At 62.4% G+C, this 57,671-nt stretch carries 51 protein-coding genes (2 of these 51 only partly in view); 20 read left to right on the top strand and 31 right to left on the bottom strand.

Annotation, left to right across the window (positions count from 1 at the left end):
• The 7 genes from PH256_RS06435 to PH256_RS06405 form a co-directional block, all read right to left on the bottom strand.
• Positions 1-480, bottom strand: the 5' portion of a protein-coding gene (locus tag PH256_RS06435) for a nucleotide exchange factor GrpE (protein ID WP_270913461.1). The gene continues 129 nt to the left of window position 1, outside the view; 480 of the gene's 609 nt are visible here — the first part of the coding sequence; its start codon is at positions 478-480; its stop codon lies off the left edge, out of view.
• Positions 477-1,505, bottom strand: a complete 1,029-nt coding sequence (gene hrcA / locus PH256_RS06430; RefSeq protein ID WP_270913459.1) for a heat-inducible transcriptional repressor HrcA — start codon at positions 1,503-1,505, stop codon at positions 477-479. Before hrcA ends, PH256_RS06435 begins: the two co-directional genes overlap by 4 nt.
• Before the next feature lie 207 nt (positions 1,506-1,712).
• Complete coding sequence (locus PH256_RS06425) at positions 1,713-2,255, bottom strand: stage V sporulation T C-terminal domain-containing protein (protein WP_270913458.1); 543 nt, start codon at positions 2,253-2,255, stop codon at positions 1,713-1,715.
• Positions 2,256-2,383: 128 nt separating this feature from the next.
• Entirely contained in the window at positions 2,384-4,141 is a 1,758-nt protein-coding gene (locus PH256_RS06420) for an ABC transporter ATP-binding protein (protein WP_242956092.1), read from the bottom strand.
• A gap of 89 nt (positions 4,142-4,230) precedes the next feature.
• The gene (locus PH256_RS06415) at positions 4,231-5,772 is read right to left on the bottom strand and encodes an SGNH/GDSL hydrolase family protein (RefSeq protein WP_270913457.1); all 1,542 of its coding nucleotides are present in this window, start codon (positions 5,770-5,772) and stop codon (positions 4,231-4,233) included.
• A 204-nt stretch (positions 5,773-5,976) separates the two neighbouring features.
• Entirely contained in the window at positions 5,977-6,867 is an 891-nt protein-coding gene (locus PH256_RS06410; protein WP_270913456.1) for a diacylglycerol/lipid kinase family protein, read from the bottom strand.
• A gap of 341 nt (positions 6,868-7,208) precedes the next feature.
• Positions 7,209-7,781: an ECF transporter S component gene (locus PH256_RS06405; protein WP_087183207.1), complete on the bottom strand. Its 573-nt coding sequence runs from the start codon at positions 7,779-7,781 to the stop codon at positions 7,209-7,211.
• Positions 7,782-7,994: 213 nt separating this feature from the next.
• On the opposite strand from PH256_RS06405, the gene pdxR reads away from it, so the two are divergent.
• Positions 7,995-9,380, top strand: coding sequence for a MocR-like pyridoxine biosynthesis transcription factor PdxR (gene pdxR, locus PH256_RS06400; protein ID WP_270913455.1), 1,386 nt, complete (start codon positions 7,995-7,997; stop codon positions 9,378-9,380).
• A gap of 12 nt (positions 9,381-9,392) precedes the next feature.
• Here the strand turns inward: pdxR and PH256_RS06395 are convergent, their stop codons facing one another.
• Positions 9,393-10,454: a hypothetical protein gene (locus PH256_RS06395; protein ID WP_270913454.1), complete on the bottom strand. Its 1,062-nt coding sequence runs from the start codon at positions 10,452-10,454 to the stop codon at positions 9,393-9,395.
• A gap of 78 nt (positions 10,455-10,532) precedes the next feature.
• Here PH256_RS06395 and PH256_RS06390 point away from each other — a divergent pair, with 78 nt between their 5' ends.
• A complete protein-coding gene (locus tag PH256_RS06390) occupies positions 10,533-10,682 on the top strand; it encodes a hypothetical protein (RefSeq protein ID WP_158096338.1) in 150 nt (49 codons plus the stop codon).
• A 62-nt stretch (positions 10,683-10,744) separates the two neighbouring features.
• On the opposite strand, the gene PH256_RS06385 is transcribed toward PH256_RS06390, so the two are convergent.
• The 11 genes from PH256_RS06385 to PH256_RS06335 all read right to left on the bottom strand — a co-directional run bounded on the left by PH256_RS06385 (position 10,745) and on the right by PH256_RS06335 (position 22,927).
• Complete coding sequence (locus PH256_RS06385; protein ID WP_087183204.1) at positions 10,745-11,941, bottom strand: FprA family A-type flavoprotein; 1,197 nt, start codon at positions 11,939-11,941, stop codon at positions 10,745-10,747.
• Between the two features lie 342 nt (positions 11,942-12,283).
• Positions 12,284-13,117, bottom strand: a complete 834-nt coding sequence (locus tag PH256_RS06380) for a putative RNA methyltransferase (protein ID WP_270913453.1) — start codon at positions 13,115-13,117, stop codon at positions 12,284-12,286.
• The gene (locus tag PH256_RS06375; protein ID WP_270913451.1) at positions 13,114-14,850 is read right to left on the bottom strand and encodes a DEAD/DEAH box helicase; all 1,737 of its coding nucleotides are present in this window, start codon (positions 14,848-14,850) and stop codon (positions 13,114-13,116) included. The genes PH256_RS06380 and PH256_RS06375 overlap by 4 nt, the downstream gene beginning before the upstream one ends.
• A gap of 90 nt (positions 14,851-14,940) precedes the next feature.
• Positions 14,941-16,182, bottom strand: a complete 1,242-nt coding sequence (locus PH256_RS06370; protein ID WP_270913449.1) for a DUF1015 family protein — start codon at positions 16,180-16,182, stop codon at positions 14,941-14,943.
• Entirely contained in the window at positions 16,179-17,282 is a 1,104-nt protein-coding gene (locus PH256_RS06365; protein ID WP_270913447.1) for a putative glycoside hydrolase, read from the bottom strand. The genes PH256_RS06370 and PH256_RS06365 overlap by 4 nt, the downstream gene beginning before the upstream one ends.
• A gap of 52 nt (positions 17,283-17,334) precedes the next feature.
• Positions 17,335-17,946 carry an Rnf-Nqr domain containing protein gene (locus PH256_RS06360; protein ID WP_087183199.1) on the bottom strand — a complete coding sequence of 204 codons (612 nt, stop codon included), beginning with the start codon at positions 17,944-17,946 and terminating at the stop codon, positions 17,335-17,337.
• Complete coding sequence (locus PH256_RS06355) at positions 17,943-18,599, bottom strand: Rnf-Nqr domain containing protein (RefSeq protein ID WP_242956091.1); 657 nt, start codon at positions 18,597-18,599, stop codon at positions 17,943-17,945. Before PH256_RS06355 ends, PH256_RS06360 begins: the two co-directional genes overlap by 4 nt.
• Positions 18,589-19,590: an RnfABCDGE type electron transport complex subunit D gene (locus PH256_RS06350; protein WP_270913445.1), complete on the bottom strand. Its 1,002-nt coding sequence runs from the start codon at positions 19,588-19,590 to the stop codon at positions 18,589-18,591. The genes PH256_RS06355 and PH256_RS06350 overlap by 11 nt, the downstream gene beginning before the upstream one ends.
• A 35-nt stretch (positions 19,591-19,625) precedes the next feature.
• On the bottom strand, positions 19,626-20,276 hold the full coding sequence (gene rpe, locus PH256_RS06345) for a ribulose-phosphate 3-epimerase (RefSeq protein WP_270913443.1): 651 nt from the start codon (positions 20,274-20,276) through the stop codon (positions 19,626-19,628).
• A 488-nt stretch (positions 20,277-20,764) separates the two neighbouring features.
• Positions 20,765-22,231, bottom strand: a complete 1,467-nt coding sequence (locus PH256_RS06340; protein ID WP_270913442.1) for a sensor histidine kinase — start codon at positions 22,229-22,231, stop codon at positions 20,765-20,767.
• A gap of 6 nt (positions 22,232-22,237) precedes the next feature.
• Entirely contained in the window at positions 22,238-22,927 is a 690-nt protein-coding gene (locus PH256_RS06335) for a response regulator transcription factor (RefSeq protein ID WP_087183195.1), read from the bottom strand.
• A gap of 225 nt (positions 22,928-23,152) precedes the next feature.
• Between PH256_RS06335 and PH256_RS06330 the strand changes: the two genes are divergently transcribed.
• The 5 genes from PH256_RS06330 (at position 23,153) to PH256_RS06310 (ending at position 27,101) form a co-directional block, all read left to right on the top strand.
• Positions 23,153-23,575: a hypothetical protein gene (locus tag PH256_RS06330; protein WP_270913441.1), complete on the top strand. Its 423-nt coding sequence runs from the start codon at positions 23,153-23,155 to the stop codon at positions 23,573-23,575.
• Between the two features lie 5 nt (positions 23,576-23,580).
• Positions 23,581-24,291 (top strand): hypothetical protein, encoded by a 711-nt coding sequence (locus PH256_RS06325; RefSeq protein ID WP_270913440.1) that lies wholly within the window; start codon positions 23,581-23,583, stop codon positions 24,289-24,291.
• 354 nt (positions 24,292-24,645) lie between these two features.
• A complete protein-coding gene (gene ychF / locus PH256_RS06320) occupies positions 24,646-25,758 on the top strand; it encodes a redox-regulated ATPase YchF (RefSeq protein ID WP_087183190.1) in 1,113 nt (370 codons plus the stop codon).
• A 16-nt stretch (positions 25,759-25,774) separates the two neighbouring features.
• Positions 25,775-26,464, top strand: a complete 690-nt coding sequence (locus PH256_RS06315; protein ID WP_087183189.1) for a 5'-methylthioadenosine/adenosylhomocysteine nucleosidase — start codon at positions 25,775-25,777, stop codon at positions 26,462-26,464.
• Positions 26,465-26,879: 415 nt separating this feature from the next.
• Complete coding sequence (locus PH256_RS06310; protein ID WP_087183188.1) at positions 26,880-27,101, top strand: hypothetical protein; 222 nt, start codon at positions 26,880-26,882, stop codon at positions 27,099-27,101.
• Between the two features lie 70 nt (positions 27,102-27,171).
• Here PH256_RS06310 and PH256_RS06305 read toward each other — a convergent pair whose 3' ends face one another.
• The 4 genes from PH256_RS06305 to malQ form a co-directional block, all read right to left on the bottom strand.
• Positions 27,172-30,834, bottom strand: a complete 3,663-nt coding sequence (locus PH256_RS06305; protein ID WP_270913438.1) for a beta-glucosidase — start codon at positions 30,832-30,834, stop codon at positions 27,172-27,174.
• Positions 30,835-31,205: 371 nt separating this feature from the next.
• Entirely contained in the window at positions 31,206-32,174 is a 969-nt protein-coding gene (locus PH256_RS06300) for a helix-turn-helix domain-containing protein (protein ID WP_270913436.1), read from the bottom strand.
• Between the two features lie 80 nt (positions 32,175-32,254).
• Positions 32,255-32,716, bottom strand: a complete 462-nt coding sequence (locus tag PH256_RS06295) for a hypothetical protein (protein ID WP_087183187.1) — start codon at positions 32,714-32,716, stop codon at positions 32,255-32,257.
• 77 nt (positions 32,717-32,793) lie between these two features.
• Entirely contained in the window at positions 32,794-34,419 is a 1,626-nt protein-coding gene (gene malQ, locus PH256_RS06290; RefSeq protein WP_270913433.1) for a 4-alpha-glucanotransferase, read from the bottom strand.
• 214 nt (positions 34,420-34,633) lie between these two features.
• Here malQ and PH256_RS06285 point away from each other — a divergent pair, with 214 nt between their 5' ends.
• Both PH256_RS06285 and trmB read left to right on the top strand, forming a co-directional pair.
• Positions 34,634-35,803 (top strand): alanyl-tRNA editing protein, encoded by a 1,170-nt coding sequence (locus tag PH256_RS06285; protein WP_270913431.1) that lies wholly within the window; start codon positions 34,634-34,636, stop codon positions 35,801-35,803.
• Positions 35,804-35,854: 51 nt separating this feature from the next.
• Entirely contained in the window at positions 35,855-36,613 is a 759-nt protein-coding gene (gene trmB / locus PH256_RS06280; protein WP_270913429.1) for a tRNA (guanosine(46)-N7)-methyltransferase TrmB, read from the top strand.
• 73 nt (positions 36,614-36,686) lie between these two features.
• On the opposite strand, the gene PH256_RS06275 is transcribed toward trmB, so the two are convergent.
• From PH256_RS06275 to PH256_RS06265, 3 genes are read right to left on the bottom strand one after another with little or no spacing between them, the layout of a single operon-like run.
• Positions 36,687-36,968: a Dabb family protein gene (locus PH256_RS06275; protein ID WP_270913428.1), complete on the bottom strand. Its 282-nt coding sequence runs from the start codon at positions 36,966-36,968 to the stop codon at positions 36,687-36,689.
• 44 nt (positions 36,969-37,012) lie between these two features.
• Positions 37,013-37,663: an HAD family hydrolase gene (locus PH256_RS06270; protein ID WP_270913427.1), complete on the bottom strand. Its 651-nt coding sequence runs from the start codon at positions 37,661-37,663 to the stop codon at positions 37,013-37,015.
• Positions 37,664-37,710: 47 nt separating this feature from the next.
• Complete coding sequence (locus PH256_RS06265) at positions 37,711-38,982, bottom strand: DNA polymerase Y family protein (RefSeq protein WP_270913425.1); 1,272 nt, start codon at positions 38,980-38,982, stop codon at positions 37,711-37,713.
• Between the two features lie 147 nt (positions 38,983-39,129).
• Between PH256_RS06265 and PH256_RS06260 the strand changes: the two genes are divergently transcribed.
• Entirely contained in the window at positions 39,130-39,945 is an 816-nt protein-coding gene (locus PH256_RS06260; RefSeq protein ID WP_270913424.1) for a putative ABC transporter permease, read from the top strand.
• A gap of 63 nt (positions 39,946-40,008) precedes the next feature.
• On the opposite strand, the gene PH256_RS06255 is transcribed toward PH256_RS06260, so the two are convergent.
• Positions 40,009-41,235 carry a glycosyltransferase family 2 protein gene (locus tag PH256_RS06255; RefSeq protein ID WP_270913423.1) on the bottom strand — a complete coding sequence of 409 codons (1,227 nt, stop codon included), beginning with the start codon at positions 41,233-41,235 and terminating at the stop codon, positions 40,009-40,011.
• Positions 41,236-41,463: 228 nt separating this feature from the next.
• On the opposite strand from PH256_RS06255, the gene PH256_RS06250 reads away from it, so the two are divergent.
• Positions 41,464-42,294: a glycosyltransferase family 8 protein gene (locus PH256_RS06250; protein ID WP_087183178.1), complete on the top strand. Its 831-nt coding sequence runs from the start codon at positions 41,464-41,466 to the stop codon at positions 42,292-42,294.
• Positions 42,295-42,378: 84 nt separating this feature from the next.
• Here the strand turns inward: PH256_RS06250 and PH256_RS06245 are convergent, their stop codons facing one another.
• Complete coding sequence (locus PH256_RS06245) at positions 42,379-43,806, bottom strand: lipopolysaccharide biosynthesis protein (RefSeq protein WP_270913422.1); 1,428 nt, start codon at positions 43,804-43,806, stop codon at positions 42,379-42,381.
• A gap of 160 nt (positions 43,807-43,966) precedes the next feature.
• The gene (locus PH256_RS06240; RefSeq protein ID WP_270913421.1) at positions 43,967-44,515 is read right to left on the bottom strand and encodes a M48 family metallopeptidase; all 549 of its coding nucleotides are present in this window, start codon (positions 44,513-44,515) and stop codon (positions 43,967-43,969) included.
• Between the two features lie 273 nt (positions 44,516-44,788).
• On the opposite strand from PH256_RS06240, the gene PH256_RS06235 reads away from it, so the two are divergent.
• The 9 genes from PH256_RS06235 (at position 44,789) to PH256_RS06195 (ending at position 54,935) form a co-directional block, all read left to right on the top strand.
• Positions 44,789-47,074, top strand: coding sequence for an anaerobic ribonucleoside triphosphate reductase (locus tag PH256_RS06235; RefSeq protein ID WP_087183176.1), 2,286 nt, complete (start codon positions 44,789-44,791; stop codon positions 47,072-47,074).
• A gap of 400 nt (positions 47,075-47,474) precedes the next feature.
• Positions 47,475-47,621 (top strand): anaerobic ribonucleoside-triphosphate reductase, encoded by a 147-nt coding sequence (gene nrdD / locus PH256_RS06230; RefSeq protein ID WP_143402985.1) that lies wholly within the window; start codon positions 47,475-47,477, stop codon positions 47,619-47,621.
• 5 nt (positions 47,622-47,626) lie between these two features.
• A complete protein-coding gene (gene nrdG / locus PH256_RS06225) occupies positions 47,627-48,148 on the top strand; it encodes an anaerobic ribonucleoside-triphosphate reductase activating protein (RefSeq protein ID WP_087180926.1) in 522 nt (173 codons plus the stop codon).
• A 254-nt stretch (positions 48,149-48,402) separates the two neighbouring features.
• On the top strand, positions 48,403-49,056 hold the full coding sequence (locus PH256_RS06220; RefSeq protein ID WP_087180927.1) for a response regulator transcription factor: 654 nt from the start codon (positions 48,403-48,405) through the stop codon (positions 49,054-49,056).
• Between the two features lie 14 nt (positions 49,057-49,070).
• Positions 49,071-50,540 carry a sensor histidine kinase gene (locus PH256_RS06215; RefSeq protein WP_158096336.1) on the top strand — a complete coding sequence of 490 codons (1,470 nt, stop codon included), beginning with the start codon at positions 49,071-49,073 and terminating at the stop codon, positions 50,538-50,540.
• Entirely contained in the window at positions 50,537-51,637 is a 1,101-nt protein-coding gene (locus PH256_RS06210; RefSeq protein WP_270913420.1) for a hypothetical protein, read from the top strand. The genes PH256_RS06215 and PH256_RS06210 overlap by 4 nt, the downstream gene beginning before the upstream one ends.
• Positions 51,638-51,663: 26 nt before the next feature.
• Complete coding sequence (locus tag PH256_RS06205; RefSeq protein ID WP_270913419.1) at positions 51,664-52,770, top strand: hypothetical protein; 1,107 nt, start codon at positions 51,664-51,666, stop codon at positions 52,768-52,770.
• 185 nt (positions 52,771-52,955) lie between these two features.
• Positions 52,956-53,957, top strand: a complete 1,002-nt coding sequence (locus tag PH256_RS06200) for a C39 family peptidase (RefSeq protein ID WP_270913418.1) — start codon at positions 52,956-52,958, stop codon at positions 53,955-53,957.
• Positions 53,958-54,116: 159 nt separating this feature from the next.
• Positions 54,117-54,935, top strand: coding sequence for an N-acetylmuramoyl-L-alanine amidase family protein (locus PH256_RS06195; RefSeq protein WP_270913417.1), 819 nt, complete (start codon positions 54,117-54,119; stop codon positions 54,933-54,935).
• Positions 54,936-54,987: 52 nt separating this feature from the next.
• Here PH256_RS06195 and PH256_RS06190 read toward each other — a convergent pair whose 3' ends face one another.
• Together PH256_RS06190 and PH256_RS06185 are read right to left on the bottom strand one after the other, a co-directional pair.
• Complete coding sequence (locus PH256_RS06190; RefSeq protein ID WP_270913416.1) at positions 54,988-55,560, bottom strand: hypothetical protein; 573 nt, start codon at positions 55,558-55,560, stop codon at positions 54,988-54,990.
• A 227-nt stretch (positions 55,561-55,787) separates the two neighbouring features.
• A protein-coding gene (locus PH256_RS06185; RefSeq protein WP_333766293.1) for a glycoside hydrolase family 2 TIM barrel-domain containing protein crosses the window boundary here: on the bottom strand, positions 55,788-57,671 show its 3' portion. The gene runs 909 nt beyond the window's last position; only the last 1,884 of its 2,793 coding nucleotides appear in the window; its start codon lies beyond the right edge, outside the window; it ends in the stop codon at positions 55,788-55,790.

Raw genomic sequence — 57,671 nt, 5'->3', positions numbered from 1 at the left:
CACCTCCGGGTCAAAGGGAAGGCCCAGTGCGGGGATCTCCTCCACCTTGAGCACCTTGAAGGCGGCGGCCGCTTTGTCCAGCGTCATCAGCACGCCCTTCTTGTAGTTCTCGTCGGTGGTGGGGGCGTTGGCCGCCATATCCAGGGTGTCCAGAATCGACAGGATCTGGCTTACCGCGAAGCCCACGCCGTTGTTAAAAGCGGCGTCCTGCTCGCGGGCCGACCGCTTGCGGAAGTTCTCATACTCGGCGGCGGTGCGCAGCAGCTGGTCCTTGGCGGCGCTCAGCGCTGCCTCGGCGGCCTGCGCCTGGGCCTTTGCGGCCTCCAGCTCGGCGGCCAGATCCTTTTTCTTTTCCTTGCCGTGCTTCTTGTGCTCCCGCTCGGTGTTCTCCTCCGGAGCGGCGCCGGTCTCGGCGGCTTTGGTTTCCTCCGCCGGCTGCTCTTCGGGCTGCTGGGCGGGGTTCTTTATCTCTTCGCTCATGTATTGTCCTCCTGCGCCTTGCCGGCCATGCATTCGCCGAGCTTCAAGGCATAATATTCCAGAATGGGGATCAGCTGTTCAAAGGGCATTCGCACCGGGCCCAGCAGCGCAATGGCTCCCGTGAGCCCGCCGCCTGCCAGATACCGCTTGCCCATCACGCAAAGGCCGGGCATGGGGTTTTCCATATCCTCCCCCAGCAGCACCGAAGTGCGGCCGGTGGGCGGGGTGATGAACCGGCCCGCCTTTTCCTGATCGGCGAACAGCTCCAGCACGCCGGGCAAACAGCCTTCCAGCTGGGGCCAGCGCAGCAGATACTGCTGGCCCTCCAGATAGCTGCGCGCCTTGGCGGCTTCGCTCAGCAGTGCCGCGGCGGCCTGCACCACCGGGTACAGCGCCGGGCCCCGCTCGCCCATGCTGGCGGTCACGGATGCCAGCCGCTGAGCGCTCAGGTCTGCCGGGGCGATAAATGCCAGGCCCCGGTTCAGGGCCATGGCAACCAGCTGCGCGTCCTGCCGGGAAAAGCAGGTTTCCAGCCGGGCCACCCGGGTTCGCACTCCGCCCGCGCTGGTCACGCCCAGCACCGCTGCGGAATAGCGGCCCACCTGCACCACCTCAAAATGGGCAATGCGCAGATCGTCGGACCGGGGGGTGGTGGCGGCCACCGTGTAGCCGGTGTGCTCCGCCAGCGCCTTGGCCGCGCCCTCTGCCAGCTTATCCGGCTCGTAGTCCAGCCGGGCGAACACCTGGTCGATCTGGGCCTTCTGGCGGGGGGTAAGACCCGCCTTGAGCTGCATCAGATGATCCAGATAATACCGGTAGCCCTTGGCGCTGGGCACACGGCCCGCGCTGGTGTGGGGCTGCTCCAGAAGGCCCAGCTTTGTGAGGGCGGCCATCTCGTTGCGCAAGGTCGCGCTGGAGACCGCCATATCCAGATACTGGCTCAGAAGACCCGAGCCCACCGGTTCGCCGCCCTGGGTATACAGGGCAACAATCGCTTCCAGCACACGCTGCTTTCGATCATCCATCGGCACAGGTCCTCACCTCTTTCGCTTATTGTTTTAGCACTCTATGTTCCCGAGTGCTAAGTCTATTTTACTCCATTTTATACGGCTGTCAAGGGGGTGCGCAAAAATTTTAAAAGTTTCATGCTTTGTTCACAATCTCCCGCCGGGGCGGGCAAAACAAAGGCTCCCGCGGCCGGTGCTGGCCGTGGGAGCCGGAAGGTTGGCGCTTCAGTCCTCCACCTGCTTTGCCAAAAAGGACGCGGCGATCTGCAAGGCGGCCTGCTCCGATTCATCGGGGCGGGCGCTCTTGTCGGCCGAGAGCAGCAGCACCGCCCCCGCCACATCGCCCCCGGCCAGCAGCGGACAGGCGCCCAGAATGTGCTTGTCCGCCCCCTCGCAGGGGAAGACGCACTCCTCGGCTTTGCCGCTGTGCCAGAAGGGCTTGCGCCGGTCCATGATGCGCTCCAGCGGGATGCTCACGCCCCGCTCCTGGTAGTCCCGTTTGGACCCGCCCGCGGCGGCGATGATGCTGTCCCGGTCGCAGACCAGGGCGGTCAGGTTCAGCGCCTTGTTGAGCACCTCGGCATACTGGGCGGCAAAGCCCGTCAATTCGCCCATGGGGGAATATTTTTTGAAGATGACCTCCCCCGCGCCGGTGGTGAAGATCTCCAGCGGGTCCCCCTCCCGGATGCGCTGGGTGCGGCGGATCTCCTTGGGGATGACCACCCGGCCCAGATCGTCGATGCGTCTCACGATTCCTGTTGCTTTCATGGCAGACTCCTTCTTTGGATTGGTATTGTAATTCGTAGTATCTGCCAGAATTTCCAGTTTATGCACGCCGGAAGAAAAAAGGCCCCGGGCGGCAGCATGCCGCCCGGGGCCTTTTTGTAAAATCCGGTTTATTCCGCGCCCACCAGGCCGTTCCACAGCCGGTAGTACACACCCTGCTTTGCCAGCAGGGTCTCGTGGGTGCCCTCTTCCTCGATGCCCTCGGCGCCCAGCACCAGGATGCGGTCCGCGTGCTGGATGGTGGTCAGCCGGTGGGCGATGGTCAGGGTGGTGCGGCCCTTGGCCAGCTGCTCCAGGCTCTTGCCCACCAGCACCTCGCTCTCGTTGTCCAGTGCGCTGGTGGCCTCGTCCAGAATCAGGATGGGCGGGTTCTTCAGAAATACCCGGGCGATGGAGATGCGCTGCTTCTGCCCGCCGGACAGCTTCACGCCCCGCTCGCCCACGTAGGTATCGTAGCCGTTTTTCAGCTGGGTGATGAACTCGTGGGCCCCGGCCAGCTTGGCGGCGGCGATCACTTCCTCCCGGCTGGCGCCCACCTTGCCGTAGGCGATGTTCTCATACACGCTGCCGCTGAACAGGTACACGTCCTGCTGCACCACGCCGATGGCGCTGCGCAGGCTTTTCAGGGTCACGCTGCGCACGTCCTGATCGTCGATCAGAATGCGGCCGCCGGTCACATCGTAGAACCGGGGGATCAGGTTGCACAGGGTGGTCTTGCCGCCGCCGGAGGGCCCCACCAGGGCCACCTTCTCGCCGGGCCGGATGGACAGGTTCACATCCCGCAGCACCTGATTGTGGTCGTCCGGATATTCAAAGCTCACGTTCTCCAGCCGGATGGCACCCGCCTTCACGTCCAGCGGCTTTGCGTCCGGCTCGTCGAAGATCTCCACGTCCGCGTCCATGATCTCGCAGAAGCGCTCGATGCCGGTCATGCCCCGCTGGAACTGCTCGGCAAACTCCACGATGCGGCGGATGGTGGCGATGAGGGTGGTCACATACAGCATGTAGGCCACCATGTCGCCCGGATCGATCTTGCCGTACACCAGAAACAGACCGCCGGCCACGATCACCACCAGATACATCAGGCCGTCGAACAGGCGGGTGCTGGTCTGGAAGGCAGCCATGTAGCGGTAGCTCTGCTTTTTGATGGCCTGGAAGGCGGCGTTGTCCTTTTCGAACTTTTCCTTCTCCACTTCCTCGTTGGCAAAGGCCTTCACCACCCGCTCGCCCAGCAGGCTGTCCTCAATGCGGGCGTTCAGCTCGCCGATCTGCACCCGCTGGCGGCGGAAGGCCGCCCGCATCTTCTGGTTGATGATGGTGGACACCACCGCCATCAGGGGCACGCAGGCGAAGAGGATCAAGGTCAGCGCCACGCTGGACTGGCACAGAATCACGAAGGAGGCGGCGATCTTGATGGCCGCGATGAAGAACTCCTCCGGGCAGTGGTGGGCGAACTCGGTCACATCGAACAGGTCGTTGGTGATGCGGCCCATGATCTGGCCCACCTTGGTGTTGGAATAATAGGTATGGCCCAGCCGCTGCAGGTGAGCGAAGGCGTCCCGGCGCATGTCGGTCTCCACATACACACCCATCACATGGCCCATATCCGCCATATAATAGTTGGCCGCGCCGTCGATGAGCCGCAGCACCAGATACAGAGCACCCAGCTGCAGCACCACCTGGGCGGTGAGGGCCGCCAGGTCGGTGGTGGCGGTGTTGGTCAGATAGCGCATGATCAGCGGCAGCACCATATCGCACAGGGTCGTGAGGGCTGCGCAGAACAGATCCAGCACAAGGATGCGCCGGTACTTGCGCAGGTAGGGCCAGAAGCGCCGCATCAGGCCCTGCTTATTGGCTTTGGTTTTCATAGCGTTTTCCATCCTCGGTTCTCGTTTTGGTCAATTACACACAAAAGCGAAGAGATCTTTTTGGGGATCTCTTCGCTTTTTATGTAGGATCAGCCCGCCGTGGCTGCTTCGCTGCCGGTCTCTTCCGGAGCGGGAGCCGCGTTTGCGGGGGTGGAGTTATCCGGCACCGTCACCTCAGGCACGCTGTTCACAGGGGCCTCCGTGGGTGCGGGCGGCTCGGTGGGTGCAGGAGGGGCAGTGGGTGCGGGCGTGGGTGCCGCGGTGGGCGCTGCGGTGGGTGCCGCAGTGGGCGCTGCGGTAGGTGCCGCGGTGGGCGCTGCGGTAGGTGCCGCGCTGGGCACGGCAGTGGGTTCAGCCGTGGGTTCGGGCGATGCGGTGGGCTCCGGTGTCTCGGTGGGCTCGGCCTCCTCCTGCTCGAAATAGGCGGTGATGATCACGCCGTTGGCATCCGCGTCGCCGGGTACCGTGAAGGTCAGGCTTTCGCCGCTGCCGCCGGTGCTGCCGATGCTGGCACCCCAGCCCGCGAAGACCCAGCCCTCATCGGGCACAGCGGTCACGGTGGAGCAGGTGCCGCCCTTGGCAACCATCTGGCTGGTGGAGCCGCTCAGGCTGCCGCCCTCGCTGCACACAAATTCCACCGGCACCTTGGTGCTGGTCTGGCCGTTCTCGCCCCGCACCGCGATGGGATCGCTGGTGATCAGGTTCGGGGTAACGCCCTGCACCTCCGGCACCTTGTTCAGGGGCTTGGGCCGGGTGTCCTCGGTGATGTAGGCGTGGGTCTGAATATACTCAAACAGAGCACGCACGCCCTTCTGGCTCAGGTGTACGCCGTCGCTCAGGGTGTAGTCGGTCTTGGCCCAGCCGGTCTCGGGGTCCTCCAGAGCCTGGCTGCTGTCCAGATACTTATAGCCCTCCTCCTCGCACATTTCCACAATGGCGCTGTTGAAGGCGTCCACCTGCTTCATGCTCAGGGCGGTGTTGCTGCGCTGTTTGTCCAGCGGGGGGATGGCGTTCACGATGATATCCGCATAGGGGTACGCCTCGTGGATGGCGGCAAGGCCCTCCTTGTACTCCTCAATGAAGGTATCTACGCTCATGGTCAGGTTGTTGGTGCCAAAGCCGATGATCACCCGGCGGGGCTGCATGATCTCCACCGCCGCGGGCATGGTCACCGCGGAGGACCGGCCCACGAAGTTCTCGCATTTCAGGCTGGTGATCTGCTGCACGCCCATGCTCACCACGCCGATGTTGTTGTCGATGGTGGTGTAGGAGTCTTCACTTCCCTCGGGGCCGTAGACCATGTAACGCACGGTGTTGGAGTCGCCCAGGAACAGCGTCTCGTCCAGGTATTCCTGGCCGGCGTCCTCGGTCTCGTGCAGCACGGTGCCCTTGTAAGCTTCCACATCCACCTTGTCGGCGGTAGCGTCGTAGGAAGCGTCGCTGGCGGGCTCGGACCAGCTGGAGCCGGAGGTGGAAGACTTTCCGCCCAGCACCGTGAACCACACCACGATGGCCGCAATGGCCACGATAATCAAGCCGCAGACGGCCGCCAGAATGGGCAGGGCCGCCGGCTTCTGAAGCAGCGCCCGCAGTTTTCTCTGCCAGGGCGCAGGTTTACGATTGGATGCCACGATTCGTTCACCTTTCTTTTTTCAGTCGGGAAAATTACTCGTACCCATCTATTTTACACCATTTTACCCACCAGCGCAAACCATACGGCGAAAAAACGCCTTTCTACGCAAATTTTTCACCTTTTTTGCCCGAATTCCGCGTCCTGCTCCCACACAGGCACAAAAAAGGCGGAGAATCGCCCTTCTCCGCCTTTTTCCTTGCATTCAAACCAGCAGCTCCAGCCGCCCCGGCTCCACCCGGATGTCTGCTTCCGTCACCTGGGGGCTGGCCTCGCCGTCCAGCGTCCAGCCGGTGGGCTCGTCGAATACCGCCCGCACCCGCTTTGCCTGCAGCAGATACAACAGCTCGCCGTCCGGCTTCTGGCTCATCAGGCACGTCACCAGCCGCCGGGCCTGGGGCAGGGTCTGGGGCTTGCGCAGAATCATCACCTCAAACAGGCCATCGTCCAGCTGCACCGCGCCCTGCTCCGGCACCGCCATGCCTCCGATGTAGCGGGAGTTGCTCACCGAGCAGTACCAGAATTCGCCCTCCAGGGTCTCGTCATCCACCTGAATGGTTGCCTTCCAGCCCTGGGAGAGGTCCAGCCGCAGCACACCCTCCAGCACATAGGCAAAGTGACCCAGCAGATTCTTGGTGGCCTGGGGCGTCTGGTAGGACACCGCCGTGAACATGCCGAAGGCCGCCACATAACAGAAGTGACGCTCGTTGAACCGGCCCAGGTCCAGCGCCTGCGGCGCGAAGCGTCCAATGCCCGCGCAGTTTTCCTCCAGCGGGCGGCGCAGCCCCGCCGAGGCGGCAAAGTCGTTGGTGGAGCCAAAGGGCAGATAGCCCACCGGCAGCGGCCGGGGCAGGGCCATCACGTCGTTCACCGTGTAGTGCAGGGTGCCGTCGCCCCCGCAGCAGACCACCGCGTCGAACCGGTCCGGATACGCCGCCAGCAGCTCCGGCGCACCCGGCCCCTCGCCCACCGGGCAGGCGGTGACCAGGCAGCCCGCCCGGGTCAGCCCGGTGATGATGGGCTCCAGCTCCTGGGCCACCCGCCGCTTACCCGCGGCCGCATTGTAGATCAAAAGCACCTGACGCGCTGTGTTCATGTTTTGCCCTCCGTTTCGCGGCACCGTGGCCGCCCGCGCCCCGCGCGGCTTTAAGGCAACACCGCACAATGCACGCCTCGCGGCTCAGGCGGCGTATCTCGCCAAAATTTTCCGTGCTATTTTCCCAAAATGCTCGCCAAGCCACCCAAGGCTTGGCTGTGCTTTTTGGTTCATATCACAAAAAATTTTCTGGCGCGCTCCACCACCTGGAATTGTGCGGTGCTACCTCTTAAATGCACTATTTATTGTATCGCGGCGGGCAGGTAAAAGTCAAACGAGGGCCGTCGAACAAAAAAGGGACGGGGAAAATTTCTCCCCGTCCTTCGGATTTTAAATGAGATTCAGCACAGCAGCTGCTTGCGGAACAGGCCCGCCCGCTTCAGCGCCGGACGCAGTGCCCCGGCCAGAATAACCGCCAGCAGCACGCCCGCGCCTGCGTTGATCAGGCTGCTCAGCAGCTTGGTGACCAGCTGCACCTGCACCGCGCCCAGGGTCTGCCGCTCAATGAAATACATCATGATGAAGCTCTTGCCCAGATACAGCACCACATAGGTGAGGGTGCCCGCCACCGCGGCCGCGATGTCCCAGGCGCGCTGAGCCGCCGGGCTTTTGCCCATGCCCTTGCGGGCGATGAGACCGGCCACAAAGCCGATGAAGAACTTGGTCAGAAAGGTAATCCAGCTCTCGGCAATGTACAGGGGGTTGGTGAAATCGAACAGCATGCTGCCCATGCCGCTGGCAAGGCCGCCCACCCAGGGTCCGAACAGCAGGCCGGTCAGCGCACAGAAGCCGTTGCCCAGGTGTACCCGGCTCACATCACCGATGGGAATCTGCATCCAGCTGGACGCGAATACCAGCGCGCTCATCAGGCCGAACACCGCCAGCCGCTGCACGCTCCAAAACTTCTTTTCCATAGATATGCCTCCCGGCGGGGCGGGTTGTTTTGTATCAGAGGCAGCACCGCATCCTTCCCATCCTGCGGAATCTGCGGTATGCCTTGACTTTTTGCGCCCCGTTCTCTATGCTCATATTATACCGGATTCTGACCCCATGATAATATCCAGAACGTAACTTTTTTATGGGGTCAGTTTTACCACTTCACTAAGCAAAAGAGAGGAGTCTGCCGTATGTTCCAGCTTTCCTTTGCCGCCCGGGAGGGGGACGGGCCGCTGTATGACCAGCTGTACCGGGCCATTGTGGCCCAGATCCGCCAGGGGGAGCTGGCCCCCGGCGAGCGGCTGCCCGGCAAGCGCAGCCTGGCCGAGGAGCTTTCGGTGAGCGTGAACACGGTGGACACCGCCTACCAGCTGCTGGTGGCGGAGGGCTACCTGGAAGCCCGGCCCCGGTCCGGCTTTTTTGTGCAGCGCTACACCGGTCCCAAGACCGCCCTGCCCGGCCCCGCGCCCGCGCCCCGGCCCGCCGATGTGCCGGTGTGGCGGTATGACCTTTCCACCGGCGGCATCGACACCGCCCTCTTCCCCTTCCGCACCTGGGGCCGTATTCAAAAAGAGCTGCTCTACTCCCAGCCCCAGCTGCTCACCCGGGGCCATCCCCAGGGGGACGAGGACCTGCGGCAGGCCATTGCGGATTACCTGCGTGCCTACCGGGCGGTGGACTGCGCGCCGGACCAGATCGTGGTGGGCGCGGGGGTGGAGTACCTTCTGGGCCTGCTGGCCCGGCTGGTGGAGGGCCCGGCCGCGGTGGAGGACCCGGGCTACAGCCGCACCCAGCGTATTCTGCACAGCAGCGGCATGGACTGCCTTCCGGTGCCGGTGGACAAGCAGGGTCTTCAGGTGGACAAGCTGGCCGAGACAGGCGCCCGCCTGGCCTATGTGACCCCCAGCCACCAGTTCCCCACCGGCGCGGTGATGCCCGCCGGACGGCGGGCGGCGCTGCTGCAGTGGGCGCTGGCCGAGCCGGGGCGGTACATCATCGAGGACGACTACGACTCAGAGTTCCGGTTCGAGCTGCGCCCCCTGCCCAGTTTGCAGGGCATGGCGGGCAGCGGCGGGCCGGTGGTGTATCTCTCCACCTTTTCCCGCAGCCTTGCCCCCAGCATCCGCATTGCCTACATGGTGCTGCCCCGGGGCCTGCTGGCCCGCTTTGAGGAGGAGTTCGGCTTTTACTCCTCCACCGTAAGCCGGTTCGAGCAACAGACCCTGCGGGTATTTTTGCAGGAGGGCCACTTCACCCGCCACCTGGCCCGCTGCCGGGGCAAATACCGCACCCGGATGCAGGCTCTCACCGGCGCGCTGGACACAGCCTTCGGGCCGGGGCGGCTGCATTTTTCCGGCCAGCACACCGGTTTGCACCTGCTGATTCAGGTAAAAAACGGCCCGGGCGAAGCGGAGCTGGTCCGTCTGGCCCGGGCCGAAGGAATACGAATCACCGGTCTTTCGGAATACTGCACCGCCGCCTCCTGCCCTCCCAACACCCTGGTGGCGGGCTACGGCGCGCTGGCGGAAGAGCAAATCGAGCCCCTGGCCGCCCTGCTGGCCCGGCTCTGGGGCTGAGCCGCTTTCCGGTTACCCCAGCGCTCCCGCCGGGGCTCCGCTCACCGGTGGCAGCGTGGGGCTTGGCGCCGGGGTGGGGCTGGCCGAGGGCCGCGGGGTCACGCCTACCGGTGAGCCAATCTGCCCCGACGGACTGGGCGACGGGCTGGCCGAAGCGCCTGCCGAGGGACCGGGCGTGGCCAGAGCCGGGCTTTCGCCGGGCTGCTGGCGCTGCACAAACCAGCTGCCGGCGCTGGCTATGCTGTCCTCGGTGAATTCGTAGCGCTCCCCCTCCTCACCCCAGCGGCCGGGAATGACCTCCATCTCCACCTGGGCCTGCTGGCGGGCCAGCCAGTCGAGGGTATCCTGCAGGTCGTACAGGTCGGTGAGGGTCAGGTCGGAAAGCAGGGTGCTGCTGGCCTTGCGCAGGCCCTCGATCAGGGTGGTGGCAAGGCTGGGCAGCTGCTGGCGCAGGGCCGCGTCCCACACTGCGCCCCGGATGCGCTCCAGCCGGGCGGGCGGCACTCCCTCCCCCTCCAGCTTTGCCAGAAATTCCGAAGCGCTCTCCGGCGCAAGGCTCACCACCGGGTCCTCGCTCAGGCCCAGAGCCGCCAGCTCCTGGGGCTCCAGCAGACCGGTCAGATTCACCCGGGGCGGCTCCATACCGTTCCAGGCGGTGGCAAGGCTGGCCGGGGCAATGGCCAGATACCGGTCAATCTGGATGTTCAGCGTCTGGCTCAGCAGCTCCGCCGCCCGGCCGGGCCCGGCGCTGGCGTAGCTGTCCCGCAGAAGGGTGGGCCCGCTGGGGGCGGACACCACACTGGCCGCGGGCACCGGGCAGACTCTTATGATATTGTTCACACCGTCCAGCCGCAGCAGCACAAAGCCGGGCTGTTCGGCGGCCACCGCCACGAAGAGAGTATGGTCGTTTTCCTGGGTGGGGCTGCCAATCGGCACCCCGCTCTGGGCGATCTGGGCCGGGGCGGCGGTACTGCGCTGCCACAGACCGTACAGCACAAAGCCCCCCAGCAGCGGAATCAGGATGGCCAGGGTGAGAAAAAACGAAAGCCAGAAGGCCTTGGGGCCGTTTTGCATGCACATCGCTCCTTTTCATAAACTGCGCATACAGCATGGGCCATTTGGGCAGAATCTATACCAGAAGGAGGCTTTGCCATGAAAAAACAGGACCCCACATCCATCCCGAAAGCGGCACAGCAGGTGCTGAAGGCCGCCCGCCCCGCAAAGGACGACCCGGAGGGCAGCTACACCGGCATGCCCGCCATCCCCGGCGAGATGCCCCAGCAGGACGCGGACGATCTTTGAGCGCATAAGAAAAGGACCGATGCGAAACGCATCGGTCCTTTTGGCTTATTGGGAAATTGTGCTTACTTCAGCACGGCGGCGGCGAAGTCGCGGCCGTACTGACGGGCCTCGGCCAGCTGAGCGTCGCTGGGCTTGAAGCGGATCTTCAGGCCGGGCAGGGGCTGGCCCAGCTTCAGGGCCTCCATGCGGGCGGTCAGGTTGGGAACCGCCTCGCCGCTCCAGCCGTAGCTGCCGAAGGCAGCGGCGGGCAGGCCGCGGTGGATGATGGGGTTCAGGCCCACCAGCATCTCGTAGATGGGAGGCAGAGCGTCGCCCACCAGAGTGGGGCTGCCCAGCAGGAAGCCGTCGGAGGACTGCAGCGCAGCCTTGGCAGCGGCGTTGTCGTCGGTGACCAGGTCAAACATCTGGATGTGCTGCACGCCGCCGTCCTTCAGGCCTTCGGCGATGGTCTCGGCCAGCTGCTTGGTGTAGCCGTAGGCGGAAACATAGGCGATGACCACGTTCCGGTCCTCGGGGGCCTTCTTCACGGGGGTGGCCCACTTGCGGTACAGGTCGAAGTAGTGCTGGATGTTGGTGCGCAGCACGGGGCCGTGGCCGTTGCCGATGAACTCGATGTCCAGATCCTTGATCCGGTTCAGAGCCTTCAGCACGAAGGGCTTGAAGGGGCCCATGATGTTGTCGAAGTAGTACTTGTAGGCAGCCTCGAAGTCGCCCTCGATCAGGTCGTTGAACACCCGGTCATCGGCATAGTGGCAGCCGAAGGAGTCCACGGTGAACAGAGCCTTGGCCTCGGGGATGTAGGTGTACATGCTGTCCGGCCAGTGCAGGAAGGGCACGCTCAGGAACTCCAGATGCATGCCGCCCAGGTCGATCTGATCCTTCTCGGTCACGGCCTGGCTCTTGAAGGGATGGTTCACGATCTCCTTCAGGAAGGTCAGGGCGGTGGCGCTGCCCACAACGGTGGCATTGGGAGCCAGGGCCAGCAGCTTCTCCACGCCGCCGGCATGGTCGGGCTCGGTGTGGCCCACCACGATGTAGTCGATGGTGGCGGGGTCGCAGACCTCCTTCAGGTTCTCCAGATACTGGTCGAAGAACTTGGCCTTTACGGTCTCGAACACGGCGGTCTTCTCGGCGCCCTTCACCACGTAGGCGTTGTAGCTGGTGCCGTACTCGCTGTACATCACGATGTCAAATACGCGCAGATCCGGGTCCTGTACGCCGACCCACCAGATGTTTTCCTTAGCCTGTAATGCTCCCATTGTTCTGTCTCTCCTTTATCGGGCGGGCTGGCCGCCTTGTTGATATGATTTGCCGTGCGCGCCGCGGCCAACGGCCGCTTTGCGCTTCCTCAGGCAGCACCGCATAATTCCGGGTGGTGGAGCGCGCCGGAAAATTTTTTGTGATATGAACCCAAAAGCGCAGACAAGCCTTGGTGGCTTGGCGAGCATTTTGGGAAAATAGCACGGAAAATTTTGGCGTGATACGCCGCCTGAGTCGGCAGGCGTGAATTGTGCGGTGTTGCCTCTATTAAAATACACCTTATTATACGGCGAATAAAAGCACCTCTGCGTTGCAGCGGCAACAAAAATGACTCTTTTTTATCAATCCCGCCGGTCGTAGAGCAAAAAGCGGAACCCGATGGGGGTTTCCAGCCGCTCCAGCTTAGCCAGACGGGCGCTGCCCTCGGCGGGGGTCTTCCAGTAGTAGGGGGTCATGGCGAACAGATCGCCGATGGCCTGCCCCTCCACGGTGATGCTCTCCTCCACCCGGGTTTCCCCGGCCAGGGCAAAGCCCTGATAGTCCACCTGCTGGCAGGGGTTTTCATAGGGCTCGTCGTAGAGCACGTCCTTTAGGCCCATCAGGTGATCCGCGGTGGGCACCGCATAGATCAGGGTGCCGCCGGGCGCGAGACAGCGGTGGAACTCCTCCCCTGCAAAGGGGGAAAAGATGTTCAGCACCACATCGGCCCAGCCGCTTTCCACCGGGGCGGCGAAGCTGCTGGCCACCGCGAACTGTGCGCCGGGCAGCTTACGCTTTGCCGCCAGCCGCACCGCGGCCTTGCTGATGTCGAACCCGGCCAGCCGGAAGGGCAGGCCCTGCCGCTCCAGCTCGGCGCAGATGGCTTCGTCGTAATAACCCTCGCCGCAGCCTGCGTCCAGAATGTGCAGCACGCCGCCCTTTTTGCGGGCCAGTTCGGCGCACAGCCGGGCCAGCTCAGCGGCGAAGGGGGCATAGCCGCCCCCGTTCAGAAACCGGTTGCGGGCGACCACCATCTCCTTGCTGTCGCCGGGGGCCTTGGTGCGCATCCGGCTGGCCAGCAAAAGGTTCACATAGCCCTCTTTTGCCTTGTCGAAGCCGTGGTTCGCCGCGCAGCGCACCGCACCGCCGCTCTCGCTCAGGGGCTTGCCGCACACCGGGCATACGAAGCCGCTCATTCCTCCGCCTCGCCCTCAATGGGCTCGGAGAAGCCGCCGTGGCTCTTCATGTACTCCTCAAAGCTGGCAAACTTCTGAGCCGGAGGCTTGCGGGAGATCAGCAGCAGGCCCGGGTCCTCGTCCTTAAGCGGGGCTGCCTGACGGGGCTGCTTTTCCGCACGGGCGGGCTTTTGCTGGCCGCGGCCGGAATTCCGCTGGCTCTGCTTTTGCTCGGGGCGGGCGGCGTTCTTCTGCTGGCCGCGGCCGCTCTGGGCCTTTTCCCGGCCGGAAGCGGCCTGCTTTGCGGCCTGCTTTTCCGCCGGCCGGTCATTGCGATCATTCCGTTCATTGCGCTCGGGGCGCTCCTCCCGCTTTGCGTTTTCCTGGGCTGCTGCTTCCGCAGCCTTGCCTGCCGCACGGCGACGGCGACGGCGGCGCTTTGCACTGGCCGAAAGGGGCTGGCCAGCCTGGGTGTTCTTTTCTTCCACGATGCTAACCTCCTGCTGTTTTTCAGGCGCTTTGACGGCCTGCTTTTGTTCGGTTTTGGGTTTTTCTGCCCGCTGTTCGGGCTTTGCCTTTTCCCGCTCCGGACGGGGTACGGCCCGGGCCGGGACCTCCGGGACCGGGCGCTCGCCCAGGTCCGGCAGCTCCAGCACCGGAATCTTTTTCCGGTTCAGCTTTTCAATGCCCGCCAGGTACTCCTTCTCCTCCGGGCTGCAGAAGCTGATGGCCACGCCCTCAGCCCCGGCCCGGCCGGTGCGGCCGATGCGGTGCACATAGGTTTCGGGCACCTCGGGCAGGTCAAAGTTGAACACATGGGAAAGCTCGCTGATGTCGATGCCCCGGGCGGCGATGTCGGTGGCCACCAGGGCGCGGATCTTCCCCGCCTTGAAGCTTTCCAGCGCGGCCACACGGGCGCTCTGGCTCTTGTTGCCGTGGATGGCCGCCGCCCTGATGCCCTGCTTGTTCAGGAAGGTGGCGATGGCATTGGCCCCGTGCTTGGTGCGGCTGAACACCAGCGCGCTGGTCACCGCCGGGTCGGCCAGGAGCTTCGCCAGCAGCCGCTTTTTGTCCGGCTTGTTCACAAAATAAAGGCTCTGCCGGATGCGGTCCACGGTGCTGCTCACCGGGTCCACCTTCACGGTGACCGGCTTTTTCAGGATGCTGTTGGCCAGCTGCTCAATCTCCTTGGGCATGGTGGCGCTGAACAGCAGGTTCTGGCGCTGGGCGGGCAGGTGGCGGATGACCTTTTTCACGTCGTTCACGAAGCCCATGTCCAGCATCCGGTCCGCCTCGTCCAGCACGAAGATCTCCAGCCGGCTCAGGTCCACGTGGCCCTGGCCGATCAGGTCGTTCAACCGGCCCGGGCAGGCGGTGAGCACGTCCGCGCCGCGGCGCAGCGCGTCCACCTGGGGCTGCTGGCCCACGCCGCCGAACACCACACAGTGGCTCACGTTCAGGTACCGGCCGTAATTGGCGAAGCACTCGTCGATCTGCAGCGCCAGCTCCCGGGTGGGGGTCAGAATCAGGGCCCGCACCCCCTTGTGGGAGGGATGGCTGGCGGCCAGCCGCTGCAGAATGGGCAGCGCGAAGGCGGCAGTCTTTCCGGTGCCGGTCTGGGCGCAGCCCAGCAGGTCGTACCCGGCCAGCACCGGCGGAATCGCCTTGGCCTGGATGGGCGAAGGGGTCTTGTAGCCCTGTTCCTCCACTGCCTTGAGCAGCGGGCGGGTCAGTTTCAGTTCGCTAAAATTCATAATCCTCCAAAAATCGCTTTCCTAAAAGGCGGCACCGCACCCGTTCTCCGGGCGCGGTCCCTGCCTGAAACAAGCCGGGGCGCGGCGCTTTCAGCGGATGCGCCTGCACTCTAGCTCGTATCGCTGCTGCCGGGCCGCAAGGGGCGCAAACAGCCCCAGGGGCAGAAAATCAGCCCCCGCAAGGCCCCGGAACAGATCCTCATTTGTCTCACTCAGCAAAATGCCGGTGTTGCCGTCCGCCGCCAGCTCCCGCAGCTCGGCCTCATCGGCCAGCCGGTCGGTAAAGCAGGCGGGGTTTGCCTGCAGGTAATCCTGCAAAAAGGCCTCCAGAAGGCCAGCAGCCAGCGGCCACCGGCCGCCGGTGGGCCACACCTTTCGCTGCCAGGCCCCGTACACAAAGCACAGCGGGCGAAGGCTTTCCGGTGCGGGGCTGTCCTCCAGACGCACTCCCTGCCCGGTGCACCAGGTTCGGAAGGCCGCCAGCAGCGGCAGGCCCTGCACCCCCATCACCAGCCGGTGGGCGGGGGCAAGGCGCAGGCCGGGGCTCTGAATGCTGCACACCTCGGCCATGCAGAACCGGGCGGGATGCTCTTCCCGCTCGGCTTCGCTCAGTTCTTCTTTGACCAGCATCCAGAAGGCCCGGGCGGCGGCCAGGTCCTCTGCGCCGCTCACCGGGGCCAGCAGCGCCGCGCCTTCGGGCGCTTTATCCGCGTCGAACAGCGCTGCCAGCGCGCTCAAACGAACGGTGTCCTCCACCGCCCAGCCCTTCACGCTGCCGCCGCCGTAGCACAGGTTTCCCTCATAGAGGGGCTCTTCCTTTTGTATGTCCGCCAGGGGAGCAAACAGCTCTGCCTCGCTTTTGTCCGCTGCCAGCAGAATGTGGCTGCTCTGCAGCGCCGCGTCCTCCCAGCGGTCCAGCCGGGGCAGCACCTGCCGGGCGGCCAGCGCCTCGGGCGCCCGCACCGGGGTGCGGCTGCCCTGGGCAAAATCGTATTGCTCCAGGTCCACCAGGCCCACCAGGCCCCGGCGCACCCGGCCATCGGGCAGGGTGCGCTCCAGATAGACAACGCCCTTCACTGCCCTCGTCAGGGTCTCTTCCGCCGGTTCCATGGCCGCTTTTGCTGCGGCCAGCCGCTCCCGGGTTTCCACCCGCTGGAGCAGCGCGTCCGGCACCAGCAGCCGCATGATGCCGGGGGCGTTCTCTCCCCGGGCCTCCAGCTCCTGCCAGCTCTCCCGGCTCAGTGCGCCTGCCGAGGGGCAGGCCCACTGCTCGGGGCGAATGGCCTTGCCGGGCAGCAGCAGTTCACCGGGGCAAAAGCAGGGCTGGCTCATTGGCCCGCCTCCACTGCAAACACGTCGCCGGTGCGCACGCCCACATAATCGCAGCCTGCGGCCGCAGCCTTGGCAGCGTCCAGCTGGGTCTGGGTCTCCTCGGTGAGCTCGCCGCTCACCTGGATGGCCAGATTCTCAATGCCCAGCGCGTCGATGGTACCGCCGGTCAGGCGGGTCTCCTGGCCGCTGGCCACGCTCAGCGGGTACTCCACCCAACAGGTGGCCTTTTCCTGCCAGGCGGCCAGGGCGTTTGCCAGGCACTGAGCCTCGGTCACGCCCGCGGTATCGCCGTAGCTGGCCTTGTCACGGCCCGCGGTGGTGGGCAGCTGCACGCCGGTGAGCCAGATCTGCTCAAAGCCCATGGCCTTCGCCTCATCAATGATGCCGCCGATGTATTCCACCGCGGCGCTGGAATAAGGATTCAGCCAGGCTTTGCCGCCCGCATCCTGGGCAGCGTCCAGCCACAGGTAATCGGTGCCCTGATACTTCACCGCCATCTCCCGGTTGGCGCTGGCCGCCAGGGGGTCCTGGAAGGCGCAGACGCCCGCCACCGGCACAATGCCCTCCGCCTTGAGGGCAGAGGCCACCGTGGCGCCGTCGATCTGGGTGGTGGAAAGGCTGGAGGCCGCGGCTTCCAGCGCACTGGCGTAGTACACACTGCCGGTGCTGTCCTTCAGGGTCACCACCGCGTAGCGCACGCCCTCACCCGCCAGCTGGCTTGCCAGCTGAGCTGCCGCGTCCGCACCGGTCAGGCTGGCCGGGTCCACAAAGGCCCAGCTGCCCTGGGTCATATCGTCCTCTGCCTGAGGCTGCGCCGTGGGCTGAGGCTCACTGGCCGCCTGGCTCTGGCTTTCTGTGCCGGTGCCCTCAGGCTGGGAAACGCTCTGCGAGGTACTGGCAGGTTTTTTTTCGGAATCGTCCCGCATGATGCTGTACCAGGTGCTGGTGCCGAAATTGATCACTGCGGGGCCCACCAGCCAGCCCGCCACGAACAGGGCCACCAGTGCCACCGCGCCGCCGATGATGCGCGCAGCGCGCTGCCGGCCGGTGTAAAAGCTGCGCCGGTACCGCTTTACTTTGCCCAGGTTTTTCTTTGCCATACGAAATCAAGCCGCCTTTCCGCGTGGGAGCTTTGTGCGCCCTCGCGCTGTGTCATCCAATGGAGATCCGGTGCCCGGTAAAGCCGTAAATGGCCAGCGCCAGGATACCAATGTAAATCAGAGTAATGGGCAGGCCCTTGAAGCTGCCGGGGACCATGTCCTGCCGCATACGCCGCTGGCCCTCGCTCACCACCACCACGGCGGCGGTGTAGCCCACACCGCTGCCCAGCGCAAAGCCCATGGTCTGCACCAGGTTGAAGCTCTGGGTGGCAGCGATGAGCAGCACGCCCAGCACTGCGGTGTTGAAGGTGGCCATGGGCAGCACCGCCAGCATACGGCGGGCTTTTTCCTTCAGCACCAGCAGCAGCACGCCCAGCACCACGAAGAAGGCCACCGTGCTGCACAGAATGAACAGAAACGGGCGCACGGCGTTGCGCCAGCTCAGCGGGGTGAGCAGCAGGTTCACCCAGTAGGTGAGCGGCGCCGCCACCAGCTGGATCAAACACAAAAGGCCCCCGAAGGTGAGGGTGTCCACGGTGGAATCCTCCACCAGTTTTACCAGGCGGGACACGCCCATCGCCCGGCCAAACACCGCGTTTTCCGCGAAAATCGCCGTTACAGCATACAAAAAGAAGGTGCTGCAGGCTTTTACTACTTCCATCATTCGCCTCGTCTCGCCTCCGTATGCACATGTTTTTTATACGCCCGAACCAGGCCGCGCCAGATGGCGCACACCACACCCAGCAGGATGAACCCGCCTGCGGGCAGGCTGGCCATGGGCAGCAGGGTGGTGTTCAGCCGGGGAATGTGTGCGCCGAACAGGGTGCCCGCGGCCAGAATCTCCCGCAGGCAGCCCATGAGCAGCAGCACCAGCACGTAACCCATGGTGGTGCGCAGGCCCTTGCGCAGGGCGGTCATCACCCGCTCGGGCTGAGGCCGCTCGTACCGCTTGATGATCAGCGGCTCCACCACCAGCATGGGCAGATAGACACCCAGCTGCAGAATCTCCACGTCAAAGATGGCACGCAGCGCAAAGTATACGCCGATGTACAGAATCGAACTGGTGAAGCAGTACACCAGCGCCCGCAGCTGGCCCCGGCCGGTGCGGCAGATCATGGCCGCCACCACCCGGGTGGGGGTCAGCAGGAACAGCACCGCCACGCTGAGCATCAGCGCATTCATGCCGTTGGTGGCGGCAACCACCAGCGGCGCAAGGCCCATGCCCTGCATGATGACCGGGTTGTTCAGAAAGACCCGGTCCCGCCGGGCGATGCGCTCCATGTTTTCCGACAGGTATTTCGCCTTCTTAGAGTTCACGGCGCACAACCCCCTTTCGGTGCAGGATGCGAAGCACGGCCCGGTCCAGCCAGCCGGAGAAGGCGTTCATTGCCAGTATGGCGAAGCATACGCCGGTCTCGTAGTTGCCGTAGTAGCGGAACATCATGGCCATGAAGCCGGTGAGCGCCCCGTACAGAATGCGGGAGATCCGGTTGGTGGGGCAGATCACCGGGTCCGCCATCAGATAGACCGCCGCGAACAGCAAACCGCCGCTGCACAGCTCGTACTTCATCACCGCCAGCCGGTCAGACACGTAGGTCCAGGGCATGCTGAAGGCGGGAATGTCGCCCAGGCGGGGGGCCACAAAGGCCACCAGCGCGCAGGTGATCAGAAAGCTGAACACCACGCTCAGATGCAGGCTGCGCCGGTTTGCCAAAAACAGTGCGCAGGCCAGAATCACCAGCAGCGCGGTCACGCCCATGGGGCCCGCGTAGTTGCCCAGGAACAGGGTGGTATTGTCCAGTGTGGGCAAGCCGCCGGTCTTCAAGGAATGCAGGGGCGAATCCACCAGCTGCACGCCGGAAACGCTGCCCAGCGGCAAGCTCTGGAACAGCTGGGCCTCCGGATAGCGGAAGACCTGCTCGGGCCAGCTCACTGCCACCACCGCATACCCCACGGCAGTGGGATGGAATACATAACAGCCGTAGCCGCCAAAGGCCTCCTTACCCAGCAGCACCGCCGCCACCGCGCCCACGATTACCACATAGTAGCTCACCGTGGCGGGCAGAATGAGTGCCAGCATAAAGGCAAAGGCCTCGCTGCTCCACTCGCCTTTTTCGTAGGGTTTGTGCCGCAGCCAGGCCACCAGACGGTCGCTCAGGTTGGCGGCGATCAACGCCGTGCCGCACAAAAGCACCGACCGCAGCCCGTAAAAGGCAAAGGCCATGGCCAGCAGCGGCAGGCACATATAAAACAGATCTGCATGAACGCCCTTATCCTGCCGGATCCGGGCCAGTTGTTGTTCCTTCAAGTGCTCTGCTCCCTTCGTTGCAAAATTTGGGCCGTTCACAGGCTTTTCAGCCCGCGCACGGCGGCGGCCATGTCGGCCTTGCCGAACACCGCGCTGCCTGCCACCAGAAGATTGGCGCCCGCGGCCACACACTCGGGGCCGGTCACCGCGTCCACGCCGCCGTCCACCTCCAGCCAGGGCGAAAGGCCACGGGCATCGCACGCGGCGCGCAGCTCCCTGAGCTTATCCAGCGCGCTGGGCATGAACTTCTGGCCGCCGAAGCCCGGCTCCACGCTCATCACCAGCACCAGCTCCAGCCGGTCCAGGTAAGGCAGAACCGCGCTTGCCGGGGTGCCCGGCTTGATGGACAGGCCTGCCTTGCAGCCCGCCGCATGGATGGCGTCGATGGTTTCGCCCGGATCGCTCTCGCTCTCCAGATGGAAGGTGATGCAGCCCGCGCCGGCCTTCACAAAGGCCTCCACATAGTCCAGCGGGCGGCGGATCATCAGATGTACGTCGAAAAAGGCCTCGGGCAGGGCCTTGTGCAGGCTTTGCAGCACCGGCACGCCAAAGCTGATGTTGGGCACAAAGCAGCCGTCCATCACATCGAAGTGCAGCATGTCGGCTCCGGCATTCAGCACCTGGCGGCATTCATCACCCAGGCGGGCGAAATCCGCCGCCAGGATTGAGGGGCTCAGTTGAGTCATGGGAAAAGGTCCTCCTTATGGATCACGCGCAACGGGCCCGCTCTACAAATCGTAAAACGTCAGAGCGTGCGCAAAGATATACAGTATAATTTTATCCTATTTCCCGCTAAAAAGCAAACCGCCATAACCCTTTTCACGTTTTTTGCACAAAAACAACAAAAAGCGCGGTTTAGCCGGTGTGGCACAAGAAAACGACGGTTCTGCCGTAGGATTTTGGCGCACAAAATATTCAAAGGGGCGGGCAAGCCACCAAGGCTTGCTCCGCCCCTTTTCGTACTTTCTGCATCCAAAATCCTGGGGCAGAACTGCGAAGCACCGGAAAAGGCCCGATTTTGATGGGAGTGCAAGGAAAAGGCCCGCAGGCACCCTTGGTGGTTGTCAAGGGGCTTTGACGCTGCAATCCCGCAAAAGCGGCCCTTTTCCGGCGTCGTTTTCTTATGTCACGCCGGCTTCCCAGCCCATTGGTCGGAAACCGCACCTCTTATTTTTTACTTTTTCCCGGCCTGCTTGCGCCGCTGCTCCGGCGGTGCCTCGCAGGGCAGGGTGAAGTTGAACTGGCACCACTGGCCCTCCTCGCTCTCGGCCCAGATCTTGCCGCCGGAAAGGCCCACCAGAATCTTGCAGATGTGCAGCCCCAGGCCGCTGCCCCGGGCGTTCAGGCCCCGGCTCTTATCCTCTTTGTAGAACCGCTCGAACACGAAGGGCAGTGCGTCCGCCCCGATGCCCTGGCCGGAGTTCCGGATGGACACCGTGACCATGCCGCCGCTCTTTTTCACCGAGAAGCGGATGTAGCCGCCCTCGGGGGTGAACTTGAGGGCATTGTCCAGAATGTTGTAGAGCACCTGATACACCAGGTCCTGGTCCGCGTAGACCGGAGTGCGGGTGGGAGCCAGGCCCTGAATCTCCACATGCTGGTTCTGGATGCGCTGCTCGGCGCTGAACACCACGCCGGTGATGCTCTCCCAGATATCATAGCTCTGGGCGTTCACCCGGTACTCGCCCGCCTCCAGCTTGGAGATGTCCAGCATGTTCTGGATCAGGCGGGTCAGGCGGCCCACCTCCTGGCTCACCAGGCCCAGATAGTGCTGGCGCATGTCGTCAGGAATGGTACCGTCCAGCATGCCGTCGATAAAGCCCTTGATGCTGGTCATGGGGGTGCGCAGCTCGTGGGCAATGTTGCCCATGAAGCTGGCCCGGGAGGAATCGATGGTCTCCAGGTTGCGGGCCATATTATTAAAGGTCACCGCCAGCTGGGCCACCTCGTCGTTGCCGTCCACCGGAACGCGCACGCTGAAATCGCCGCTGCCGAACTTGCGGGCAGCCTCGCTGATGCGCCGCAGCGGAGTGGTGAGCCGGTTGGTCACAAAGATGGCCAGCAGGCTGGCCGCCAGAAGCAGTAAACCGGCACTGAGCACAAAGATGGAGAACATGTCGCTCACGAACACGTTCAGGCTGGCCGCGCTGGCCGAGGCGAACACATAGCCGCTGGCCGCGCCGGTTTCGTCCCGCATGACCCGGCCCACGGTATAGTATTTTCCGGCGTACAGCCCGCCCAGGTTGCCGGTCTCAAAAAAACCGTCCTCGTCCTGAGCCTGGCGCAGGATCTCAGCGTCCACCTGGCTGCCGATCAGCTGCTCGGCCTCGTTCTGGGTATACAGCATCACCTGGCCGGAAGCGTCGGTGAGCAGCAGGTTGGTGCTGCTGGTGCGGCCGATCAGCTTCATCTGGTCCTGCACCGTGGTGCGGGCGCTTTCGTCCTCCAGCAGGCGGCGCAGGGGGGAATCCTCCTGCACCTGCATGGCGGTCACCTGCACCACGTCGTTCAGGGTGCTGCGCTTATCCTCCTGGAAATAGCCCATCACCAGATACATCTGGATCAGGCCCATCACCGCCGTGCTCACGATGAGCAGAATGGCGGTGGTGCTGAAATACATGGAACTGATGCTTTTTCTCACGCGCGATCAATCCTTTGCTTCAAACTTGTAGCCCACGCCCCAGACGGTCTTCAGGCTCCACTGGTCGCTGGCGCCCTCCAGCTTTTCCCGCAGGCGCTTGATGTGCACGTCGATGGTGCGGGAGTCGCCGTAATACTCGAAGCCCCACACCTCGTCCAGCAGCTGGTCGCGGGTGAACACCCGGTTGGGATGACCGGCAAGATAGGCCAGCAGCTCCAGCTCCTTGGGGGGGGCCTCCACCACCTTGCCCTTCACCTTCAGCTCGTAGCGGCTCATGTCCAGCGAGAGGTTCTCGAACTGGATCACGCCGTCCTTGCCGGACTCCTCCGGGTTGCAGCGGCGCAGCACCGCCTTGATGCGGGCCACCACCTCTTTGGAGTCAAAGGGCTTGACCACATAGTCGTCGGCGCCCAGCTCCAGGCCCAGCACCTTGTCGAAGGTCTCGCCCTTGGCGGTGAGCATGATGATGGGGGTGTTGGCCTGGGCGCGGATACGGCGGCAGACCTCCCAGCCGTCCATCTTGGGCATCATCACATCCAGCAGCACCATATTGGGCTTGTTCTGTTCAAACAGCTCCAGGGCCTTTTCGCCGTCGTGTGCGATCAGGGTCTCGTAGCCTTCCTTGGCCAGATACAAGCGCAGCAGTTCGCAGATGTTCTGGTCATCGTCCACGATCAAAATTTTCTGGTTGGGCATATTCTCCCGCTCCTTTTTCTTTTACCGGGCCGCAGGGATGCCCCGCGGCCCGGATTGTTTCAGCTAATTGTATTTATTATACAATAGAAATGTGGACAAAAAAAGAACACCGCACTAATCGCTCTATCAGTTGACCGCACTAATCGCTCTATCAGTTGACACGCTTCAGAGCCCTGCGTATAATAAAAAATCATGCCGAAATCATAAATATGAGTTCTCGGGTATATGGAGGATTGGCCAATGGCAACGGGCAGCAAAAAAATCGACTATCGATTCAAAATTCTATACGTTGTGGGCATCTATCTAGTATGTGCCAGCCATGCCCAGGGAGGCGGACTTTACCTGCTGACTGATTGGTTTCCTTATACTGGATTTCAGGTGGCCCTGTTTGTATTCTGCTCGGGCTATTTCTACAAGAGTGATTCCGAATCCCACGTTGGCCGGTACATCTGGAAAAAGATTAAGACACTAATTGTCCCACTGTATCTCTACACCATTATCTACGGACTCATCGTGCAACTACTTCGCACAAAAGGTTTTACAATCGGGGCAGACTTCACCTTGCATAACATCATCATCATGCCGCTCATTGACGGTCATCAGTTCGGCTACAATCTAGGCGGCTGGTTCATCACTCCATTTTTCTGACCGAGTTGGGCAATATTCTGGGTCGCAAACTATTGAAAAGTATCCACAAGAACATTCCAGAGACAGTTTTCTTTGTTATAGGGCTGGCATTAGGTATCCTAGGCAACCAGCTGGTCTGTTCCGGCTTTGTGTACGGCTGGCAGCTAATCATAGTTCGCACCCTCTATTTTGTCCCTTTTTACGCTCTTGGGATCTTTTATAAAAGCGTTCTGGAAAAATACGACCGAAAGGTTCCCAGTTTCTGGTATTTTTCAGCAGTCTTTTTGATCAATTTGCTGATTATATGGTATCTAGGCAGAGTCCCCCAGTACACCCCCTCCTGGTGCAACGATTTCGTTGACGGTCCTGTTTTTCCCATCGTAGTGGGATTTGTGCGCATCGCGCTGTGGATGCGCATCGCCACTATCCTCAGTCCGGTTGTGGGGCGCAGCAAATGGGTTAACTTAGTAGCCGACAACACCTATTCCATCATGATGAATCATATTCTGGGGTTCATGGTAGTCAAAACCATATTCGCTACAATAAACCTGCTGGGCTGGGGCTTTGAAGACTTTGACTGGCTCAGCTACAAGACAGATATCTGGTGGTTCTATAAACCCAAAGGACTGGACCAAATGTTGCTGATCTATGTGGTCTTCGGTATCATTTTCTCCATTGTAATCCAAAAGTTGATCAATATCCTCAAACAGCGGCTGCGGAGACGCTCTGCAACCTGACTCCGCTTTGAGAATAGGGGTAGACAGTCCCGTGCTGTGTATTCACTAGACATATCCAGCGACGATCTTGCTCAAGAAAAAAGGCATTTCTGTACTGCCGTCCCAGACGCACAAGAGCGGCCAATTATTCCGTACAATTCATCGGAGTGGGTTTGTGATGTATTCATTTTCTTCAATGGCCAGTTCGGCAATGCACCTTGAGAAACGGGGCCGTATATGCTATCATTATCATGTCGTGGTGTGCGCTTTTGCTCCATGCCCTCCGCCCAGAATCGGGCGCGGAACGCGAACGGAGCGGCAGCCAAAGCGCTTGCCCTGGAACCAGCAAGAAAAATTAAGGAGATAGATCGAATTATGAAATTAGGTATTGTGGGCCTGCCCAACGTGGGCAAGAGCACCCTGTTCAACGCCATCACCAGCACCAAGAACGCCGCCGCGGCCAACTACCCCTTCTGCACCATCGACCCCAACACCGGCATCGTGCCCGTGCCGGACGCCCGGCTGGACAAGCTGGCCGAAATCTGGGAGACCAACAAGAAGACCCCCGCCATCGTGGAGTTCGTGGACATCGCCGGTCTGGTGAAGGGCGCTTCCAAGGGCGAGGGTCTGGGCAACAAGTTCCTGGGCAACATCCGCGAGTGTGACGCCATTGTGCATGTGGTTCGCTGCTTCGGCGGCACCGACATCGTGCATGTGGACGGCAGCGTGGACCCCCTGCGCGACATCGAGACCATCGACACCGAGCTGATTCTGAGCGACCTGGAGGTCGTTTCCAACCGGGCCGCCCGCTTCGCCAAGGCCGCCAAGACCGGCGACAAGAAGGCCGGCGCCTCCGCCGCCTGGCTGGAGCAGCTGGCCGACCATCTGGGCAAGGGCAAGAACGCCCGCAGCTTCGACTTCGACCTGGAGGACGAGGACCAGGCGCTGCAGCTGAAGGAGATGGGCCTGCTCACCTACAAGCCGGTGATCTACGCCGCCAACATGAGCGAGGACGACCTGATGGAGGGCATGGACGAGAACGTGCACTACCAGGCCGTGAAGAAGCTGGCCGCCGAGGAGGGCGCGGAGTGCATTCCCATCTGCGCCAAGACCGAGGAGGACATCGCCGACTACTCCCCCGAGGAGAAGAAAGAGTTCCTGCACGAGATGGGCATTGAGGCCACCGGTCTTGACAACCTGATCAAGGCCAGCTACAGCCTGCTGGGCCTGATCTCCTACCTGACCGACGGCAAGAAGGAGTGCCGCGCCTGGACCATCCGCAAGGGCACCAAGGCTCCCCAGGCCGCGGGCAAGATCCATTCCGACTTCGAGCGCGGCTTCATCCGCGCCAGCGTGGTGCATTACGACGACTTCGCCGCCTGCGACTTCAACATGGCCACCGTGAAGGCCAAGGGCCTGCAGCACACCGAGGGCAAGGAGTACGTGGTGCAGGACGGCGACATCATCGAGTTCCTGTTCAACGTCTGATCCAAAGGAGGAGCATATGGAGATCATCGGCATCATGGGCGCCATGCCCGACGAAGTGGAGCAGCTGTGCGCTTTGCTGGACGGGGTATCCATCGAGCCCTACGCCGGGGTGGAGTACCACCGGGGCATGCTGGGCGACAAACAGGTGGTGGTCTGCTGCGCCGGTATGGGCAAGGCCAACGCCGCCGCCACCACCCAGGTACTTATTACTAAATTCGGCGCTCAGCGCATCATCTTCTCCGGCATCGCCGGCAACATGACCGCCAAAATCGGCATCGGCGACGTGGTGGTGGGCAAGACCGTGATTTACCACGACGCCCAGGACGACATGATCGCCCAGTCCGCTCCCTTCACCGCTGAATACCCCGGTGATGAGGAGATGGTCAAGGCCGCCATGGCCGCCTGCGAAGAGGTGGGCGTGAAGGCCATTGCGGGCAAGATCGCCACCGGCGACCAGTTCGTGGGCGACAGTGCCACCAAGAACGCCATCGCCGCCAAGGTAAACCCGGACTGTGTGGAGATGGAGGGCGCGGCCGTGGCCCAGATTGCCGCCAAGAACAACGTGCCCTGCGTGGTGCTGCGCGCCATGAGCGACAACGCCGACGAGGCGGGCCACGAGGTTCTGGTGGTAAAAAAATTCAGCATCAGTGAATACGTGACCACCGCCACCCGCATTGTGGCCCGGATGCTGGAGACCCTGGACTGAGCCAGCGCAAAATCAGCTGAAAAAGAAACCCAAAGGGACGGTGCAGGCCCTGCCGCCTGCGCCGTCCCCTTTTTTCAACAATTCTTTTCTTCCCGCTGCCGGGGCGAACCGGAAAAACCTCTTTGCGGCAGGGCTTTTCAGCGTTTTAAACGCGGAAAAGTTTTCAACAAATTCAGTGCAGAGTCGTGGAAAACTCCGCAGCCCGGCCCTTTTTCGCCCCTGTTTATGCCGCTGAAAACCCGTCTTATGGTCCCTTGCGGCCCAAACGGCAAAAACCCGAACAAGCAGTTCGTCGACATTTGTCCCCCCCTGTGTTATGCTGCATGAAAAGGGGGAATTTATTCAATGAAAGGAAGTTACGCAACCCGGCGGGCCGCCCGCCGGAAACCGGCTGCTGCGGAGGAGGGCGTTGTGCTTGATCCGTTATCAGATCGTTCGACAAGAGCTTGAAACGCCCGAGCTGGGCCGCTATGTGAGCTACGGCATCGAGGCGGTGGCTCTGCCCGGCGGCCAGCGGCTGGCCTTTGTTTGTGACGTATCCACCGACGCTTCCTTTGCAGCGGATCTTGCGGACCGCTGCACCGCAGGCGCCCTGGACCCGGCCCAGCTGCTGGACGTAGTGCTGGACGCCCTTTGATCTCTCTCCACTGCAAAAAGGCATGTCCGCCATCTGAACGGACATGCCTTTTCTGTCTTTTTTTACTTTTTTACTGGAGACTGCCGCTCAGCTGGCAGGTAATGCCGGTCTCCTCGTTCAGAATCTCCAGAGCATAGGTGCTGCCGTCCTGCGTGGTAGCGGTGAACTCCCGCTGGCCGCTCAGCCGGATGCTTCCATCCTCCAGCTTCTCCCAGCTGCCCTTATCGCCCTCGATGCCGCTATTCTCCGCGTTATAATCCCAGTACAGAGCGAAGCTTCCGTCCTCATTCAGAGTCACATGGCTTTTCAGCCAGCTCTGCTCCCCTTCGCCCTGACCATCCAGCTGGAGGAACACGCCCTCCGCCGGGGCTGCGGCAGAAGCCTCTCCGGCCAGACTGCCGCTCAGCTGGCAGGTAATACCGGTCTCCTCGTTCAGAATCTCCAGAGCATAGGTGCTGCCGTCCTGCGTGGTAGCGGTGAACTCCCGCTGGCCGCTCAGCCGGATGCTTCCATCCTCCAGCTTCTCCCAGCTGCCCTTATCGCCCTCGATGCCGCTATTCTCCGCGTTATAATCCCAGTACAGAGCGAAGCTTCCGTCCTCATTCAGAGTCACATGGCTTTTCAGCCAGCTCTGCTCCCCTTCGCCCTGACCATCCAGCTGGAGGAACACGCCCTCCGCCGGGGCTGCGGCAGAAACCTCTCCGGCCAGACTGCCGCTCAGCTGGCAGGTAATACCGGTCTCCTCGTTCAGAATCTCCAGAGCATAGGTGCTGCCGTCCTGCGTGGTGGCGGTGAACTCCCGCTGGCCGCTCAGCCGGATGCTTCCATCCTCCAGCTTCTCCCAGCTGCCCTTATCGCCCTCGATGCCGCTATTCTCCGCGTTATAATCCCAGTACAGAGCGAAGCTTCCGTCCTCATTCAGAGTCACATGGCTTTTCAGCCAGCTCTGCTCCCCTTCGCCCTGACCATCCAGCTGGAGGAACACGCCCTCCGCCGGGGTCTCTTCCACCGGCAGGGACCCGGCGGAAGAGGCCGAATCGGAAGATGCCGCAATGCTGTCTGCGGCGGAAAACTGCGAAGCAGGCTGAGACGGCCCGCGCATGATCAGCACGAGGGCCACAAGCACTGCAAGCACAGTGATCCCAATCACAATGCCGGCCTTGTGTCGGCGCTTCAGCGTGCGTCCACCCAGCACCAGAAGCACCAGAGCGGACACGATGAGCCCATCGACCAGAGCCAGAAGCATCAGCCAGTAAGGCGCGTTGTCTGCCGCAACCGAGACCGCAACGCTGTTTGCCTGTGTATACAGGATATTGTGGCAGGCGCGGCGCATAGCCTGCTGCATGGCGTTGGTGCTGCTGTCCAGGGTAACCCCCATCAGGCAGAGCATCATATCGCCGCCTGCGGGCAGCGCCAGATTCACATCCATCCAGCTGGTATTGCCCATGGCGGAATCGGTGACCACCATGCCCTCAAAGCCCCACTCCTGCCGCAGCACCTGAGTGAGCAAAGCATAGCTGGCACCGGCCCAGGTATTGCCCAAATAGTTATAGCTGCTCATGATGGCGGTGGTACCACCCTCTTTTACAGCCAGCTCGAAGGGCTTGAGGTAAAGCTCGCGCATGGACTGCTCGTTGGCCCATACCGAGATGGAAAGCCGGTCACTCTCTTGGTCATTGAGTGCAAAGTGTTTCACATAGCAATACACGCCCTGGCTGGAGCAGCCCTTTACCATGGCAGCGGCCAGTTTGCCGGAAAGCAAACCGTCCTCGGCGTAGTATTCAAAGTTACGGCCACTGAAGGGGGTGCGGTGAATGTTTGCGCCGGGCGCATACAGACCAACCACTCGGTTTGCAGCTGCCTCGGCCGCGAACACCTGACCGAACCGTTCCACCAGCTCTGTATTCCAGCTGGCACCGATCAGCACCTGGCTGGGGAAGGGAACACCCTTCAGATTGCTGGTCAGGCTGTTCAGGCCCGCCGGGCCATCCAAATCGGTGGTGGCGGGCTTGCCCACGCTGTCCACCTGAGGAGTGGACCAGCCACCGTTGGCGATCATATTTGTCATATCCGCCACGCTCAGCTGCTCCAGCAGCAGCTCCCACTTGGCATCGTCATAGTCCAGGCCCCTCATATCCTCCAGCACAAGACCATGCTGGCCAAAGGCGATGGGCTCGGCATCCTCCAGCACGGGCTGGGGCTTACTGCTGAACACAGCCACGGTCTCGGCACTGGCCTCCTTGCCATCCTGCCGGGAGGTGGGCAGCGTTCCCTCCCAATCCCAACGGGATACATACTGCGTAATCTGACCGCTGCTCACATCCTCAAACCGGTTGACCGCGGCCTGGTGGTCGCTGGAACGGGGAGCGTCCTGTCCATACACCACGGTCTGCTCCACGGAATAAACACGCTGGTCAATCTCCTCGTGGGCGTTCTTCATCAGACGGATCTGGTAGTCGCCCGCTTCCAGCACATAGCTGCCGCCGTTCTTTTCGTCATAGGAAGCCATGTCTTCCACGGCGAATTCCACCGAAACGGTGTCGGATTCACCGGGTTCCAGCAGTTTGGTCTTTCCAAACCCTGCCAGCACCACATGGGATTTTTCGATTCCACCCACAGTATAGGGGGCGGTATAGTACACCTGAACCACATCCTTGCCGGCCACGGCACCGGTGTTGGTCACCTGCACTTCCATGCGGATGGTCTTACCGTCCGCCGAAAAGTTCTGGATGCTCTGCTCAAATTCCGTATAGGACAGGCCATAACCAAAGGGATACTGCACAGCCTTTCGATATGCCTCTTCGTCACACAGGCCGGTGGCATTGTCGATCCACCGGGTCTCATAGAATCGGTACCCCACATAGATGCCTTCGGCATATTCCACATAGTTCCGCTCCAGATTGGAATAGGCAAAGCTGCCCGCATTCCAATAAGCCGGAGAAGAGGTAAGATCGTATGCATAGGTATCCGTCAAGCGCCCGGAAGGGGTCACCGCTCCGCTCAGGATCTGCCCCACTGCCTCGAAACCGGTAGAGCCGGGACCACCGATCCAAAGAGCCGCATCCACGCCATCCTGCTGCACAAATCCCAGTTCCATGGCGTTGGAGGAATTGATCAACACGATCACCCGGGCAAAGCCCTGCGCTTTCACCAGTTCCAGCAGATCCTTCTCATCCTGGGTCAGTTCCAAATAATGGGTACCGTCATCGGTGTCGCTGTAGCCCGCGGCATACATGTCCTGAGGCAGGTCGCCGCCCTCGCCGCCGGTGCGGGAGAACATGACCAGCGCTGTGTCGGAAAACGCCTTGGCGTTCTGCAAAAGCTGCTGGTCATACTGGGCCGCCGGTACCTCTACCGGAGTAAAATTGGCCCCCACAAAGCCCTTCTGGCTGGGTCGTTTCACACCGGAATTTTTATAAAAATTCACCAGTTCCTGGTTTACTTCAAACCCGCTTGCAGTCAGTCCCTCGATCAGATCCACATTGTTCGAGGTATCGCCCGCACCACTTCCGGTTCCACCGTACAGTGGATCTACCGTAGCGTATCCGAACAGATTCACCTTTGTTCCCTGCTCCAGAGGCAGCGCACCGTTTTTATTTTCCAACAAAACGATGCCTTCACCTGCCAGCTCCCGAGCCATCTCCCGGCTGGCTTGCTGGGCCTCCTCCGGGCTTAGATTCAATGCCTGCGTGCCCGCTCTGCCACTGAGCAGCGGATTCAGATTCGCCGCCATGAACGCAGTGATCGCCGGATAAAACGCCGCACATGCCGTGTTTACCGCAATTGCCAGCGTTACCAGTAACGCTGCGGCCGCCACTCGCATTTTCCGAGTTTTACTTGACTTCTCCATGTTTCCTTGGCACCTTTCCGTAAATTTCACAACCTGGGTTGCGTTTCCGGTCCTCATTGTAAACCGTCGTGTTATGTTACGGTCAAGTGAGCAATTTTACACAAAACCAGCGCACCCCATTCAGCATTCCGACCATGCCTGCCACCTTTCCTGCAAAAAAGAAGCGGTTGCTGCAGATTCAGCGGTGCAAAACCATCTAACTGTGTCATGGTTTTTCCAAAAAAAATCCCCCGGCTTTCGCCGGGGCATTCCATTCAGTAAACCAGTAAAACCGCAAGCTGGCCCGGATTTTTCTCATCCAGCGCGATCGCGTCGCCCAAGGTCTGCCGGATCTGTTCTCGCAGCGATTCCCCCTGGGGAGTTTCCAGATAGGCCTGCATTCGAGAACAGCACTGCAGCAAATTGTTCCCATAGCGTTCAAAGCGGCCGGTAAACTGACTCATCAGCCGCGTCGCCTCCGTATCCCCATAGAGCTCGGAGACCGGCCGAACAAAGGTTTCATAATGTTCCCGCCAGTCTCGCACAAAGGCCGCATCCCGCAGTTTGTTTTCCAGCTCCTTCGCCATCTGCTCCACCTGCATGAGAATATTCTCGGGCTCCAATTCCATGATACGGCGGACCCGGTTGTTATTCTCCACAAACATAATCTCCAGCTTTTGAGGGGTAAGGTCCTCCAGAAAATCACGCAGCGCCAGCAGCGGTGGCTGATGCATTTCCATCAGCCGGTCCACCAGCCGCTCCCACAGATACCTGCGGTATTCGTTCATCTCCAGCCCCTGCAGAAAGGTTCCCCAAAAATAGCTCACCAAAAAGGAGGCTTCCTGCCGGGTCAACTCCGCCCTGGGCTCGGGCAACCGCTGGGGCAGTTCCGCCCGCAAACGGTCGCTTTCCTCCATATTATCCAGCGGAGCCTTGCGAACGACCCGTTCCAGCTGTTCGATCTGCCACTGGCTGATCTCCAGCTGACGTTTTTTCTGCTGGATCATTCGATCCAGCAGAAAGCGGCTCAGCCGGGGATGCTCCAGCAGGTCCCGGATGGTGGAAAGCGGACAATCCAGCAGGCGCAGCCGCTGGATCAACTGCAGCCGGTGCACATCCTCCGCAGAAAAATCATAATATCCGTTTTCCTGTTCCGCAACCGGCTTCACAAGCCCAAGCTTTATGTAATGATGAATGGTTTTGCGGTGAATGCCTGTACATTCACTCACCTGTGCGATTCGCATGCAGTTCCTCCTTCATATAAACCGTTCAGGCTCCGGTCCTTTCAGACCGGAGCCTTGCGGCATGACTTTGCAGGCCCGATTCACAGAAAATCCCGCATCTGGCGGGCGGTGCGCTCCTCGAACTGCTGCAATTCGTTCAGCAGTCCCAGTGCGCCGGTGCTGGCCGCCGGGTGGTCCTTGCGGGCCTTCTCGCAGTCCATCACACCCTGGTTCGCCCCCTGGATGACCATATCCGCCAGGTTGCGGGTGGAACGGTCGGCGAGGGTCTCGGTCCAGATGCCCATTTTGGCCATCAGCTTCACCGCCGGGCTCTGCCCGTGGCTCTGCTCGCCCAGGGCTGCCATGGCCGCATGGGCCTGCTGGTTGATGCGCCGGTACTCCTGCTGCTGGGCCAGCAGACTGGCCTTCAATTGCTTGTCGTCGGTCACGTCGATCAGCTGGTCCAGGCTGTTCTTGCCCATTTCGGTATTGCGCACGATCTCGTTGAGCACGGCCTGGTTGTCGTTGTCACCGTGGTTCTGGTCATTTCTTCGTTCACTCATCAAAATGCCCCCTTTGAAACTGGCTGGCGGAGCAAGCTTGCCCCGACTAAAGCCATTGTTCCCAAAGGGGGTTGTCTTTATTCCTTTTCGGCCTTGGCTGCGGCTTTTTGCGCCGCCTCAGCGGTTTGTGCGGCGGGTGTCTTGGCAGCAGTTTCCGCCGGTTCTTCCTTCTGGGCGGACTTCTTCACCGGAACCACCGGCCGGGCTTCCTCTGGCTCGGGCAGCGGCGCGCAGCGGCCGTAGCGGGCGCAGGTGCGCCGGATGCGCTGGGCCAGCGCAGGAGCAAAGGCGTCCTCTTTGGCGCGCCAGGTCCAGTTTCCCATACCGGTGCCGGGGGTGTTGATGCGGCCCTCGGCCCCCAGCTCCAGCCAGTCGGCCATGGGGATGACCGCCAGATTGGCGCAGCTGGACAGCACGCCCCGCAAAAAGCCCCGCACCGAGCCCTCCATGGCGTTCAAGCCCAGATAGTTCTTGGCCCGGGCCAGTTCCTTGGGATCGCCGTTTTTCAGCCAGTCCCGCAGGGTGGTGTTGTCGTGGGTACCGGGATAAACCACACAGTTGGGGATGTGATTATGGGGCAGGTACTCGTTCTCCGGTGTGCCGCCGAAGGCGAACTGCATCACCTTCATGCCCGGGTAGCCGCTCTCCTTCAGCAGCACCCGCACGCTGTCGAACAGATCGCCCAGGTCCTCGGCCACGATGGGCAGCTTGCCCAGCTTTGCCTCCAGGGCGCGGAACAGGTCCATACCGGGGCCGTATTCCCAGTCGCCCACCCGGGCGTTTTCCCGCCCGGCGGGAATGGCGTAATAGGTATCAAAGGCGCGGAAGTGGTCGATGCGCAGCCGGTCGTACATGGTGAGCGCGTGCTCCACCCGGCGAATCCACCAGGCGTAGCCGCTGGCCTTGTGCTGGGGCCAATCATACAGCGGGTTGCCCCAGAGCTGGCCGTCCTCGGAGAAGTAATCCGGCGGGCAGCCCGCCACACGGGTGAGCTTGCCCTCCTCGTCCACCTGGAACAGCTTGCCGCCGGCCCAGGCATCGGCGGAGTCCGCCGCCACATAGATGGGGATGTCGCCCAGAATCTGCACGCCCTTGTCGTTGGCGTAGGCCTTCAGGGCCATCCACTGGCGGTAGCCCTGGTACTGCAAAAAGCGCCAGAAGCCCAGCTCCTCGGCGTTCTCCTCCCGCAGCTGCTCCAGCGCCTGGGGCTGCCGGGTGCGCAGCGGCGCAGGCCATTCCGGATAGGCCTTCATCTTGTTCAGGCCCTTGGCAGTCATGTAGAGGGCGTAGTCCTCCAGCCAGTCCTCGTTCCAGAAGCAGAAGGTGTAGTAATCGTCCGGCAGCCAGGCCTGGAAACGCGCATAGGCCTGCCGCAGCACCGTAAAGCGCCCCTCGTACAGCGCGCCGTAGTCCACCGCCTCCGGGCTTTCGCCCCAGTCGATGGTGCCGTACTCTTCCTTTTCCAGCAGGCCCTCTTCCCGCAGGGTGTCCAGGTCGATGAAATAGGGATTGATGGCAAAGGCCGAGCAGCTCTGATAGGGGCTGTCACCGTAGCCGGTGGGCGAAAGGGGCAAAATCTGCCAGATCTGCTGGCCCGCCTGGGCCAAAAAGTCCACAAAGGCATAGGCCTGCTTGCCGAAGCTGCCGATGCCGTAAGGCCCCGGCAGGCTGGACACAGGCATCAAAACGCCGCATTCCCGCATAACAACCGCTCCTTTTTCGCTGTGTGGCCCCGGGGCTTCCCCCTCACGGCGCGCCGGGGCTTCTTGTCTTGTATAGAATTGTTCTTATTATAGCATAAAGCGCGGCAAAATGGCATCGGTGCGCGCAAAGTATGGCTCTTTTGTGCTATAATAGATGCACTCAGCGGATACCCTGCCCGCAGCCCGCGGGCTTTTTTGTGCAAAGGAGCTTTTTATGACGCAGACCGAAGCGCTTTATTATATTCAGCCGCCGGTGGGCGAGTTCACCGCCCGGGTGCTCAGCTGCACCCAGGAGGGCGAAGCCTGGGCCGTGACGTTGGACCGCACCGCCTTTTACCCGGAGGGGGGCGGCCAGCCCGCCGACCGGGGCACCCTGGGCGGCGCGGACGTGCTGGACGTGCACGAAAAGGGCGGCCAGGTGGTGCATCGTCTTTCCGCCCCGCTGACAGAGGGCGAGACGGTCACTGGTAACGTGGACCTTGACCGCCGGCTGGAGATGAGCCAGCAGCACACCGGCGAGCACATTCTCTCCGGCACGCTGCACGCCATGTTCGGAGCCGAGAACGTGGGCTTTCACATCGGGCAGGACTACCTGACCATGGACACCAGCGTCCCCATCTCGGACGAAGGCCTTGCCGAGGCCGAGGCCCGGGCCAACCGGGTGATCTGGCAGAACGTGCCGGTGGAGGCGGTGTGGCACACCAAGGAAGAGCTGGCGGACCTGACCTACCGGAGCAAAAAGGAGCTGGAGGGCCCGGTGCGCATCGTGACGGTGCCCGGGGCGGACTGCTGCGCCTGCTGCGGCACTCATGTGGAGCGCACCGGCCAGGTGGGCATGGTGAAGATCATCGACTGGCAGAACTACAAAAGCGGCGTGCGGCTGTTTGTGGTGTGCGGCGTGCGGGCCCTGCGGTACTTTGAGGCCCAGCGGGCGGAGGCAGCTACCATCCGGGCCACCCTGTCCGCCAAGGCAGGCCAGCTGGCCGAGGCGGTGCAGCGCCAGAGCAGTGAGCTGGAGGCCGCCCGCTACCGGTCGGTGCAGGCGGAGAACGAGCTGTTCGCGGTTCTGGCCGAGGGCGTGCAGCCCGGCGAAGCCGCCATTCTGCTGCGGCCGAACCTCAGCCCGGACGGCCTGCGGCGGCTGTGCGCGGCGCTGAGCGAGCGCACCACCGGCCTTTGCGCGGCCTTCAGCCCCACCGGAAACGGCACCCTTGCCTACGCGCTGGCCTGCACCGCGCCGGGGGCGGACCTGCGGGGGCTGTGCAAGCAGCTGAACCAGGCCTTTGCGGGCCGGGGCGGCGGCAAGCCCGGCTTTGTGCAGGGCAGCCTGACCGGCGAGTTCAACGCGGTACAAGCCTTTCTGCGGGATGCCATCCAGCCCTGAGCATCTTTTATTGCGTTTCAGACAAACACTTGTGAAGGAGAACCATAGAACATGAGAATGCGATTCAAACCCTACGCCCGGCCGGAGCTGCTGGCCTGCGACTACCACGCCCACGCCCCGCTGGAGAACAAGGGCCGCTGGCACAGCGTCTTTGCCCGCCCGGAGCAGCCGGTGCATCTGGAGCTGGGCTGCGGCAAGGGCGGTTTTCTGGCCCGGCTGGCCAGCGCCCACCCGGACATCAACTATCTGGGCATCGACATCACCGACAAGGTGCTGATTCTGGCCAAGCGGAACATCGAGCGCATCTACGCGGAAAAGGGCATGACCCCGGACAACGTGATGATCATGAGCCTGGACATCGAGCGCATCCTGAACGCCTTCGACGAGCGGGACACAGTGCAGCGCATCTACATCAACTTCTGCAACCCCTGGAACAAGAAGCTGGCCCACAAAAAGCACCGGCTCACCCACACCCGCCAGCTGGCCCTCTACCGGACCATTCTGGAGGAAAACGGCGAGATCTACTTCAAGACCGATGACGACGACCTCTTCCGGGACAGCCTGAACTACTTCCCCGAAGCGGGCTACGAGATTGTATGGAAGACCTTCGATCTGCACGCCGAGGAGCCGGAGTGGAACATCCGCACCGAGCACGAGGCCATGTTCACCGAGCAGGGCATCCCCACCAAGGCGCTGATCGCGGTGAAGAAGCCCATGACGGCCGACGAGCTGGCCGCCGCGGTGGCCGCCCGCAACCAGCGGGACAAGGAAGAAAGCGCCGCCATCCGCGCCGAAAAGGGCATCCAGTAAGCCCTTCCTTTTATAATAAGCAAACGCCCCTTTCCCGCTGTTGGGAAAGGGGCGTTTGTTGTTTGCGTGTGCTTCAGTACTCAAAGTCGCAGACGGTGCGGCTCTTTGCAATGGTGCCGATCCAGTTCTTGATGACCACATGGGGCTCGAAGTTCTGGTAGGCCTCCAGCGCCTCGCGGCTCTCCAGCTCGGCGATCAGGGCCACGTCGCAGCCCACGAAGCCACGGCCCACCTGGGCGCTCAGAAGGCCGGGGGCCTGGCCCACCAGTGCCTCCAGCTGCTCCTTCATTTTGGCGGCGTTGGCGTCCGCCTGGTCCTTGTCCGCCAGCTCCCACAATACAATGTGTTTAATCATGTTTACTCTCTCCTTTTTGTATTTACAATATAGATAAAACAGTTTCAAGGCCGGTCCAGCAGGGGGATGACCTGGGTCAGGTCCGGCAGAATCGCTCCGGCCAGGGCCTTCAGCTCCTCGTCCGGGCCGGTCAGGTCCGGCACCATCACGATGAAGCAGCCTGCCGCCGCGCCTGCCCGCACTCCGGCGGGGCTGTCCTCCAGAACCAGGCAGTTTTTCGGGTCCTTGCCCGCCAGGGCCGCCGCCTTCAAAAACACCTCCGGGTGGGGCTTTGAGCGGGTCACCTCATCGCCGCAGACCGCGCCCACAAAATACCGGTCCACCTTGGCCCGCTGCAGGTGGCCCCAGGCGCTGTCCCGTGTGGTGCTGGTGGCCAGCACCGCCGGGATGCCCCGCCGCTCCAGCTCGGCCAGCAGCTCATACAGCCCCGGCTTCACCGGCAGGCCGTCCTCCTCGATCCAGCGGGCCATGATGGCCCGGCAGACGGTGCGCATGGCGTCAAAGTCGAAGTCCTCGCCAAACACCTCCCGGCATACCTGGGCGCAGCCCAGCCGGTTGCGGCCCCGCATCCGGTCCACCACCTCGGGGCGCATGGGTACGCCCATCTGCTGCCCCGCTTCCAGCCAGGCCTTCTGGTACATCCGCTCGGTGTCGAACATCAGGCCGTCCATATCAAACAATACCGCTTCGATCATGCGTTTCTCTCCATTTCGTCAATCTTTCTCCGCCGGGCGTGCTATGCTCACAGCGGGCCCTTGACCTTTTCGTCAAACTCTTCCTCATCCTCGTCCTCCTGCGGGCGGATGGTCAGTTCGCCCAGGCCCATATCGTTGTGCAGGATGCTCCCTGCCCCGATGGCTCCCCGGCCGTACTTTTTACGGATGGCGTCCAGGCTTTTTTCCAGCTTTTCCCGCTTGGGGTCGGTTTTGGGCGCGTCGTCAAACAGGCTCTGCTGCACCGCGAAGGGCTCCTCGGTGATGGCCAGCGCGGTGACGGTGAGCATTCGCACCGGGCGGGCCATGTCCCAGTTTTTCTCCATCAGCTCCCAGCAGGCGTTGGCCAGGTCCCGGGCCAGATGGGTGCTCATGGGCAGCTGCTTCTGCCGGGTAATGGTCTTTAAATCCGGGTCCCGGATGGTTACCTGCACCGCCCCGGCCCAGACGCCATGCCGCCGCAGCCGCCCGGCCACCTCGTCTGCCAGCACGTTCAGCGCCGAGCGGATCTCCGCCGGGCCCTTGATGTTGCGCCGGAAGGTGGAGCCGTTGCCCACGCTCTTGATGGGCTCCTTTTCGCCCCAGCGGCGCACCGGGGCCTCGTCCTCGCCCCGGGCGTAGCGGCTCAGCTCCAGCCCCAGCTTGCCCAGGGCCTCGGCCAGCGCCTCGGGCCGGGCCGCCGCCAGCTCGCCGATGGTGGAAATGCCCATCCCGGCCAGCCGCCGCTGGGCCGAAGCACCCACATACAAAAGGTCCCCCGCCGGCAGAGGCCAGACAATCTGGTGGAAATTTTCCCGGGTGATCAGGGTGGTGGCGTCCGGCTTTTTGTAGTCGCTGCCCAGCTTTGCGAACACCTTGTTGAAGCTCACCCCCACCGAGATGGTCAGCCCGGTGGCCGCCTTCACCTCAGCCCGCAGCTGGTCCGCCAGGGCCGCCGGACTTTCGGCGAACAGCTGCCAGGTGCCGGTCACATCCAGCCAGCTCTCGTCGATGCCGAAGGGCTCCACCCGGTCTGTATACTTACGGTATATTTCATTGATGATTTTCGAGTACTTACGGTAATATTCCCGATGGGGCGGCAGGAGAATCAGGTCCGGGCATTTGCGCTTTGCCTGCCAGATGACCTCGGCGGTCTTCACGCCCATCCGCTTGGCGGGCTCGTTTTTGGCCAGCACGATACCGTGGCGGCCCTCCGGGTCGCCGCAGACGGCCACGCACTTGTCCCGCAGGTCCGGGTGGCGCAGCAGCTCCACACTGGCATAAAAACTGTTGCAATCGCAATGAAAGATCCAGCGGTCCACCCGGCAGTCCCCCTTTTTGTAAATTTTTCATTTTTCTTTTCTGATTATATCACGCGAAGGCAGCAGGATGCTATAATGTTAGGGTGGCGCTTTGTAATTCTGTACCCGTGCATCCCGCGGCGCCGCTTTACGAGAGGTGGTATCTGAATGGAACATTCCCTGTACGCGATTCTTTGGTACTTTTTGATCTACGCCTTTCTGGGCTGGTGCCTGGAGGTGGTATTCTGCACCGTGCGCACCGGCAAGTGGGTGAACCGGGGCTTTCTGAACGGACCGGTCTGCCCCATCTACGGCTTTGGCATGGTGATCGTGCTTCTGACGCTGGAGCCGCTGGCTCACCGGCCGCTGGCGTTGTTTGTGGGCAGCGCCCTGCTTACCAGCACGCTGGAGCTGGTCACCGGCTGGGCACTGAAAACCCTGTTCCACACCACCTGGTGGGACTATTCCAAACAGAAATTCAACCTGGGCGGCTACATCTGCCTGAAATTCAGCCTGGCCTGGGGCCTGGTGGGCATGTTCGCGGTGAAGGTGCTGCATCCGCCGGTGAACCGCTTTGTGGAATGGATGCCCCGGCCGGTGGGCCTGGCGCTGCTGGTGCTGTGGCTGGCGGTCTTTGTGGCTGACGTGGCGGTAACCCTGCGCACCCTGATCGGCCTGGAGCGTGACCTGGGCGAGCTGGAAAAGGTGGTGGCCGCCCTGCGCAAGGGCAGCGATACCATCAGCCGCAACCTGGGCGACGCGGCCCTGGCAGCGGACGAAAAGCTGGAGAAAGGCCGCCAGGCCCTGCCCCAGAAGCTGGCCGAGCTGGAGGCCCGGCGGGACTTTCTGCAGGCCCGCATTCTGGACACCCGGCTCTTTGGCGCGGCCCGTCTGATGAAGGCCTTCCCCGCCATGAAGGACCTGCGCCACAGCGAGCTGCTGGCCGAGCTGAAGGAAACCCTGCACGAGCGGCTGCACCGCTGATTGGTCTGCATAAAGAAAAAGGCCCCTGCTGTTTTCGCAGCAGGGGCGTTTTGTTTTTGCTCTTCAGCCCGCGTCCAGCTGGTTCAAGGTCACGGCCCGGGTGTGAGCCACCGGGGTCCATTCCACCTTCCGCACGCAGGCGGCCAGGGCAATGGGCAGGTAGGTGGCCATATAAAACGGAAAGGTGACGATGCTCGCCAGCTTCTGGGCGACGGGGGCCTGGATGCGCTTCCACTCGGTGCAGGTGGTCAGCGCCGCCATGGCCATCATGGAAAGGTAGCCGCAGACAAGGATGCGGCCCAGCGCGCCCAGGGCGATCAGCGCCCCGCCGGAGAGCACCGCCCCCGCGGCGGCAAAGCCCAGGGCCAGCAGGTTGAACAGCACCGGCGCGATGCGGCTGATGAGCAGGTCTGCGCAGGACCAGCTGCCCCGCAGCGCCGCCCGGCCCATGGCGGGGCCCCGCTTTGCCATCACCTGCAAAAAGCCCTTGCACCAGCGCAGCCGCTGGCGCACGCTCTGGCGAAGGCTCGCGGGCTGCTCGTCGAAGTATTCTGCCTGGGGGCAGTAGGCAATGCGCCGCCCGGCGACCATCTGCACGGTGGAGAATTCCAGGTCCTCGCACAGGCAGTGCCAGGGCCAGCCGCCCGCATCCCGCAGAATCTCCTCGCTCACCAGAAAGCCGGTGCCGGTCACGTTGCCGCTGAAGCCCAGCAGGGTGCGGGGTGCGTTCAGAAAGCGCACCTCCCGGATGAAGCACAGGCCCTGGCCCGCGGCCACCCAGCCCCGGTAATTCTTGGTGTTCCGGTAGCCCGCCACCACCGGGCAGCCGGTGGAAAACACCCCGTCCAGCCGGCGCACAAAGTCCGGCCGAGCCAGGTTGTCCGCATCAAAGAGGATGTAGCCGTCGTAGTGCCTGCCCTCGGCCCAGATGCGGTGCAAAAGAAAATCCAGCGCGTAGCCCTTGCCCACCCGGGTCCGGTCGTGCCGCTCGAACACGGTGGCCCCGGCCTTGCGGGCCAGGCGGGCGGTGTCGTCGGTACAGTTGTCCGCCGCCACATACAAATCCAGCACGCCGGGGTAATCCTGGGCGCGCAGGCTCTCCAAAAGCTTTGGCAGCACCGCAGCCTCGTTGCGGGCGCAGATGAGCACCGCATATCGGTTGGTGCAGGGCCCCGGCCTCCAGCGGGGCGTTTTCATAAGGCTCAGAAGGGTGTAGCCCAGCTGGTAGGCACAGCAAATGCCCATCAGCAAAAGCCAGAAACGGCTGATCGAAAAAAACAGCTCTGCCATGGTATCGACCTCCCTGTTCGGCAAGCATGTATGCGGGGGCGCATGCCGCCCGCCCGTGCCCATGCAACGAACCTTTACGGCCGGTTTCTTCACCATCGGGGCAAAATTTTTCGTTCTTTGCAGAAACTTCATATATTCCGGTCCCAAACGTGGTACCATAACAAAAAAGGGCGCAATTGTGTCCGATCCTCCGCCGGGGGTTTTCCGGCGGTAGAATGAGGTGTTATTTTGTCATCTGCCATTTCCATTCTGGTGACCCTGAACGAGCATTACCTGCCCCAGCTGGAGGTGATGCTCACCTCTCTGCACGCCTCCAACCCGGGGGAGACGGTGTCGGTCTGGCTGATCCACCGCTCGCTCACCCCCGCTCATCTGGCCCGGCTGGAACAGCGCTGCAGCCTGCTGGGCTTCTCGCTGCACCCGCTGACCGCGGGCGAGGAGCTGTTCCGGGATGCCCCCCTCACCCGCCAGTACCCCCAGGAGATGTACTACCGGCTGCTGGCCGGTCAGCTGCTGCCCGCGGAGATGCACCGGGTGATCTACCTGGACCCGGATATTCTGGTCATCAACCCGCTGCGGCCCCTGTGGGAGCTGGATCTTGCGGGCCGGATGTTCGCGGCGGCGGCCCACACCGGAAAAACCGAACTGGCCAACAGCGTGAATCAGGTGCGGCTGGGCACCAACCACAACTACTTCAACTCCGGCGTGCTTCTCATCGACCTGGACGCCGCGCGCCGCTGGATTGACCCGGCGGCCCTCTTCGCCTTCACCAAAAAGCACGCCCGGGAGCTATTGTTCCCGGACCAGGACCTTCTGAATATGCTCTACGGCGAACGGGTGCTGGCACTGGACGACGCGGTGTGGAACTACGACGCCCGCAACTTCAACAATTATTATCTGCGCAGCGGCGGCGACTGCGATATGGACTGGGTGCTCACCCACACCGCCATATTGCACTTCTGCGGCAAGTCAAAGCCCTGGAAGCCGGGCTACCGCCGCCGTTTCGGCCCCCTGTACAAGCACTATATGCGCCTGACCGAGCTGGCGCTGCCGGACTGAAGCCGAACAAAACCAAACCGCCCCCGGGCACTGTGCATAACGCACGGCCCGGGGGCGGTTTGGTTTCAATCAAAGTCAAAAGGCTCAGGCCTGCTTGCGGGGGGCACGGCGGCGCAGCAGCTGGCGCAGCATGCCCAGGATGCCCTGCAGGTTGAACAGGCAGATCACGGCGGTGAGCAGCGTGCACCAGACCGGCCAGCCCGGCGTTTCCTGCAGCATGAACACCGTCTCCACGCCAATCAGCGCGCAGTTGATGGTCAGGCGCAGCGGCGCAAAGCTCATGTGCATCAGGCCGCGGGTGTTGATGGCCCGCAGCACAAACACGATGAAATAGCTGATCAGGCTGGCCAGGGTAGCGCCGTTGGGGCCCATCAGAGGAATCAGCGCCCAGTTCAGTCCGGCGTTGGCAATGGCGCCCGCCAGCATGGTGTACAGCGACAGGGTGCTGCGCTTTTCCACCATGTAAACACTGTTCAAGAACTGGTTGAAGCAGTTGAACAGGGTGGCCAGGGTGAGCATGGGCACGAACTGCCAGGCGTCGTAGAAGTTGGATTTGAACATGAACATCAGCGGGCGGCAGAGCAGAATGATGCCGCTGCAGCAGCAGAAGAGCAGCGCCTGATAGATGGCGAACACCCGGCTGAAGAAGGCCGCGCGGCCCTTTTCCTCGGTCACAGCGGAAAGCTGCCAGGCCTCATAGAAGATGGTGCCCAGCACCGTGAGGATGGTGGGCAGGAAATAGCCCACGCCCAACAGGCCGGTCCAGTATTCGCCGGTCTGGCCCTGATAGCCCTCGCACATGGCCTGCACGAAGAACAGGTCACTGGCGTTGATGACCCAGAAGCTGATCTGCGCCGGAACCATGGGCAGCGCATAGCGCATCATCCGGCTCCACAGCTCCTTGTTGAAGCTCTTCACATGCAGGTACCGGCGCAGCCCCGCCACCAGGAACACGAACAAAGCGCTCAGCGCGTCGCTGCAGATGATGGCCAGGATGTAGCCGGAGGCCCCCATCTTCATGCCGGACAGGAACAGGATCATGAAGCCCAGGTTGGTGGCGCTGCACAAAACGCCGTCCACCGCCACCAGCCGGTTCAGCTGGCGGCTGCGCACGAACTGGGTACACAGGGTGCGCAGGCAGCTCACCAGCACGTGCACATACAAAAGCAGCGCATAATCACTGAACAGCGGGATCAGCCGCAGCACCGGGTAGCAGATGAGCATCAGCGCAAAGCCCAGGCCGATGGTCACCAGGCCGTTTGTAAACACCTGGCTTTTGCTGTTGGTCTTTTCCAGACCGAAACGGATGATGGCGAAGCTCACGCCCATGCTCACCAGCGGGATCAAAAGCGAACCGATCTGCTGGACAAGCTTGGTGATACCCACCTCGTCCACCTCGCCCATGGCGAAGGTGATGTATGGCTGCAAGATGATGCTGAGCAGTTTGGAGGAAAAGTTGCTGATGGCGAACAGCATGGTGTTGCTCATCAGCCGTTTGTATTTGTTTTCCACGCCCGGCGGCCCTCCTTGTTGATTGCCTTATTTTACTTTATATTGATGTTATTTCTGTTCGGTCAAATATTCTTTGGCCGAACTTATATTATAACGCCCACAGGGCGAAATGTCCACGGAATCCCATCGAACCCGGCCTACAATCCCATCGAACCCGGCCTCACCCCTGCCGCAGCAGCGCCCGGCGGGCCTTCCAGTCCGGCAGAAACTGCTCCACCAGGGCCCAGAACTCCTTCTGATGATTGGGGTGAACAAAATGGCAGTATTCATGCACGATCACGTATTCCACCGCCGCCCGTGGCTGCAGCGCCAGCCGGGAGGCCAGGGTGATGCGCTTTTTTTCCATGTTGCACACCCCCCACCGGCTGGTCATGTCCCGCACCTGCAGCTGGGGCGGCTGGCCGCCCAGCACCCCGGCAAAGGCGGGATACACCATCCGGCTGATGGGCTCGAACAGTGCCAGGCATTCCTCCTTGGAGGGAGGCGGGCAGTCCTGCTGCTTGCGGGCGGCCCGGGCCACCTGCTGCTTGGCCTCGATCACCCAGCCCAACCGCTGGGCCACAAAGGCATCCGCCTGGGCCGCGCTCACCCGCATGGGTACGCTCACGGCCACCGTGCCGTCCCGCCGCACCCGCAGGTTCAAATTTTTCACCTTTTTTCGAACGAGTTCATATTCCAACCCCGCCACCCGGCGAATTTGGCCTGCCATCTTGCTTTTCCACCTCCTGGCAAAGTTTTCCGACCTATTTATTGTATCACATCCGTTCCCGGTTTGGCTCGTCAAGCCATCATATCTCACAAATTTTCCCCGAAAAGCTTGGCCGTTCTTGTTCCGTATCGGCACCGGGAATCTATTGACTTCTACTATATCTAGTGCAATAATAGTAATCGCGGCCGAATCACCCCAAAATACAGAGGGTAGTTCTTTACGCTCTGTATTTTTTTGCCGCATCAAAGTAACAGTTGCATGAGGAGAATCGCCATGATCAAAAGTGTAATTAAGCGCGACGGCCGTGTGGTGCTCTACGATCAGAGCAAGATCACCGCCGCCATTATGAAGGCGCTGGAAGCCGCCAAGGAAGGGGATGCCGCCGAAGCCGACCGCATTGCCACCCGGGCCGCCCGCCAGCTGGAGATGGATTGCGGCGAGGAGTCCCCTCAGATCGAGCAGATTCAGGACGCGGTGGAAACCGCGCTGATGGAGACCGGCCACGACGCGGCTGCCAAGCAGTACATTCTGTACCGGGCCAACCGCACCCGCATCCGCGAGGCCAACACCACCCTGATGAAGACCATCGACGAGATCACCAATGTGGACGCCCGCGCCAGCGACATGAAGCGTGACAATGCCAACATCGACGGCAACACCGCCATGGGCAGCATGCTGCAGATCGGCACCGCCGGCGCCAAGGCCTACAATGCGGCGTATCTGCTGCGCCCCGAGCAGGCCAAGGCCTACCGGGAGGGCGACATCCACATCCATGACTTCGATTTCTATTCCCTGACCACCACCTGCTGCCAGATCGATATTCTGCGCCTGTTCCACGGCGGGTTCTCCACCGGCCACGGTTTTCTGCGCGAGCCCAACAGCATCGGCAGCTACGCGGCGCTGGCGGCCATCGCCATCCAGTCCAACCAGAACGACCAGCACGGCGGCCAGAGCATCCCGAACTTCGACTACGGCATGGCCGAGGGCGTGAGCAAGACCTTTGCCCGGGCCTACCGCAAGAAGCTGACCGAGAGTCTGGAGGACGTGCTGGAGACCGAGGATGAGAGCGCTTTCGTGAACCAGATGGTGGATAAGGCCGTCACCGAGCTGGACCAGCAGCCCCGCCTGGAGACCAACGCGGAGGAGTTCGACCGCATTGTGGCCGAGGCTCTGACCGCCAGCGGCCGTGTGGATGAGCACACCGCCAAGCGGCTGGTGGCCACCGCCCGCCGCCGGGCCTGGAAGCAGACCGACCGGGATACCTACCAGGCCATGGAGGGCTTTGTGCACAACCTGAACACCATGCACAGCCGTGCCGGTGCGCAGACTCCCTTCAGCAGCATCAACTACGGCACCGATACCAGCCCCGAGGGCCGGATGGTGATTCACAACATTCTGCTGGCGGAGGACGCAGGTCTGGGCCACGGCGAGACCCCCATCTTCCCCATCCACATCTTTAAAGTAAAAGAGGGCGTGAACTACAACGAGGGCGACCCCAACTACGACCTGTTCAAGCTGAGCATGAAGGTGAGTGCCAAGCGGCTGTTCCCCAACTACGTGTTCCTGGATGCCCCCTTCAACCTGCAGTACTACGTGCCCGGCCGGCCCGAGACCGAGGTTGCCACCATGGGCTGCCGCACCCGCGTGATGGGCAACGTTTACGACCCGGACCGCCAGATCAGCTACAGCCGCGGCAACCTGAGCTTCACCTCCATCAACCTGCCCCGTCTGGCGATTCTGGCCGACCACGACGAGAAGAAGTTCTACGAGAGTCTGGACGCCATGATGGAGCTGGTGGCAAACCAGCTGCTGGACCGGTTCGAGATCCAGGCGGCCAAGCGCGTTTACAACTTCCCCTTCCTGATGGGCCAGGGCGTATGGCTGGATTCCGACCAGCTGGGACCCGCCGACGAGGTGCGTGAAGTGCTCAAGCACGGCACCCTGTCCATCGGCTTCATCGGCCTGGCCGAGACCCTGACCGCCCTGTACGGCCATCATCACGGCGAGAGCGACGAGATGCAGCAGAAGGGTCTGGAGATCATCGGCCACATGCGGGATTACTGCGACCGCAAGAGCCAGGAGCTGAAGATGAACTTCACCCTGCTGGCCACTCCCGCCGAGGGTCTGTCCGGCCGGTTCACCCGCATGGATCAGAAGCGGTTCGGCATCATTCCCGGCGTGACCGATCGGGAATACTACACCAACAGCTTCCACATTCCTGTGTGGTATCCCATCTCCGCCTACGACAAGATCCAGAAGGAGGGCCCCTACCACGCCCTGACCAACGCGGGTCACATCAGCTACGTGGAGCTGGACGGCGACACCGCCAACAACCTGGAGGCCTTTGAGAGCGTGGTCCGCTGCATGCACGACAGCGGCGTTGGCTACGGCAGCATCAACCATCCCGTGGACCGCGACCCGGTTTGCGGCTACGTTGGCGTGATCGGCGACGTTTGCCCCCGCTGCGGCCGCCGCAGCGGCGAGGCCCTGAGCCCCGAAAAGCTGGATGAGCTGCGCAAAAAGTATCCCGGCGTTCCCACCTTCTGCGGCTGCGAATGATTTTAGCGGACTCGACCGTTGACCGGGTTCGATACGCCAGCCTTCCGCACCGGGCTTTCCTCAGCGAAAACCGCTAACTACCCTGAAAGAGATTTTAAAGCCGAGTCAAAATCAATAGGTAAAAGGACTATTACATAAATTTCACATCCGGCAAAGGCGCACAGCGCACAAAAATTACTTATTTAATTAAAAGCACCCTGATATACATAAATACACATAAAAGAAGATTCATAATATATATCTTCGTTTCTTATATAATTTCAGCCAGTGCTTTTGTTGCTTCGGCAACGCTGTGCCGCCGGTATTCTTTCTATAATAGATTTGTCACCCAATTGCTTTTGAATTTTTTATCGCCGCCCGCATTTCGGGCGGGCGGCGTTTTGTAAAAGGAGGAGTTTTTATGTCCGCTATGCAGAAACAATCCGTCGTTGGTAAGGACGTTCCCTTCGAGCGCATCCGCCGCATCACCGGCTACCTGGTCGGCACCATGGACAAATGGAACGACGCCAAGAAGGCCGAAGAGCGCGACCGCGTGAAGCACCTGTAAGCGCCATGCTGCAGGTAGCAGGCTTCGCCGGCGACAGCATCGTGGACGGTCCCGGCCTCCGGTTTACCGTGTTTTTCCAGGGCTGCCCCCACCACTGCCCCGGCTGTCATAACCCCGAGACCTGGCCCTTCGAGGGCGGGACTCCCTTCACCCCCGATCAGCTCATCCAGATGGCAAAGAAGAATCCGCTCTGCCGCGGCATCACCCTGTCCGGCGGCGAGCCCTTCGCCCAGGCCGGGCCGGAAATGCTGGAGTTTGTCCGGCTGGCCCGCGCCGCCGGTTACGAGGTGGCAAGCTACACCGGCTACACCTTTGAGGAGCTGTACGAGCACGGCACCCCCGCCCAGAAGGAACTTCTGACCCTGCTGGACACCCTCATCGACGGACCCTTTGTGCAGGACGAGATGAGCCTGGAGCTGCGCTTCCGGGGCAGCCGCAACCAGCGCATTCTGGACCTTCCCCAGTGCCTTGCCCAGGGCAAAGCCGTGTGGGAGACCCGCGAACGCTGGGTGGGGGAGCACCAATAACCGCACATGTTTTAAACAAGGCCCCCGCACCCCGGATCTTTCCGGCGGCGCGGGGGCCTTGTTTGCAGTTTTGATACAACTTCTTGCCGACAGCGTTACCCTTTCTATGCAATAATAAATAGGAGGGCAATATTCCTGTTTTTGCGGCAGGATTTTGCCAATTGGCCCATTTTGCGGCCGGATATGATATGATAGAATAAGCGTAACGCGATCGGTTTTCCGGCCCGGCCGGAACCAAAGGAGGAAATACGACCATGGCACACATCCTGATTGTAGAAGACGAAGAACACATTGCCCAGATGATCGAAGCCACCCTTTCCCTGGGCGGCTACAGCTGCGAGATCTGCGCCGACGGCGCGCAGGCGGTGGAGCGCATCTTCGCGGGCGGCTACGATCTGGTGCTGCTGGACGTGATGCTCCCCGGGCTGGACGGTTTCTCTGTAATGGAACGGGTGGCCAGCCAGGGCACCCCGGTGATCTTTCTTTCCGCCATGCAGCAGGTGGCCGACAAGGTGCGCGGGCTGCATCTGGGCGCCGAGGATTACATCGCCAAGCCCTTCGAGGCATTGGAGCTGCTGGCCCGCGTAGAGGTGGCCCTGCGCCGCCGGGGCAAGGGCCGTGAGGTTCTGGAGTACCGGGGCATCCAGCAGGACCTTTCCAGCCACACCGTGACCCTGAACGGCAAGCCGGTGGCCCTGAGCCCCAAGGAATTTGAACTGCTGCGGGTCTTTTTGCAGAACCAGGACCTGGCCCTCTCCCGGGACAAGCTGCTCTCGCTGGTGTGGGGCTACGACTTCGCCGGTGAGACCCGCACCGTGGACATCCATGTGCAGCGGCTGCGCCAGAAGCTGGGGCTTTCCGGCAAGCTGGTCACCCTGCCCCGCATCGGCTACCGTCTGGAACACTGAAAGGAGCCATGCCCGTGAAACTGTGGCAGAAGATCTTTTTGTCCTCCCTGGCGCTGCTGGTGCTGGCCACCGGCGGGCTGAGCCTGCTCTTTTTGAACAACACCCAGACCCAGCTGTGGCAGCGGGAAAAGCAGCGGGCCGCTTTGCAGCAGCAGTCCATGATGAACGCCATCAAAACCAACGTGGTGAACCAGCGGCTGCAGTCCGGCCAGATCAGCCTGAACGAAACCGAGACCCGGCAGGCGGTGCGCTCCGCCCTTGGGAGCCAGGAGACCGACGGCTACCTGCTGGCCTTCCAGCTGTATGATTCCGGCGGCGAACCCTTCCGCGACGATACCACCGGCCTGTGCCACACTGCCAACCTGAACAGCAGCGAATATCAGGACGATTCCCTCACCTACACCCGCATCTTTGCCCAGGGGGACCGGCTGCTGCTGGCCCTCAACTCCCCTCTGCCTCTGGAGCAGAGCGAATTCCGCATGGTATGCGTGTTTGACGTGACCGACCTGGGCGCCCAGCTGCAGCGCCAGGCGGCGACCGCCCTCACCTTCGGCATGGTGGTCAGCCTGGCCGCCGCCGTGGTACTGCTGATTCTGGTCAAGGTGCAGCTGCGCCGTCTGGAGCAGCTGTCCCGCGCGTCCCGCCGCATCGCCCAGGGCAACTATGCCGAGCGGGTGCAGCTGGCCGGGGCGGACGAGGTGGCGGACCTGGGCAAGGACCTGAACCGGATGGCCCAGGCCGTGCAGCAGCACGTGGGCCAGCTGGAGCAGGTGGCCCAGGACCAGAAGACCTTCATCGCCAACATGGCCCACGAGATGAAAACGCCCCTGACCAGTATTCTGGGCTTTGCGGACCTTTTGTACCTGCAAAAGGATGTGCCGGAGAAAAAGCGCCGGGAGTACGCGGGCATCATTCTGGACGAGACCAAGCGGATGCGCAGCCTGTCCGGCAAGCTGATGGAGCTGCTGAACGTGGGCAGCCAGAACCTGGTGTTCACCTCGGAGGAGCTTTCCGGCGTGATTGGCGAGGTGGCCACCGCCATGCAGCCGGTGCTGCACAGCAGCCGCCTGGCCCTGCAATACGGCTGCGAGCCGGGGCTGTGGATGGAGATGGACCGGGAGCTGTTCAAATCGCTGCTCTATAACTTCATCGACAACGGCCGCAAGGCCAGCCCAGAGGGCAGCCTGATCCAGCTGCTGGCCCACCGCAAGGGCGGCCGCATCGAGATCCTCATCCGGGACCACGGCCAGGGCATTCCCAAAAAGGAGCTGGAAAAGATTCGCCAGCCCTTCTATATGGTGGATAAATCCCGCAGCCGCAAGGCGGGCGGCGCGGGCCTGGGCCTCGCCCTGTGCGAGGAGATCTGCCGCATCCACAAGGGCAGCTTTTCCATCGACAGCCGCCTGGGCGAGGGCACCCTCATCACCCTCAGCTTTCCGCCCGCTTCGCCGGGCGGTGCGGCGGAGGGAGGCGGCGCTCCATGAAGATCCGGCGCGAACAGTCCCCCCGCCCCGATGCGGCCCCGGTAAAGGCAAAGGCGCCCGCGGAAAAACCTGACCCGGCCAAGCCGCCGGCACCCGCCCGAAAAGCGGCTCCGCCTTCCCGAAAGAAGGCAAAACCCCGCCGCCTTTTTTCCCGCTTCGGCCTGCTCACCCTGGGGCTTCTGGCGGGCAGCGGCCTGTGCCTGTTCGCTCTGGCCCAGTGGATGATCCTGCCCGACCGCAAGGTGGGCAGCTTTTCCGCCCTGCCCGCCTACAACGTGGTGGGCCAGCAGGCCGACCGGGCGGACTTCTGGGCCATTGCCCAATACCACGACGCCACCCCCAAAGACCAGTCTCTGTCCACCCCTCTTTTCGCGGTGGAAGCCCTCTCCCAGTTGGACGATTTGTTCCCGCTGGAGCAGCTGATGTACAGCCGGGCCCCCGGCTCCCTGACCGCGCCGGAAACCACGGTAAAGCCCGCCTGGTCTCACACCAACACCTTCCAGATGCTGACCTGTATCTTCTGGGACGACATTTCCGCCGTCTACTCCACACATACCGGACAGGAGTTCCCGGGACAGATCGATCTGAGCCTGGGCCGCTCCGCCACCGACGAACAGCAGCCCTTTTGTTTCACCCTGCTGTTTTTGCCGGATGAAACGCCGGATGAGCAGGCCTTCGAGGCCGCCTACGATAGCGTGGTGGACGATCTGCAGCAGCTGTGCGCCGGGCAAATGAACACCTTCCATACCCTGGAGGACCTGCTGGCCAACCTGGACCCCACCCCCTTCCAGGAAAACTACACTTTTTCCCCTCTTCAGGCCCAAAATCTGACCGGTCTTGCCGGGCAGATGGGCTCCCTTTTGCTGGAGCTGTACCAAAGCGGCTCCTTCTCTTACGATCTGGCGGACCCGGCCCAGGCCGACGCTTTGCTGCAGCAGTATTTCCGGGAGCGCGGCTGCACCCTGCAGGTGCTCCGGCTGGAGGAGTGCTACCTGGTGCTGATCAGCACCGAGCTGGATAACGGTACCGCAACCCTGGGCCTCTACTACAGCCCGGTGCTCAAAACCTGGTGCGGAATCGGCCTTCAGCTGCTGTGATTCCTCTCATGGAAAGGAAATGGCCTATGCCGAAAAAACAAACCAAACCCAAGGCGGCGCGCGGCTTGCCCCGCCGCGGCGCTGCAAAGCGGACAAAGCCCGGCGCGCTGCGGGCAAATCTGGCGTTCGGCCTGCTCACCGTGTTCATTCTGGCGGCGGGCGGCGCATCCAGCGCCTGGGCCGCGTCCCGCATCGTCAACCCCGCCGGGCAGCGGGGCTCCTTCGCCGCCCTGCCGGTGTACAATGTGATCGGCCAGCGCACCGACCGGCTGGAATTCTGGCCCCGTGCCCGCTACCATGACCTGGCCCGGTCAAACGGCTCTCAGGAGAGCTTTTCTCCCCAGCTGGCACTGGATGCCACCGGCTTTCAGGAGCTTCTGCTGAACATGCTGGGAAGCTGCGCCCCTGTCCTCAGCCTGAGCGGCCGGGAGGAAGCCAACAGCGAAGAAGTGACCTGCTATACCTATTACGCCGGCAACATCGCCTGCCGCTTTTACGACGATGTGCCCGTTGTGCTTTTGTGCGATTCCACCTCCGAGTATCCCGTCTACCAGGGCGTGCTGAATGTCAGCACCGGCCGGGGCAGCAGCGCCGACCAGCTGTGTTACACCGCCCTCATCACCCCGGACGAGTCCATGACGCCCGCCACCGAGGAACAGTACCAGCAGGCCTACCAGACCATTCTGGAGCACCTGATGCTGCTGGTCGGAGACACCAGCAACACCCCCTATTACACCTACGGCCCGCTGGCCGATGTTCTGTACACGTTTATCGACCAGTTTCCCAACGCAGCCGGTGCCCCCGATATGCCCGCCTGGGAAAGCTCCTCAGAGGCCGCTGCTCCCAGTGTGGAGAACACCCTGAACCTGTTTGAGCAATGGTTTTTCATACAAGCCGATGTGGAAAACGACATCTCTCCCTGGGAAAAGCTGGACATGGCAGAACCAGACCGGTCGAAGCCGGAAGAGGTGGAGCGTTTTCTGCAGGAATACTTCCGAATGGTGTATCTGATCGATCTGCAGATTCTGCGCCAGGACGACTGTTACCTGGTTCTGTTTCAGAACGACATCAACGTGCTGGGCTTTTACTACGACCCGCTGCTGAAAGCCTACACCGGCTTCGGCATTCAGTGAGCCTCCTCACACGGGGCGACAATTTTAGCAAATCGGCTCAAAATTTGCAACTTGGATACATCTTTTTGGCTACTTGGTTTCCTGCCTCCTTTTATAATAAAGGCAGCCGAAGGACACCGTGCCCGTAATATTTTTGCGGCGCGTGCGTCCAATTAGGCAAATGCTGAAAAAGGAGGTCCGCCGCCATGGCCGCCCGTACTCTTTCCGTTCAAAATGCCCGTCGCCCGGTCTATTCCGCGGCGGCCTGTGCACCTTCCCTGCCTGCGCAGCGCCGGGTGGTTCGCCGCCCGCCTGCCCCTTCCCAGCCCCGGCAGGCAAGTGCCCGGGCAGCGGCGCCCGCCCCCACCGTTTACCGGCGGCCCGCTGCCGCCCATGCTCCGGCCCGCCGCCGCAGACGGCGGCACGCGCTGGCCGCCTTGCTGGGCAAGCTGATGGTGCTGGCCCTCTGTGCCGCGGCGCTGTTCTCGGTGTTCGATCTGCTGGCCCAGAACCGGATGCTGGTCTCGCTGGGCAGCCTGGCCTCCGGGCAGCTCATCGCCAACCCGGCCCCCGCGCCCGAAGCCGACGCCCCCGCCTCTGACGGAAGCGGCATGCTCACGGTGCAGACCGTGCTCCAGGAGCCCGCGCTGCCCAACGGCTGCGAGGCGGCGAGCCTGGCCACCCTGCTGGAGTACAATGGCTATTCAGTGGACCTGGTTTCCCTGGGGGTGGATTATCTGCCCCGCCAGAGTTTCAGCTACAGCGGCCCCAACCGCTACGGGCCGGACCCGGAGCAGGCCTATGCGGGCGACCCCGCCAGCTCGTCGAACGGCTGGTACTGCTTTGAGGGCCCCATCATCGAGGCGGCCAACGCCTGGCTGCGGGACCAGGGCTCCAGCCTGCGGGCCCAAAGCGAGACCGGCGCGGATATGGACCGGCTGGAAAAGCTGCTGCGCCAGGGCACACCGGTGGCGGTGTGGTTCACCCAGGACTACGAGCAGCCCCGGTTCAACACCTCCTTCACCTGGACGCTCCCCGATGGCAGCACCTACACCCCCTACGGCAACCTGCACTGCGTGGTGCTCACCGGCATGGACGAAACCCAGTGCTATCTGGCGGACCCCATGCAGGGCGATTCCGTCATCGAACGAGACCGGTTCGAGAGCATCTACACCGCCATGGGCAGCCGCGCGGTGGTGCTGCGCTGATTCAATGTTTGCTGGTTCAACTCCTCCTTATCGCCCCTCGGGGGCAAAAGCCCGGCCGAAGGCCGGGCTTTTTTGCCTCAAAACGAAATGACCGGGGGATCTTTTTCGTCTTATAAAAGACGACTGTTTTTGACTTTTTTCGGGAAAGGACCATTTTTTATGCCAACTGCAACCCTTCGCCGCCCCCGGCGGCGCAGAAGAAAGCGGGCGCCGCTGCTCCGGCTGGCGGCCCCCATCCTCGCCCTGGTGCTGCTGGCCGGTGCGTTCTGGATCGCACTTGCCCGCTTTTCCGCCCAGCGGGAGGACGACCCCACCAAACAGGCCCGCATCGTGGCCATCGACGCGGGCCACGGCGGCTCGGACACCGGCGCCATCGGCGTGAACGGCGTGCGGGAGTGTGACCTGACCCAGGCCACCGCCCAGGCCCTGTGGGATCTGCTGGAGGCCGACCCGGACATCACTCCGGTGATGTGCTGCTCGGACTGGGACGAGGACCTGCCCGCCGCCGACCGGGCCAAACGGGTGGCCCGCTCGGATGCCACTCTCTCACTGTCCATCCACATGAACTCAGACGGCGGCACCGGCCAGGCCAGCGGCTTTGAGTGCTTCCCCGCCCCGCCGGGCAACCAGTACAACAAGAACAGCCTGCGCTTTGCGGACTTCATCACCGCCGAGATGAGTGCCGCCGGGGCCAGCCTTCGGGGCGACGGCGGCGTGCGCTACGCCTATTACGACGAGAATAACCAGCGAATCATCCGGGAGCGCAGCGACACCAACCCGGAGGGCTACCCCAGCTTCGCCATGGTGAACAGCACCGGCTGTGCCTCGGTGCTGGCCGAACAGTGCTTCATCACCAATGAGGCGGACCTGGAGGCCTTCGCCTCGCCGGAGGGCTGCCAGCTGGCCGCCCGCTGTTATTACCGGGCCATCCGCCAGTATTACGGCCTTTCCCCCGAGCCGGAGGAAAGCGGCTCCTGACCACAAAAAAATCCCCTTTCCAGGCGGAAAGGGGATTTTTATTTGCTGTGATTCAGGCGGCCTCGGTGTTCTCCACATCCAGGGCCTGCGCGCCGGACAGGCCGCTCACGCTCAGCCCGCCGCTGATGCGGTAGGTGCCGCTCATGTAGGCAATGCCGATCTTGTAGTTCTTGCCGGGGGTCAGGCCGTCGAAGGTGGCGCTGGCGCAGTCGCCGCCGGTGGCAAACTCGATGGTGTGGCCGTTCACATAGGCGCGGCCGCTTTCGGTCTCCTCCCACAGGGTCACCAGATACTGATTGGTGGCGTTCTCGTTCTCACTGGTGGCGTAGCTGGTCACCGTGATGGAATCGCCCGCCGGGGTGAAGTAGTTGGTGAACCGGTTCTGCACGCTGTTGAACACCACATACAGGGTGCCGCTGGCCTCATCCAGCTGGCTGGCAAAGGCAGCGGTGGTGTCCAGGTCTTCCGGCCAGGTAATGCTGCCGCCCGCCTGCGAGGCGATGTACATCTCCTCCACAGCCTCGCTTTCGGCCTCTTCCTCGCTGCTGCTTGAGCAGCCGGTCAGGCAAAATGCTGCCATGGCCAGCGCAAGGCCCAGGGCAAGCAGGGATTTCATTCGTTTCATAATTGTGTCCTCCGTTTCGCGGGCACAGGCCCGAAGGGCCGCCCGTAAGTCCGGTTTTGATTCAGTGTTCCCGCGGCCGCAGCCCGTGGAACCGGGGAGCAGCCGATGGGTGGATACCTTTTTATTATAATCCAAAACCCACCGGCTTACAAGCAGGCAGAAAAAAGCAGCCTTCCCCGCCCCGTTTTCGGAGGCGAAGAAGGCTGCTTCTTCCGTTTGTATCCCGCTTATCCAAGCTGAACGGCAAACTCCAGCCGGTAATCCCGCTCGGCACTCAGCCGGTAGGCGGGCTCCACGTCCGCGCCCCAGCTGTCAATGCCGCCCACGCCGCGCACCGCGCCCATCACCGTGACCACGGTACGGCCGGTGGCCGGCAGCTGCTCCCGATGATCGGCGTTCTGCAGCTCCTGAGCGGTATAGGGCAGGGCGCTGAAGGCAAAGGGCTCGCCCTCCATGCACACCTCCAGGCGGGCTGCGTCCGCCTGGCCCGCGGTCCGCCGCTCCAGGGTGAACCGGTGAGTGTCCATGTGCACGCCGCAGTCCTGAGGAACCAGGTAATCCGGGATGTGCGGGATCTCGGTATGGCGGCCGAACACCCCGCCCTTCTTCCGGTCCGGATAGGTCTCGCCGGAAAGGCCGGTCCAGCCGATGGCCGACGCGGGTTCGGGCAGCACCAGCCGCACACCGAATACCGGCAGCTCGGGCAGGCCGGGCGCGCCGGTGAACTCCGCCTTCATCCGCAGGGTACCGGCGGCATTCACCGTGTAAACAATTTCCACCTTCGCGCCGGGCACGGCGGCAAAGGCGAAGACATAGGCGATCTCCACCTTGCGCGGGCCTTTTTCCCGCACCGTCCAGCCGGTGCAGCGGGCAAAGGCATCCGCCGCCATCCAGGCCGCGCTTTTCGCCGCGAAGCCGTTGCCGATGTCATTTTCGGTGGAAGCCCGCCACAGCGCGGGCCGGGGGGCCCGGTAGAGCCACTGAACGCCCTTGGAGACCAGCGACACCGGCCCCGCCTCCACGTAGGAGAAGAGCACCTCGAAGTCCTTGCCCTGCACGCCCAGGTTCACGTCGCCCTCGATGACGGTCAGGTCCGGCGTAGCTTCGGCCCGGCTTGCCCGCTCCTGCTGCTCCGCGGCCAGCTGACGGGCGGACTGCTCTGCCGCCCGGCGGTTTTGCTCGTCATGGGCAGCGCGCTGCTCCGGGGTGGAGTACCAGTAGCGCACCTCCTGCATGGCGGGCTTTTCGCTGCCATCCGCAAACACGATGCCGTTGGCACTGAAATTGTAGTCGGTGGGGCGCTCGCCAAAGTCGCCGCCGTAGCCCAGCACCCGGCGGCCCAGGCTGTCGGTGCGCCAGAGGGCCTGATCCATGTAGTCCCAGATAAAACCGCCCTGATATTGGTCAAATTCCTCACCCAGCTGGATGTAGCTCTCCATGCCGCCCAGGCTGTTGCCCATGTCGTGCATGTATTCGCACAGCGGGAAGGGCTTGGCCGGTTTTGCCTCCAGATATTCCCGGATATCCTGGGGGGTGGCGTACATGCGGCTTTCCACGTCGCTGATGCGGTCGAATTCCCGGTTGTGGAATACGCCCTCGTAGTGTACCAGTCGGCCGGGGTCGTTTTCGTGGAAAAACTCACTCATGGCCAGAATGTCCTCGCCCGCGTAGGACTCGTTGCCGCAGGACCAGAACAGAATGGCGGTGTGGTTTTTGTCCCGCTCAAACATGGAGCGGGCCCGGTCCACCACACATTCCTTCCACTGGGGCAGGCTGCCGGGCACGTTCCAGCTGGGCTCCACCGCGCCCAGCTTCTGCCAGGAGCCGTGACTTTCCAGGTTGGTCTCGTCGATCATGTAGATGCCGTTTTCGTCGCACAGGTCATACCAGCGGCTCTGGTCCGGGTAGTGGCAGGTGCGCACCGCGTTGATGTTGGCCCGGCGGAAGGTATCCATGGCCCGGTCCATATCCTCGTCGGTGATGGCCCGGCCCCGCTCGGCGTTCCACTCGTGGCGGTTCACGCCGTTGAACACCACCCGCTCACCATTCAAAAGCAGCAGGCCGTTTTTCAGTTCAAAGCGGCGGAAGCCGGTGGCATAGGGCACCAGCTC

Origin of the sequence: Allofournierella sp. CML151, from assembly GCF_027853465.1 — a bacterium.
GTDB lineage: Bacteria > Bacillota > Clostridia > Oscillospirales > Ruminococcaceae > Allofournierella.
The sequence above is the reverse complement of the archived record's forward strand: the minus strand, read 5'-3'. Positions and strand labels throughout refer to the sequence as shown.

Bases quoted from the DNA above. Each gene is read 5' to 3' on its own strand.
- PH256_RS06260 (WP_270913424.1), top strand. From the start codon at position 39,130: ATGGAACATTCCCTGTACGCGATTCTTTGGTACTTTTTGATCTACGCC.
- PH256_RS06395 (WP_270913454.1), bottom strand. From the start codon at position 10,454: ATGCAAAACGGCCCCAAGGCCTTCTGGCTTTCGTTTTTTCTCACCCTG.
- trmB (WP_270913429.1), top strand. From the start codon at position 35,855: ATGAGAATGCGATTCAAACCCTACGCCCGGCCGGAGCTGCTGGCCTGC.
- PH256_RS06220 (WP_087180927.1), top strand. From the start codon at position 48,403: ATGGCACACATCCTGATTGTAGAAGACGAAGAACACATTGCCCAGATG.
- hrcA (WP_270913459.1), bottom strand. From the start codon at position 1,505: ATGGATGATCGAAAGCAGCGTGTGCTGGAAGCGATTGTTGCCCTGTAT.
- PH256_RS06300 (WP_270913436.1), bottom strand. From the start codon at position 32,174: ATGCGAATCGCACAGGTGAGTGAATGTACAGGCATTCACCGCAAAACC.
- PH256_RS06240 (WP_270913421.1), bottom strand. From the start codon at position 44,515: ATGGCAGGCCAAATTCGCCGGGTGGCGGGGTTGGAATATGAACTCGTT.
- PH256_RS06270 (WP_270913427.1), bottom strand. From the start codon at position 37,663: ATGATCGAAGCGGTATTGTTTGATATGGACGGCCTGATGTTCGACACC.
- PH256_RS06390 (WP_158096338.1), top strand. From the start codon at position 10,533: ATGAAAAAACAGGACCCCACATCCATCCCGAAAGCGGCACAGCAGGTG.
- PH256_RS06330 (WP_270913441.1), top strand. From the start codon at position 23,153: ATGGAGGATTGGCCAATGGCAACGGGCAGCAAAAAAATCGACTATCGA.
- PH256_RS06370 (WP_270913449.1), bottom strand. From the start codon at position 16,182: ATGAGCCAGCCCTGCTTTTGCCCCGGTGAACTGCTGCTGCCCGGCAAG.
- PH256_RS06380 (WP_270913453.1), bottom strand. From the start codon at position 13,117: ATGAGCGGCTTCGTATGCCCGGTGTGCGGCAAGCCCCTGAGCGAGAGC.
- PH256_RS06385 (WP_087183204.1), bottom strand. From the start codon at position 11,941: ATGGGAGCATTACAGGCTAAGGAAAACATCTGGTGGGTCGGCGTACAG.
- PH256_RS06205 (WP_270913419.1), top strand. From the start codon at position 51,664: ATGCCGAAAAAACAAACCAAACCCAAGGCGGCGCGCGGCTTGCCCCGC.
- PH256_RS06360 (WP_087183199.1), bottom strand. From the start codon at position 17,946: ATGATGGAAGTAGTAAAAGCCTGCAGCACCTTCTTTTTGTATGCTGTA.
- PH256_RS06375 (WP_270913451.1), bottom strand. From the start codon at position 14,850: ATGAATTTTAGCGAACTGAAACTGACCCGCCCGCTGCTCAAGGCAGTG.
- PH256_RS06190 (WP_270913416.1), bottom strand. From the start codon at position 55,560: ATGAAACGAATGAAATCCCTGCTTGCCCTGGGCCTTGCGCTGGCCATG.
- PH256_RS06305 (WP_270913438.1), bottom strand. From the start codon at position 30,834: ATGGCGGCGAATCTGAATCCGCTGCTCAGTGGCAGAGCGGGCACGCAG.
- nrdD (WP_143402985.1), top strand. From the start codon at position 47,475: ATGTCCGCTATGCAGAAACAATCCGTCGTTGGTAAGGACGTTCCCTTC.
- PH256_RS06235 (WP_087183176.1), top strand. From the start codon at position 44,789: ATGATCAAAAGTGTAATTAAGCGCGACGGCCGTGTGGTGCTCTACGAT.
- PH256_RS06195 (WP_270913417.1), top strand. From the start codon at position 54,117: ATGCCAACTGCAACCCTTCGCCGCCCCCGGCGGCGCAGAAGAAAGCGG.
- PH256_RS06315 (WP_087183189.1), top strand. From the start codon at position 25,775: ATGGAGATCATCGGCATCATGGGCGCCATGCCCGACGAAGTGGAGCAG.
- ychF (WP_087183190.1), top strand. From the start codon at position 24,646: ATGAAATTAGGTATTGTGGGCCTGCCCAACGTGGGCAAGAGCACCCTG.
- PH256_RS06425 (WP_270913458.1), bottom strand. From the start codon at position 2,255: ATGAAAGCAACAGGAATCGTGAGACGCATCGACGATCTGGGCCGGGTG.
- PH256_RS06420 (WP_242956092.1), bottom strand. From the start codon at position 4,141: ATGAAAACCAAAGCCAATAAGCAGGGCCTGATGCGGCGCTTCTGGCCC.
- PH256_RS06285 (WP_270913431.1), top strand. From the start codon at position 34,634: ATGACGCAGACCGAAGCGCTTTATTATATTCAGCCGCCGGTGGGCGAG.
- PH256_RS06295 (WP_087183187.1), bottom strand. From the start codon at position 32,716: ATGAGTGAACGAAGAAATGACCAGAACCACGGTGACAACGACAACCAG.
- PH256_RS06255 (WP_270913423.1), bottom strand. From the start codon at position 41,235: ATGGCAGAGCTGTTTTTTTCGATCAGCCGTTTCTGGCTTTTGCTGATG.
- PH256_RS06410 (WP_270913456.1), bottom strand. From the start codon at position 6,867: ATGAACACAGCGCGTCAGGTGCTTTTGATCTACAATGCGGCCGCGGGT.
- rpe (WP_270913443.1), bottom strand. From the start codon at position 20,276: ATGACTCAACTGAGCCCCTCAATCCTGGCGGCGGATTTCGCCCGCCTG.
- PH256_RS06210 (WP_270913420.1), top strand. From the start codon at position 50,537: ATGAAGATCCGGCGCGAACAGTCCCCCCGCCCCGATGCGGCCCCGGTA.
- nrdG (WP_087180926.1), top strand. From the start codon at position 47,627: ATGCTGCAGGTAGCAGGCTTCGCCGGCGACAGCATCGTGGACGGTCCC.
- PH256_RS06335 (WP_087183195.1), bottom strand. From the start codon at position 22,927: ATGCCCAACCAGAAAATTTTGATCGTGGACGATGACCAGAACATCTGC.
- PH256_RS06200 (WP_270913418.1), top strand. From the start codon at position 52,956: ATGGCCGCCCGTACTCTTTCCGTTCAAAATGCCCGTCGCCCGGTCTAT.
- PH256_RS06405 (WP_087183207.1), bottom strand. From the start codon at position 7,781: ATGGAAAAGAAGTTTTGGAGCGTGCAGCGGCTGGCGGTGTTCGGCCTG.
- PH256_RS06365 (WP_270913447.1), bottom strand. From the start codon at position 17,282: ATGGCAAAGAAAAACCTGGGCAAAGTAAAGCGGTACCGGCGCAGCTTT.
- malQ (WP_270913433.1), bottom strand. From the start codon at position 34,419: ATGCGGGAATGCGGCGTTTTGATGCCTGTGTCCAGCCTGCCGGGGCCT.
- pdxR (WP_270913455.1), top strand. From the start codon at position 7,995: ATGTTCCAGCTTTCCTTTGCCGCCCGGGAGGGGGACGGGCCGCTGTAT.
- PH256_RS06275 (WP_270913428.1), bottom strand. From the start codon at position 36,968: ATGATTAAACACATTGTATTGTGGGAGCTGGCGGACAAGGACCAGGCG.